The organism is Luteibacter sp. 1214, assembly GCF_031455395.1.
GTDB lineage: Bacteria > Pseudomonadota > Gammaproteobacteria > Xanthomonadales > Rhodanobacteraceae > Luteibacter > Luteibacter mycovicinus.
In genome coordinates this window covers 1-57671 of record NZ_JAVDSQ010000014.1, presented here as the reverse complement: position 1 = coordinate 57671, position 57671 = coordinate 1, and the positions used below count along the sequence as shown (strand labels likewise).

The following is a 57671-nucleotide window of genomic DNA, read 5'->3' as shown; positions in this document are numbered from 1 at the left end:
CCGGCGGTGTCGATGTAGATCGCCCCGGACTGCCCGGTGCCCACCCACAGCTGCCGCTTGCTGTCGGGCAGCAAGGCCCAGACCTGATCGTGCAGGATCTCGTCGATCGCCGGGTCCGACGAGACGACGCGCTCGAAATGACCGCCGCGACGACGCACGAACAGGCCGTTATCCGCCCCGGCCCACAGATTGCCGACTGCATCCTCCGCCACCACGAAGGTGCGCGGCAGCATCTCCTTCTCGTCGCCCGGCAGCCCCGAGACGCGCTCGATGTGGCCGCTGGTCACGTCGATGCGATCGATGCCGCCTTCCGTCGCGACCCAGTACACGTTGGGCTCGCGCGACGCGGCGATCGAAAAGATCTTCGCGTGCGATGTCCCGCCGGGACCCACCGGATAGACGTGGAAGCGCATCGTCTTCGGATCGAAGCGCACGAGGCCACCGGTGTTGGTGCCGATCAGCAGCCCGCCGTCGTCCAGCGGCATCAGGGCGCGCACGTAGGCGTCGGGCAGCACGGCGCCCGCGTAGGAATCGGGCTCCTGCCCGAATACCTGCGTGCGGTAGCCGTCGTAGCGGACCAGACCGCCGAACGTGCCGATCCATATCAGCCCGCGCTTGTCCTGCACGATGGCGGTGGTGGTCGAATGGGGCAAGCCATCCGCCACGCCCAGCGTGTCGAACCACGAGGTCTCGTAGACCGCCCACGGATCCACGCCCACCGTCGACGCGTTCCCCGTCGGAGTAACCTGCGCGGAGACCGCCGAAGCGACGACAAAGCACAGCAGGGCCGCGAAGGCGACCAGACGTGCTCGGAGGCGCGGTGAGCGAACGGGCCGCGGTGCGCGGTCAGCCAGCATAGGCCATCGTCGGGTCGAGGTAACGACTGAAGGCATCCGCGGTCATCGGCCGGGCGAAGAAATAGCCCTGACCGATGTCGCAGCCGAGATCGCGCAGCCAGTCGGCCTGCGCTTCGGTTTCGACGCCTTCGGCGATCGTCTGCATGTTGAGCTTCTTGGCGAGGCCGACGATCGCTTCGGTGATTTCGCGATCCGCCAGATTGAGCGAACTGCCACGCACGAACGACTGGTCGATCTTGATCGTGCCCACCGGGAGTTCCCGAAGGTGACCGAGGTTCCAGTAACCCGCGCCGAAATCGTCGATCAGCAGATCGAACCCGTGCGAACGCAGCTTGACCAGCTGGCGCATGGTCTCTTCCGGCTGGCGCATCGCCGTGGATTCGGTGAGCTCGAAACGGATACGCATCGGATCCACGCCATACGAGCGCACCACGCGATGCAGCGTCTCGACGAAGGCCGGGCGGGTCAGCTCGTGCATGGACAGGTTGATCGCCACGTAGTCGACCGCGATGCCGGCGGCATCCCAGGCCTTGACCTGCGTGAGCACCGCGCGCAGCACGTATTCGCCCAGCGCGTGGATGAGGCCGGAGCGCTCGGCCACCGCGACGAAGACGGCCGGAGGCACCTGGCCGCGCGTGGGATGGTTCCACCGGGCCAGCGCTTCGACGCCGGCCAGCGTGCCGTCGCGCAGGTGACGCTTAGGCTGGTATTCGACACCCAGGTTGCCCTGCTGCAGGGCTTCACGCAGTTCGACGGTGAGCGCGACGCGCTCGCGGGCCTGCTCGAGCATGCCCTCCTCGTAGAAGCGAAAGTCGGCCTTGCCGGTTTCCTTTACCGCGTACATCGCTGCGTCCGCGTTGCGGATCAGCATGTCGGCCACCGTACCGTCCTTGGGCGATACCGCGACGCCGATACTCGGGCTTACCGCAACGAACTGGCCGGCCACGCTGACCGGCTGCGATACGAGATCCAGCACCTTCCGGCAGACGCGAACAAGGTTTTCCATGCCGCCATAGGCCTGCACCACCACGACGAATTCGTCGCCACCGAAACGCGCGACCGTGTCGCGCTCACGCACACTGCTGCGCAGGCTGGTGGCGACCGCCTGAAGGAAAGCATCGCCCGCTTCATGGCCGAGCGTGTCGTTAATGGATTTGAAGCCGTCCAGGTCGATGAACATGACCGCGAGCGAGTCGTCGGAGGAGTCGGCCAGGGCCTGTTCCAGCGTCTGCAGCAGGAAGGCCCGGTTCGGCAGCCCGGTCAGCGTGTCGTGATACGCGTGAAAGGCCAGCACCCGGCGAGCCTGTTCGCGCGGATCGCGCAGGCGGCTGCGCAACTGGCGGCGCTGCCCCACCAGCCAGACGATGGCGGCAGTGGCCACCGCGACGACGACGATCAGACTGACCACCCAGCCCGGTCCAGCGCCAACGGTGCCGAAATTGGCACAGCGCGTACCGTCGCCCGACCCCGGAAGGGTCCAGCGGGCACACTTCGATGCGGCCAGGTGCAGGCCACTCTCGACGCTACGATGGTTCAACACACCACGCTCCGGCCCGGTATCCGGGGCACGTCTTGCTTTAAAAACGGAACGACCGCGCCCGGGAGCCTGGAAACACGCCAGGCGCGAAACGACGTCTCCCTAGGTCTAACGGCCACCACCGCCCCCGACTTTAGCCCTGCGTGAGAAAAAGAACGCCATCACTGATCGGATGATGATAGACCGGCAAAAAAACGCAATCCGCCTGATGACCTGCCTTTCCGAAAATGTGCACTACCTGCGTACTTGTCCGGAAGCCGGCTCAGTTCCCACTGGCCGGCAGATAGCGATCGAACCAGGCCAGAGCGCGGGCCAGCACGTCACGGCGGTTCTCATCGCGCGCAAAGCCGTGACCCTCGCCCGGGTAGACCACCAGCGAAGTCGGCACGTTCTGGGCGCGCAGCGCATGCCAGAACTCGAACGACTGCGGGGCGGGCGTCTCGGCGTCACGCTCGCCGACCACGATCAGCGTCGGCGTCTTCACCTGTTTGATGAAATTGATGGCCGAACTCTTCGCATAGACAGCCGGATCGTCATACACCGACGCACCGAAGTACGGCGTCATCCACTGGTCGATGAGGTTCTGGCCGTAATAGCTCTGCCAGTTGGAGATTCCCGCGCCCGCGACCGCCGCGCGGAAACGGTTGGTCTGGGTCACTCCGAACATCGTCATGAAGCCGCCGTAGCTCCAGCCCGTGAGGCCGAGGCGCTTGTCGTCGACCGGGTGATTCTTCTCGATCGTATCGACGCCCGCGAGAATGTCGCGCATGTCGCCGTAGCCGAAATCCTTGCGGTTGGCCTGGACGAACGCCGCGCCCTGCCCGTAGCTGCCACGTGGGTTGGGCATGAACACGAAATAGCCCAGCGCGGAAAGCGGCGCACCGCCGTAGCCGACACCGGGCCAGCGCGGCGTGACCGCCGCGGCAGGACCGCCGTGCACCGAGACGATCATCCCGTAGTGCTTTTTCGGGTTGTAGTGCGCCGGATACAGCAGCCAGCCCTGCACCTCGTGGCCTTCGAAGGTCCACGAGATCGATTCGGCCTTGCCCCACGACGGCTTGAGCGCGGCGTTGAATGAGGTCACCGCCACCGGCGCGTGCGCGGCGGCGAGCGTGGCGACCTGTACCTCATAGGCCTTGTCGAACGAACTGCCGACGAACGCGGCCTTGGTGGCCTTCGCATCCAGCGACAAGGACATCGAGAGGCGACCGTCACCGATCGTCATGGGCAGATCGAACAGGCGGGTCGCCGTGGCGACGCCTTCAGCCGGCAGCGCATAACGGGACACGCGGCTCGACCCGCCCGTGTGCTCACCCACCAGCAAGGCGTCGTTCGCCGTCCAGGTGAGCCAGGCCGGCGTGGTGTGGATATCCGGAGTGACGTCCACGGGCGCGGCACCGCCGGTGGCCGGGACCGTCCAGATGTCACCACCGGTCGAGCCCTGATCGCTCATGAGGCCGCCGATGAAGGCGATGCGTGAGCCGTCCGGCGAGAAGCGCGGCACCGCCACCTGCAGCCCCTTGAGGGGACCGCTGAGCGTTGCGGTGTCGACGACGACGTCACCCTTGCCACCTTCGGTCGACGGCTGGACGTAGAGTTTGGCAACCCACCAGTTGTTGTCTCCCGGCGGCTCGGCCGCGACGTACGCGATGCGCGCACCGTCGGCCGAGAAGCTGAACTCGTAGACGTGCAGGCCAGCGGGCGTGAGGACGTGGACGTCCCCGCCCGCCGCGTCGACGCTGGCCACCTGCTGCACTTCGATACCCTCGACGCCGACTTCGCCCAGCTGCGGCTTCGCCGCCGCGGTGGCGCTGGCGCGGCGGGTCGCGTTCGGCACGTAGAGGAAGCCAAGCTGCTTACCGTCAGCGCGCCATTCGAGGCCGCTGACGTAGCCGGTAAGGTGGGTCAGCCGCACGGGCGCGGCGCGGGTACCGGTGTCGACGGTGTAGATGTCGTTCTGCTTGCCCTCCTCCACGCCCGGGGCGCTGCCCGCGCAATCGGACAGGAAGGCGAGATGGCGGGAGTCGGCGGCCCAGGCGACCGAGGTCTCGCTGCACCCCTTGCTCGCGGTGATGCGGTGGGCATGCTGGCCCTGCGCGTCGGCGATCTCGATCACCGGCTTGCCATCGGTCTTCACCGCCCAGGCCAGCTGCCTGCCATCGGGCGAAAGCGCGACTGACTCGATCGTGCGGACCTTGGCCAGCGACGAGAGGATGGCCGCGATACGCGGGTCATCGGCGGATTTCGTCGGGGTGTCGGCGAGGCTGGCCTGGGTGAAGGCGAGCGCGACGGCCGCGGCGATCCACTTCGTACGCATGGGGTGACCTGGTGTGTGATTGAGGTGTGAAAACTATCACGACACTCATTACTCTCGCGAGCACCCCTTCCCTGGTGGCCGTCTGGGAGATGTGACCGAAGCCCGCCTCCGGCGGGAGACAGGCTCTGGTGGGAGCCCGGCTCCGGGAGACAGGCTTCGCCAGGGCCCAACCCTGTCGGCGAGCTGGACTCCGTCAGGCCAGCAAGTGGGAAAACTCCGGATTGCGCTTGAACCAGGTCGCCGCATAGGAACAAGCGGGCTGAACCTTCCAGCCCCTGGCCTCTGCGGCCTGCACGGCGGATTTCGTCAGGATGGAGGCAATGCCCCGCCCGCCCACGGGCGATGGCACACCGGTGTGCGTGATCGTCATCACGTTGCCGGCGAGGCGGTACTCCACCTCGCAGGTGTGACCGTCCACCACGGTCGTGAACACCTGGTTTTCGGTGTCATGCGTAATTTCCAGCGGTTTCGCGTTGTCGCTCATCGGTCATCTCCATCAGAAGGACAGCCGCACCTTCGCATTCTCTGGATGGGCGGGCCGTTAAGGTCAGGCGATCATCCCCCCACCGAAGGAGAATCTCCATGCAGAAGTCAGGCTCAGCGGTCTGGAAAGGCGGCATCAAGGATGGCCAGGGCACGATCTCCACCCAGACCGGCGTACTGAAGGAAGCCCCCTACGGCTTCAAGTCGCGCTTCGAAGACGGCCCGGGCACCAACCCCGAGGAACTGATCGGCGCCGCGCACGCTGGCTGCTTCTCGATGGCGCTGTCGCTCATGCTCGGCAACGCCGGCCTCACCCCCGACAAGATCGAGACGAAGGCCGACGTCACCCTCGACAAGGACGGCGAAGGTTTCTCCATCACCAAGGTGCATCTCACCGTGAAGGCGAAGATCCCCGGTACGGACCAGGCCGGCTTTGAAGCCATCGCCAGGCAGGCGAAGGAAGGCTGCCCGGTATCCAAGGTGCTGAATGCCGCGATCAGCATGGACGCCACCCTCGAAGCGTAAACTGCTCCGGCCGCCGGCCCCGGCCGGCGGCTTCCCTGGCCGACAGGATCGAACCCAGCGTGCTGATCATTCACGAACACGGCCAACGCCAGCCCATCCGCTGGACAGCGGACATGGGCAGGCCGAAAGCTCCCATCTGGGTCGACCTCTTCGATCCCAGCGAAGACGAGAAAAAATGTGCCGCCGAGATCTCCGGCCTGCGCATTCCGGAACGGGCGGACGTCGACAACCTCGCCCTGTCCAGCCGTATCCGCACGGACGACGACGCGATGTACCTGTCGATCCCGTATTTCGCGGATGTCGATCCCGACGCCCCCAACGGTACCGGCCATCGCCCTTCCCCCGTCGGCATCGTAGTCACCGGGCATGTCCTGATGACGCTTCGCTTCCAGACCTCGCCCGCCTTCGACCTGGCGGCGCGGAGCTGCGATGAGCAGCACTGGGATTCCAGCGCCGACGTGCTGGCGACGCTGATCGAGGCGATCGTCAATCTCGCGGCCAGGCGCATGGAGGACGTCTCCGCCGATCTGAAACAGCTGTCCGACCGCGTCTTCACCACCGAGCGCCTGGGCACGCCCGCCCTGCGCGACTGCATGCTCGAGGTCGGCCGGCTCGAGGGCGAGCAGGCACGCAACCGCTCTTCCATGCTGGGCGTGCAGCGTATCGTCTCGTTCGTCAGGGCCAAGCAGCCCGAGTGGATGTCCGATCAGGTCGAGGTCCGCCTGCGCGTGGTCGATCACGACCTTCGCACCCTGGACGAGTTCGACGATCAGCTGACGAACAAGCTGCAGTTCCTGCTGGATGCGAGCCTGGGCTTCATCAGCACGGACCAGAACCATGTGATGAAGGTGCTGACGGTGACCTCCGTGGCGACCATTCCTCCGGTGATCCTGGCCGGCGTCTGGGGCATGAACTTCAAGCACATGCCCGAGCTGGACTGGACCTTCGGCTACCCGATGGCGATCGGCGCCATCCTGCTGAGCATCCTGTTGCCCGTGCTGTTCTTTAAATGGCGGGGCTGGCTCGAAGGCGACTGAGCGGCGTCTCTAGCGCAGTCCTTCACCATCGTGAAGGCCTGTAAACCTGACGTACGTCGCATTTTTTTACATTGGGCCGTATTTTCCCTAAAGTTCGCGGCTGCACTGCCGTTAGCACCCTTGAGGGTCGCCCGGTGGAAGCCGGTCGAAACGACACGGGGCTGCCATCCGGCGCGCCCGACTCGGGGGAGGAAGTGTTCGGTGCCAGTCAGTAGTCACTATCGCGTTCGCCACGCCCCGTCGTGGGGTCGTCCATGAAGACGCCGTGGCATGCCATGACGGGCGGCCTTCCCGAGACGCGACTGCTGGCGTCGGTGGCCGAGTTCACCCACCACCGCGATATCGACGCCCTGGACCACAGCCTGGTCCTTTCGCTGGCCGAGCTTATGCCGGTCAACAGCGTCACCTTGTGCAAGCGTGGCGAGAGTCTGCAACAGCCCATCGAGTCGATGGTGGTCTGCGGCCGCAAGAGCGAGGGCGGATTCGTCGTCAACGCGCTGGAACCACCGCGCGAGGGCGACCCGGTCGACACCATCGTCTGCGCGATGGAAACCCTCGAAGCGATCAGCGACGTCACCGACAACGGTGACTGCCGCCTCGTCATTCCCATTCAACGCGACGGGTCCGCGATCGGCGCCCTGATGCTCGAGGCCGACGATTCGCTCGACGCCGTCCGTGTGATGGTCGAAGGCTTCGCGCGCATCTACGGCAACTACATCGCCCTGCTGAACGAGAGCGAGCGCGACAAGCTGACCGGCCTGTACAACCGCCGCAGCTTCGAACAGCGCCTGCGCCGCCTGCTCAAGCTCAGCCGCCAGCGTGCGCGTGCCGCCGTGGGCGGCGAGGACGAACGCCGTGGCGGCGTGCGCGACGACGACAGCAAGATCTACCTCGCCATCCTCGACATCGACCACTTCAAGCGGATCAACGACACCTACGGTCACGTCTACGGCGACGAAGTCATCCTGATGCTGGCCCAGCAGATGCGCGCCAGCTTCCGCCAGAGCGACGTGCTCTTCCGCTTCGGCGGCGAAGAGTTCGTCATGCTGATCGCCGCGGAAAACGAATACGTGGCGCAACACGCGCTGGACCGCTTCCGGCAGTTCATCGCCGATCACACGTTTCCGCAGGTCGGCCACGTCACTGTCAGCATCGGCTATGCGCGGATCACCGAGAACGACTATCCCGAAATCGTGCTCGATCGCGCGGACAAGGCGCTGTACTTCGCCAAGGAGAACGGTCGCAACAGCGTCTACGGCTACGAAAGCCTGACCCAGCGTGGCGAGCTCGCCGCGCCGGTCGCCCTCGGCAGTATCGACCTCTTCTGACCACGTGATGGCCCGCTAAGCGGGCTTCGTCGGATAATGCCGCCCCGCGGCCCTGCCGTGTGGTCGCACCCGGAATGCCAGACTGATCCTCGGCCCGACCTCGCCGCGCGACTTCGGGATGCCGTGGTCGTAATGGAACTGCGTGGCATGGCTCATTGTCAGCAGGCTGCCCGCCTCCAGATCCAGATCGAAGCTGCGCTTCGCCCCTTCGCGCTCACGCAACGTCATCCGCCGCGTCGCACCTAACGACAGCAGCGCGATCGGCTCGCCTTCCGCGATCTCGTCGATATGGTCGTTATGCGGCGCCACGCTGTCGCGACCGTCGCGATAAAGGTTGAGGCCCACGGAGGTGAACCGCACCCCGGTGGCGGCGACCGCTTCGCGAGCAGCCTCGGCCAGGGGCGACGGCAAGGACGGATCGTCCAGCACGTAATGCTGCACCAGCCGCGGTACGTCCACTTCGCGCCCGTACATCTCACGCCGCTGCGCCTGCCACGGGATCGTCGACATCAGCGTGTCGAACCATCGCGCCGCCATCGGGGACGCGATAAGGCCCGGCTCGTACGCGAACCGCCCGTGCTCATCGTCGACGATCACGAGCGGTCCGGCAGCGAACAGCGAGCCCTGGGTCACGTCGCCCTTACTTGATGACGCCGCACGCGATGCGCGCACCACCGCCGCCCAGCGGTTCCGGCTGGTCGGCGTAGTTGTCGCCACCGGCGTGGATCATCAGCGCATGGCCCTTCAGCGTCGCCAGCGTCTTGAGGTGCGGCGCGGTTACCGGCGTGGTGTCGGTACCATCGGCGGCAATCTCGATGCGCGGCAGGTCGCCCTCATGGCCCATGGCATCCGGACCTTCGTGCTTGCCGGTCTTCGCCGGGTCGAAGTGACCACCGGCAGCGAGCGCGGCGCCCTTCTTGCCGTCCTTCTCGCCCGGGTCGCAGCTGGCCTTCTCGTGCAGATGGAATCCATGCGTACCCGGCGGCAGGCCCTTGAGGTCCGGCGTGAACACGAGACCGCCGGCGCTTTCGGTCACGGTCACCTTGCCGACGGACGCGCCCGCGCCATCGGCGGTCACGGCGGTCAGCGGTACCACCACACTCTTCTCGGCAGCCTGAGCGGCGGCACAGACGAACAGGCCAGCGGCCACGATTGCGATCTTTCTCATCATGCACTCCTGTGGAATCGAGGTAACCCCGGGATACTGCACCCGGCGTAGACGGCACGTCCATAACCCACAGGCGACAGGCTTCCCGCTGCGGACGCCGCGAAGCAGCTGTCCCTATCTGCCAAACATCCGTGCCTTATCCGCCTCATCCAGCGCACGCCACTCACCGGAAGGCAGCCCGTCCAGCGACAGTCCACCCAGCGTCGTACGCTCGAGCGTCACCACGTGATTGCCCACCGCCGCGAACATCCGCCGCACCTGGTGATAACGGCCTTCCGTCAGCGTCAGACGCACATGACGCGGCCCCAGCACCTCCAGCGTCGCCGGAAGCAGCGGTTCGGTTTCCCCGTCCAGCATCAACGTGCCGGCGGCGAACGTATCGCCCTCGTCGCCACGCAGATCCTCGGCCAGCGTCGCTTCGTACACCTTGGCCAGCGAGGCCTTCGGCGAAATGATCCGGTGCAGCAGCGGACCGTCATCGGTGAACAGCAGCAGGCCCGACGTCTCCCGATCGAGGCGGCCGACCGTCGACAGTACCGGATTGCGCAACGCGAAGCGGGGTGGCAGCAGGTCGTAGACCAGGCGGCCGACGTCCTTGCGCGAGCAGGTATAGCCGCTGGGTTTGTTGAGCATCAACAGCAGGCCCTGCGGCGGGTCCAGCGGTTCGCCGTCGAAGCGCACGTCGGCGTGTTCGACCTTATCGTCGGCGTAGAGCACCTCACCCGCGGGATCGGTGACCAGACCTTCGCGGAACATGGATGCGACTTGCTTGCGGCTGCCATAGCCTAGATTCGCCAACAGGCGGACGAGCTTCATCGACGGGGCTCCTGTGCTTCGATGACCTTGAAGCCGTCGCGTTCGACGACCGTGCGGACGCGGGCGAATGCCGCGTCGAGTGCCGCCTCGTAAGCGAGGTGGCGATTGGCGACCATCCAGAACCGGCCGGTCGGCGCCAGCGCGCTGGCGGCGGTGGCGATGAAGGCGCGGCCGAGTTCCGGCTGGTCCGCGCGTCCCTGATGGAACGGCGGGTTGGAAAGAATGGTGTCGTACCCGGTATCGATGCCGTGGGTCACATCGGCCCACCGCACCGACGTGGCGATGCGGCGATTCGCGTGGGCGACCGCTTCGGCGAGGTTGGCCGTGGCGGGGGCGATGGCGCGACCTTCCGCTTCGTAGAGATCGGCGGCGACGATGCCCGGGCAACGCGCGATCGCCGCGCAGGCGAGATAGCCGAAGCCCGCACCAAGGTCGGCCAGGCGACCATGCAGGTCATCCGGCAGCACCTCGGCGAGCAGCGCGGACGCCGTGTCGATCCGATCCCAGGCGAACAGCCCGCGGCGGCTCATGAAGCGACCTTCTTCGATCGTTTGTGGCGCATCGAAGGCGAGCCATTGCTCCATCAACGCGATGTCGGGCTCGACGCCCGCGCGAGTCCAGAACACCCGGCATTTGTGCTTGGACAGCTGACGGACACCGCCGGCCAACGCGGCGAGATCGGCCTCGGCCGTTCTGGCGCCTTCGCTGTTAGGCACACTGGCCACGACGATGCCGTCGCGTCCCACGCGACACATGGCCTGTGCGAACAGGGCCCGGCTCTCTTCGCGCTGACGGGTCGGCAGGATCATCACGACACGGAACGCGCCCTCCGGCGGGTCGGAGACGACCTCGAAGCCGGAGCGCGCCAGCGCATCGGCCGCAGGCTTGAACGATTGCTGCATCACCCAGCCGGGACGGCGCCGCTCGCGGAGGACGAAGCCGTCGCGCGCACGCAGGAACAGGACGCGCCCATCGGCCGGCCACGCCAGTTCACCCGTGATGAACGGGACGAACAGGGCGTCGAGTGCGGCTTCGGATGCGGTTCCGGCGGACAACGCCACGGACCTCGGTGCGACGGGATGGCCGCCGATTCTAGCGCGAGCGAGCCCTGATCAGCTGCTGCACGAGAGCATCGAGCAGCCCACGCGGTCGCGCGCCCAGTCGGGACGGCGGCCGGCGAGGTGGTCGCGGCCGGGCTGTTCGTCGTACGGCCGACGCAGTGTGTCGAGCAATTCATGGACGCCGGCGTAGTCGCCCTGCTCCGCCCGGTCGATCGCCTGCTGGGCGAGATAGTTGCGCAGCACGTAGCGCGGGTTGCTGGCATGCATCAGCGCCAGGCGCTCGCCCGGTGTGGCTTCGTCGTCCTTTACGCGCGCCGCGTAACGGGTCAGCCAGGTCGCCAGGGCGTCGCTCACCGTCACGCGGGCCGCCTCGGTATAGAACGCGGCGCCTACCGTGCCGACGGCGGGTTCATCGAGATCGAGCGCCGCCAGGTCGCGGAAGAAGATCGTCATGTCCATCTCGCCCGCGGTCAGCAGGCCGCGCAGGTCGGCGACCAGCGTGTCGTCGCCCTCGCGCGTGCTGGCAAGGCCGAGCTTGCCGACCGAGAACGCGGCGTCGGTGGCCTCGAAGACCTCCACGTAGCGGTCCAGCCCGGCCTGAAGGGCCTCGGTCCCATCGAACAGGGGCGCCAGGGCCTGGGCCAGACGCTGCAGGTTCCAGTACGCGACCCGCGGCTGGTGGCCGAAGCGGTAGCGGCGGTTGGCACGGTCGGTGGTGTTGGGTGTCCAGTCGGGGTCGAAGTTGTCCACCCAGCCGTAAGGACCGTAGTCGATCGTCAGGCCCAGAATCGACAGGTTGTCGGTGTTCATCACGCCATGGACGAAGCCCACGCGCATCCAGTGAGCCATGAGCTTCGCCGTGCGCTCGCAGACCTCGCCGAAGAAGGCGCCGTAGCGCCCGGCGTCGGGCAGCCCGGCGAACGCGGGGAAATGCGTGCGGATGGTGAAGTCGACCAGCTGGCGCAGGAGTGCCACGTCGTTCCGCGAGGTCGGCAGCTCGTACGAGCCAAAACGCAGGAAGGACGGAGCCACCCGGCAGACGATGGCGCCCGGCTCGAGCGCGGGATGGCCGTCGTACATGACGTCGCGGAGCACCTCGTCACCGGTCACCACCAGCGACAGTGCCCGGGTGGTCGGCACGCCCAGGTGGTACATGGCTTCGCTGCAGAGGAACTCGCGGATGGACGAGCGAAGCACGGCACGACCATCCGCGCCACGCGAATACGGCGTACGACCCGCGCCCTTCAGCTGGAGCTCCTGGCGGCCGTCGTGGGCCGTCACGACCTCGCCCAGTCCGATCGCGCGTCCGTCGCCCAGCTGGCCGGCCCAGTGACCGAACTGATGGCCGCCATAGGCCATGGCATAGCCCTGCATGCCCGGGAGTAGTGCGTTGCCGCTGAACACCCCGGCGAAGTCCGCGGCGTCCGGATCGATACCCAGCATCGCGGCCACTTCGTCCGACACGGCGACCACGCGCGGGGCCGCCACCGGTGTGGGCGCCACCCATGAATAGGCGGCGCCCTCCACCTGCCGCGGAGCGTTCAGCGACGAGGGGTCGGCCGGCAACTCACGGACGAAGGCGTTGTCGAAGCGGAGGTCTGTCATCGGCGGTGAGGGGTCATGCGTTTGGGGATCTCTGAAATATCCGGCCGGACCGGCGCGAAACAAGGCACCCGTCAGTGTTCCGCCATCGGTCGCCACAATAACTTGCCGACTCGTGCAAACTAGCGCCCCCGACCACCCCGCCCTGGATGTCATGCGTCCGATCCGCACCCTGGCCAGCCTGCTCAGCGTCACCCTGGCCACCGCCGCGGGTGCCGAGCCCGTGGCCGTGCCGCGAAGTGACAAGACACTCGTCGAGATCGTCAACGCGACCATGGGCACCCTGCCGAACGCCGTCGACGCCCTGTCGCGCAAATTGCCCGGCGGCCTGCACGCCACCGCCGACGCGCCGCCGCAGATCGTCCGCAGCCAGCCCTTCGTGACCCGCGACGGTTACCGCGTCAGCGCCTTCGAGGCGCGTGGCTTCAACGAAGGCGGCGACGTGCCGATGGTCCGCTTCACGTCGATCCAGCTCGAGCAGCGTCCCTGCTTCGCCCACGCCGAGGTGGCCGGGAGTTTCCATGCCACGGCATCGGAAACGAACCTGCCGACGGCGCCATCCATGCTTCCCAACCGGTACACCGTGCTGCAGATGCCCTGGGGCCGGCTGTCCTTCGGGACATCGCAGGAAAGCGGCGGCTGCGTCATCGCCATCGTCGGCGACGCGACGGGCGGCGCCATGGGTGCGCGCATGCCGCTGCCGCTGCCCCAGCCGACGAGCATGCCCGGCATGCCCGACCTGCGGCGCACGTGGCCGATGCCGGCCGACGCCTATCCCGCCGATACGGCGCTGCCGGTCGAAGGCAGCAACTGAGCCACGCGTTCGATACGATCCTCGGGCACGCCCGGGGAAAACAGATAACCCTGCAGCTCGTCGCACCCCGCCTCGCACAGGAAGGCCCGCTGCTGCTCGGTCTCCACGCCCTCGGCGACCACGCGTAAACCGAGCGCCGCGCCGAGGTTGGACACCGCACGCACGATGGCGGCCGAGTCTTCCGCCGTCGGCGCCATCTGCACGAACGAGCGGTCGATCTTGACCTTGTCGACGTCGAGGTCCTTCAGCAGCGTCAGGCTGGAGTAGCCGGTGCCGAAGTCGTCCAGCGAGACACGCACGCCGACACGGCGCAATTGCTTGAGAAGGCGCACCGCCATGCCGTCCGCGTTGACGATGGCCGTCTCGGTGATCTCCAGTTCGAGACGGCTCGGCGGCAAGCCGGTCCTCTTCAGCACACCCAGCACCATGTCGGCAAAGCCATCGTCGCGCAACTGCACGGCGCTGACGTTTACCGCGACGAAGAGATCGTCCACCCCTACCACGCGCGCGCACGCCGTGCGCAGCACCCATTCGCCCAACCGGTCGATCAACCCGGTTTCCTCGGCTACGGGAATGAACTGCACCGGCGGGATCACACCGAGACGCGGATGCCGCCAGCGCGCCAGCGCTTCCAGACCGATGATCTTGCCGTCGCTCGCACGCACGATCGGCTGGTAGTGGCAGCTGAGGCCTTCGCCCGTGACCAGCGCGTCGTCGAGCAACCGCTCTACGTCGCGGCGATGGGCCAGTGCCGCATCGAGCTCGTCGTTGTAGAGCACGTAGCGGTTGCGCCGCTTCTTCGCTTCATACAGCGCACTGTCCGCCTTGCGCGCCAGTTCGCCGCCGGCGACGGCGCTCGCGTCGACGGTGATGACACCGACGGAGGTACCGACGAACGCCGTGGTCGACAGCACGCCAAAGGGCCTGCCCGCCAGTTTGACGAAGCTTGCCGCCATCGTCTCCGCATCGAAATCGTCCCGCTCCTCCACGAGCACGGCAAACTCATCGCCGCCGATGCGTGCGACCGTATCCGCCGCATCGACCACCTCACGCAGACGCTTGCCGAACTGGATCAGCAGCTCGTCGCCGGCGAGGTGGCCCCAGGTGTCGTTGACCTTCTTGAACCCGTCGAGGTCGAGGTAGAACAACACCGAACGCGCGCCACCCGAAGCCGCCATCGCGATGGCGGCTTCGATGCGGCTGAACAGCGCCGTGCGATTGGACAAACCGGTCAGCGCGTCGTGGCAGGCCAGCCAGCGCACATAGGCTTCGGATTCACGCAGATCGCTGATGTCGGTCACCGAGGCGAGGATATGCGGCTCACCGTCCAGATCGATGCAGGTCTTGCGGGTGATCAGCGTTCGCACTCTCCCGTGCGGATCGGTCACCGATTCTTCCGACTCGACCACCTCGTGGCTGCGCAATACCGACTCGTCCCCCGCGGCCATGCGCGCCGCCTGCTCCGGAGGAAACAGTTCATCGTCGGTCCGGCCGATGACATCATCGATAGTCAGACCGAAATAGGTGCAACCCATGCGGTTGACCAGTACCCAGCGATGTTCGGCATCGCGCACGAACATCGCCGTGGGCATCAATTCAAGCACGGTCGACCAGCCCGCCAGATCGTATTGCACCGATTCCCCTCCCGATGAGCACGTGGACGAAAAATGAGACGCCGTCCGTGATGCCCGTGTGTCGGGAACCTCAGGACGCCTTCAGGGGCGCTTCGTCAGCGGCCGCAGCGATTCGAACTTGCGCTGGTACTCGTCCGTGACCTGTTTCGCCTCGTCGCCGTTGGTGATGACGCGCGGCGTGATCAGCACGATCAGCTCGGTACGATCGCGGCTGCGGGTCGTTGAGCCGAACAATCGGCCGAAAACGGGTATTCGGTTGAGTCCGGGGATGCCGGTATCGGTGGTCGCATCGTTCTGCTTGATGAGGCCACCGAGCAAGACCGTCTGGCCGCTCTGCACGGCGACCTGGGTGGCGACCTCGCGCTGCTGGATGGGGAAGTTGCCCGTCGTGGTGTCGACCACGCCTGGCGAACTCACGACCTGGTTCACGTTGAGGTAGACCAGGCCACCGGGATTGACGCGCGGTCGCACATTGAGGATCACGCCGGTGTCCTTGTACTCGACCTGGCCGATCGTGTTATCCGTATTGGCCGTGGTGTTGACGTAGGTCTGCGTGATCGGAATCTGGTCGCCGACCTCGATGTGCGCCTTCTGGTTGTTCAGCACCACCAGCGACGGCGCGGACAGAACCTTGGTATTGCCGTTCTGCTCCATCGCATGCAGCGCGACGGAAACGTTGTTGTTGACGAATGAGTAGAAGAAGCTGTCGTTGGTCGAGTTGTACGACGCTCCGCCGTTGCCCAGTGCCCACTGCTGCTTGTTGCCCGGCTGCGTGGGCGACCCGTTGGTGGTACCGACCAGACCCTCCAGATACCACTGCACGCCGAACTGGAACTCGCCCTTGAGTTCGACCTCGAGAATGCGCGTTTCGATCTGCACCTGCAGCGGCACGGCGTCGAGACGCTTGATCGCCTGCTCGATCTCGGCCCATTGCGCGGGACGGCAGCGCACCATGATCTGGTTGTTGGCGTCGACGGAGGTGATGCGCACGCCGTCGTCGGTGGTGATGGTGGAATGGCTCTTCCCCGCCCCGCCGTCCGACGGTGACGAGCCGGAGTCGCCGAGGCCGCTCACGGACATCCCGCTGCCAACGCTACCGCCAGGGCCGTTCGTCGCCGATGTGCCCGAACCGAGAGCGCTCGTGCCCGTCGATGAAGAGCCGCCGTTACCGAACGAACCCGTCGTGCTGCCGAGAGCCGAGCCACCGCGATTGCCCAGATCGCTGTCGCCGCCGCCGAGCGTGCCCGGGGAAAGGCCCGGCCCGACCCTGCCACCGCGGTCGCCGGAGCCGCCGCCCTTCGAGCCGCCGCCGTAGATGTCCGAAAGATAGTCCGCCATGTCGGCGGCCTGCACGTTGCGCACGTCGTACACGTAGAGCTGCGGCTCGTTGCCGCCGCCGTGATCGATGCGATCGATCCAGCTGCGCACTTCGTCGAGGTAAGCGGGCTGCGGACTGATCACCACCAGCGAGTTGGTGCGCTCGATAGGGATGAAGCGAAGCAGGCCCGCCATGGGCGTGTTGCCTTTCTCGCCGAAGATCGCATCGAGCTGCGGCTGCAGCTCCTTCACCTGCGCACGCTGCAGACTGAACACGCCCACCGACATGCCACGCAACCAGTCGACGTCGAACGTCGCCACGGTGCGCTGATAGTTGTCGAGCTCGGTGGGCGTGCCCGCCATCACGATGACGTTGCGGGTGGGATCGGCCAGCAGCGTGGCATCGGGCCGTGCAAACGGTTTGATCAGCTTCTGCATCTCCGTCGCGGAGATGAAGTGCAGCGGGAACAGACGCGCCTGCAATCCACCGGGCGGTGCGTTGGCGCCGATACTCGGCACGAGATTCCCGGCGACGGCATCCTTCGCCGGCATCACGACGTAACGGCCGTTACTGTGCACCAGCGCGTTACCGGTCCACGACAGCAGCGTCTCGAGGATCGGCAGCGCCTGTTCGGCGGTAACCGGCTGGGAGGTCGAGAAGGACACGTTGCCCTGCACGCCGGGGGTGATCGAATAGTTCTCGTGCAGCAGGTCCCCGAGGATGGCTTTCACCACGGACTCGACCGGCTGGTTCTCGAAATTGAACGTGACCGTGCCGGTGCCCTGGTCGACCGGCTTCGGTGTCGCAAGTCCTGACGATTTGACGAATTCGCCGGTGCCGGTGGTGATCTGGGGCTGCGAGATCGCCGGTCTCGTCGGGTTGGTCGAGGCAAGGATGCGTGGACCCGGTACCGGGAGCTCGGTGCCTGCCAGAGCTTCGCGTTGCAGCGCGCCGTCGTCCCTGGGTTGCGGCAGCGTCGAACAGCCCGCCAGCGCGACCGCCAGCGCCGTCGCGCCGATCGTAAGAAAACGTGTCATGCGAAAACCATCGTGGGCATCGAGTTCTGCGAGAGTGGCGGGTGCGTGTTGCCGCGTAGTGACGTGGGCGCTCCGGGCACACTAGTGCAAGCCGGCGATTCAGGGAAGCGACGGACCGCGAATCGAAAGACGCCGCGCTGAACACGAAATGATGGTCGACCTTTCTTATCGATGAACACGGAATGGAGTGCAACGCCTTCGTCGGCCATTCAGTCAGGAGCCCCCGTCATAGTCTGCGCTCAGCTCATGCCAGCGCACGACGCGGTAAGCCTGCGGGTCTCCGGGGTCGCTTTTCTGGAGCAACGTGACTTCCAGCGTCACCTTGACGCCGCCTTCCACCTGCGCGCTGGCGACGATCGTCACCGCCGGACCGTTCTGGAAGGCAACCCGGCCCAGGACGCGATTCGGGATGGCCGGCAGCACTGCCTCATCGTCCGTGGTCCGCGCCTTCAGCGCATCGGCGTAGGCTTCGCAAGTCACCCGATCCGCCCCGGTCAGAGCCATCAGCACCGGCACCGGCGCATGCGCCAGATTGGTTTCATCGAGAGACCATAGCGTGAACAGCGGGAGCAGCTTCTTCACCAGGCCCGGATCCAGGCCAGGCACCCGCCAAAGCTCCTCGAGGCTGGAGAAGCCGCCGCGCTCCAGCAACGAGTCCGTGACCTGACCGCCCGTGCCCCACGCGACGATGGCCAGCTTCGCCTTGCGTGCCTGCTCAGGGGCCAGCCCGACGGCCCGCAACACGTTTTCGATCACTTCAGGCGTAGCACGGTTGAGGTTGATCTTCCCTGCTTCATCCTGGATCGTCACCGTCACGCGCGTACGTCCCTCCCGAAGGCTGTAGAGCGTACCGTCCGCCTTCCAGCGCAGCGCGTCATCCGTGGCACGGAGCCGGTACGCCGCCTGCGCGATCGCGCCTTCGGCCGCATAACGCGCCACGACGCTCTGCGACTGCCCCCTGGCCTGAATACCCTCCACGCGAGCGCTGGTCGCAAGCGCGCCAAGCGTGATCGCCGCCAGGGTGCAACCCCAGAGCACGATCAATAACGCGATGCCCGCCTGACGTCTTGTCGCCTTCAGCGCAGCGGCGGTCATGGCGGAGACACGCTGCCGAACTGCCCCGCGCGGTCGAGCGCGTCGAGCCGGGACAGACCCTCGCGGACGTTGGTCGCTGCCGGGTCCATCCGCAGCGGCACGACCAGCACGGGCCAGCTGATGCCACCGCGCAAGGTCAGTTCGACGCCGACCATCGTCGGCAACCTGTCGGTGTACGGCCAGGACGAGGCCCAGGCCACCGCGTGACGGTCGTCGTCCACGCCGCTGTACACGAACCGCCCCGACACGACGTGATCCATCAGCACCTCCGGCGCGTCCGGTACCATCCGCGCTCCTCCACGGGTCGGCAGGCCCGCAAACGCCACCTCGAGCCGCCACTCACCCTCCTTCTCGATCAGCGACAGCGCCTGAACCTGCAATCCGCTTCGGGCGAGGTAGCCCGGGCCGGGGGCAACGAACGTCAGCGCGTGCTCCTCGCCCTTGAACGCTACAGGGCGCCGTGCTTTGCCGCGTTCGAAGGGGTATGCCAGCGCACCCGACAGCGAAGCCCTCACGTAACCCTGAGCCGCACGTACTTCGTTCACCCGTTGCGTTTTCGTCATGCTCGCCTGCGTCGATTTCGTAATGACCTGAAGCGCGGCCATGACGCCGAGCAGGAGCAACGCCAGCAAGGCCAGCGCACCCAGCGTCTCCATCAGACTGAACCCGCGGGAGATGCGCCCCTTAACCACTCGCCGCGGCCTCCTTCGCTGGCGGCGTCGCCATACGCATCGACACCAGCCGCGAGGTCGCGAACGTGGCCTTTGCCGGCTTGCCGTCTTCACTCCATTCCACGGTCAACTCCACGTGGTAGAGATGGAGGGGGTCGCTCGTCGGCAGCGTCGTCGAGTCGGCCAGCGTTTCCACTTTCATCGACCATCGGTATGTCGCGTCGAACTTTCCCGTATGCAGGCCTTCGGCGGGAAACTCGGTGACGAATATCCGATCGAGCAGCCCGCTCGCCCACATGGACGCCTGGGTGTAATCGTTGGCGCGCGTGCTGAGCGCCATCGACGCGCTCGTGGCGTGCATCAACGCACCGAAGCAGATCGCCAACAACAGCATCGCCGCCAGCGTTTCGAGCAGACTGAAACCACGATTGCGTCGACCTCGCATGCGAGCTCCTCCGTCGTTAGCTTAGGGCGTGACCGATGTCGCTTCGATGACCGTCCGCACCAAGAAAGAAGGGCTCCGAAGAGCCCCTCCCGTTCATCCCTGAATCGTTTTTATAGCTGAGCGATCAGTTGATGCAGCTGTTGACGCGGTCGGCGAGCGACGGCGCACCCGACGTGACGGTCGGATTGATGTAGGCATAACCGGTGCCATCGGCCGTGCCCGCACCGTTGCCGATGGTGGTCACGGACGAACGGAGCGCGGTGTTGTACGGCGAACCGATCAGGGAGCGCACGGCGGCGACGTCGGCGCCGTTACCCGCGTTGTTGGCGATCAGGTACGACACCGCGAGGAGCGAGTAACGCGTGGTGTTGGTCGCGTACAGCGCCGGCTCGACGATGTTCAGGCACTGCGTCACCGGGGTGTAGCCCGACGCGGTCACCGGCGCCGTGACCGGGCGACCGGTCGTGGCGTTGGCTCCGGTGATCACGCGCTCGCTCGACACGGCGAGCGAGAGGTCGTTCGGGAGGTCTTCGTACGGGTCGAAATGATTGACCTTGGCGACTTTGACGTTGGCCGAGGGAGCGGCCTTGAGGTTGGCGGCTTCGGCGTACGTGATCGTACCCGCGGTGGTGTTGACCGCGTTCACCACGCCCGGGTTACCCGACGCGCCCACCCAGCCGAAGCTTGCCGGCGTGCCAAACTGGCTGACCACCGTCGCGAACGACTGGTCGGCGATGAAGTGAGCGGTGGCCGAACCACCGCACACGGCGGCAAGATGGTTGGCGAGCGAGAAGCTCGTACCGCTGCCGTCGCTGCGATACACGACGTTGATCGCGCCGGTCGCGGTCGGATCGAGCTGCGACCACTGGGTGATGGTGTGGTTGAAGATGCCGCATACCTGCGCTTCGGTCAGGTCGAGCGTGACACCCGGCTTGTTGTAAGCGATGGCGATCGAACCGATCACCGCGGGGAACTGCACCGGCTGATGACCGGCGGCACTCTTGTTGCCAGCCCGGTACCAGTCGAACTCCGACTGGGAGAACGGAGCATCGCTACCGACGAAATGCGGGTCGATAGCGGCGGACGACGACGCACCGAAGCCTTCGGTAGCCGAAGCCGCGCCCGTGCAGGGATTCGTGCCGCTGTAGACGGTGGTCACCGGGTTGCTGTCGGCGTGATCGAAGATCTTCTTGCCGCCGCCGCTGCCGGTCTGGCAATACGAAGTCGCGTTGCCCGTGCCCTTGCCCGCGCCGAACAGCGAGGTCGAGAGGATGTTGTTCTGGCCGCCCGTCGTGTTGTTGGACAGCTTGGTGTTGGTGGAGGTCAGGAAGCCGAAGCCGACATAAGCGCCGGCCGGCAGCGTGGCGCCACCGCCATAGACATTCGTGGCCATCGCCGAACCGGAAGCCAGGCCCAGGGCCAGCAGCACGGCGCCCGCGATGAACTTCGTGCGGGTGTTCCCCATAGCATTACGCTTGAACATGGTGTTACCCCTAGTCGATAGACCTCCTTGTGGAGGCCTGATCAGCATCCGCCGATAACTTGGCGCGGCAGTGACGCTATGGTGTCGTCTTACATGCCAGAACGATGACCGCGTTGACGTCGAAGGCTGTTCACACGATGGATGACAACCGGAATGACAGAACGCGCATTTCCATGCCGATAACGCGCCATTTGGGATAGCCATCCAGAACGACCGGCCGCCATCACGGCGGCCGGTCGCATACAACCGTTACTGTCGTGAAACGCGCGCGCGTTCCGCCTGCGTCAGGCCGTCGCCGGCATGGCCGACGCTGCGCACCACCTGCACGGGACTGCCCGTGTCGTAACCGCCGCGCGGCGCACCGTCGATGCTCGCGCTCGGGTCGTTGCCCAGCACCTGTACGGAGATGGTGGAAGGCATCCGGTCACGCGCATCGGACTGTTGCTGGCGTGCCACATCTTCCGCCGCCTTCGTCGCCGCGCTGGCCGCCGAGCTCGCGGCATTGAGTGCGCTCACATTGACGGCCTGCACGACGGGCAGGCCGACCGCGTCGCCCTTCACCTGAACGTTATCGGCGTTCGCGACGTGCGCGGCGGCGATGACCAGATTGCCCGCGACACGGATACCCGCGTCACCGGCGTCGACGGTGCCGCGCGGGGCCATCAGGTAGGCATTGCCCGCAGGTGCGCCGGGCGTGGTCTGCAGCGTGGCGATACCCGCGCCGCTGACCTGACCGGATGGATCCTGCGCGCACCAGCCATCCAGCGTGCACAGGTAATTCGCTGGCGGGATTTCACTGCTGGTCTTGGCACCCTTGCCGGCGTTGATGTCGCCGTTCGAGCTCCAGATCGTCACATCACCTCCTTGCTCAGTGAAGATACGGCTCTGCGCCAGCAACGTACTGCCGTCGGCGAACATCGATATCGAACCGTCACGCAGCGTCAGGATGCCGAGCGTATTGGGACCGGCCAGCACCTTGCCGAGGTTGTCGACGATCGTCGGCGGCGCGGACACGCTGCCCAACAGTGCCTGGCCACCCGGTGCAAGGACCGAGACGTCGCCGCCGCGCTGCGTCTGAATCGTGCTGCCACGGATATCGAGGTCGCCGGTATGCACGAGTTGCTGCGCACCGTTGTCGCCGCCCCCGAGTCCGTTCGCGGTATATCCCAGCGATGCGGGGAACAACGTGTTCACCGCATCGTAGCCGCGCGCGTACTGTCCCGCGTACGGACTGTTCGCGTCGCCGTAGTCCCTGCCGACCTGGGCGAGTATCCGGGTGAAGGTCTTCCCGACGAATATGGACTGTGCTTCGACCGGAAGCTGCTGGAAGCGTGCCCATGCCTCGTCCACGGAATACACCGGTTGCGCGCCATCCTCCCGTCGCAGGCCGGCGTCGTAAGCTTCGACAAACGCCACGAGCGTCGCTGAGCCGTCGTCGAGTCCACCAGGCTTCACCGCGGAAGGATCGACGTAGCGCGCGATGAACGCAGCCCGGTCCAGTCCGGGGCCGACACCGTACATCGCATAGATCGATGCGCCTTCCGGCGGAAGATTCGGGTTGAAGACATTACCCACGGTGTCGATGCCGCTGATGACGCCTGTGTTGCCCGGAAGCGAAACCTTCAGGTACTTCGTGCGGACGAAGGGATCCAGTCCATAAAGCTCCGTCTGCGACGCGAGCCGGCCGAGATCGCGCCCGGCTTCGACCGTCAGGTACCCCGGACCGCCCTGGACGATGAGCGGAAAGAGCGCCGGCGCCACGTCCAGTGAGGGGGCCTGTGCGTCCAGCGGCGTATCGACGATATCGCGACCGGCCCGAACGACCGAAATATCCGAATCGCGGAGTTGCTGACCGACATAGGCAAGGTCGACGATGTCCCTGCCCGCCTGGATGCGGGCACTCTTGTTGGCCACGACGTACGCGCCACCGACACCGCCGCCGCTCCCGTTGACGATGTCACCGTCGAGGGCATAGACGCGGATCGGCTGATCGTCATTCGCGTGCCACGGCGATGCCGCATGCACGAACGACTGGAGTGCCTGGTCCGGCACGAAGCCGGTCACCAGATAGCCGCCCGTACGCACGTTGTTGGCGGGCGTCTGATCGGACGCGATCAGTGGCTCCAGATTGAGCGGCGACGCCATGGACGAAAGCGGCGCATCGATCAGGCCCCAGGCATATCGACTTGCGGCACCGAGCGCGGGCATGTCGAAGTGAACGCTGCCTTGCGCAAGCAAAGCCAGATTGCCATCGCTCGATGGGAACAGCTCACCGCTGGCGCGGAGGTTCAGATCGCCTTGCGCTGCGGTGAGGCTTACTGACGCGGGAAGGATGTCACCGGCGGTCTCCGTACCGAGGGACGAACCCGACACCAGGCCCGGCGTGAACAGACCCAACGGCGACGTCAGATCGCCGTAGCTGAGATCTCCGCTGCCGGCCATCACGTCCACACGCGAGGTGACCGAGTACGACTGTCCATCGGCGTGACCGACCGGCAACAGGTCGTCGATGGCGGCCGAATCCATCCAGGACGGATTGAAGATGCCGCCCAGGGCGACCGAGCCACCCGCTTGCACGGACAGCTGAGCGTCCTGCATGCCGAAGAGAGTCGATACGGGCATGCTGCCCGACGCGCCACCCGCGGTAAGGTACGGGAGCGAGAAATCGCTGCCGATGCGCCCGCCGGCACGGATGTCCCCCTCGCCCCGGGCGACGAAGTAGTTTCCGCTGAGGATGTCTCCGCCAGCTCGCACCGTCAGATCACCGCCACCGTAGGTATGCAGCGTCCGGGTGCCCGTCGCGTCAGTGTCGATGGCCCAGGTGGTAGGCAGAGACACCGATAACTGGCGGATGTCGCCACCGGCGGCGACGTCCACGTCGCCACCGACGCTCATCACGCCCTGACCGAAGCCGCCGAAGTTGATCGACGACTGCGTGGCGGTGTTGCCCGTTTGCATCCACTGCCACCAGTACTGCGCCGTGGGCGTTCCGACGGTGCCGGTCAGGTCGCCCGTCGTGTCCGTCGAGTCCTGTACACCGACGATGTCCCCGCCCGCGTGCAAAGACACGTGACCGCCGTTGTCGGAGTTGACCGGCCCGGTCACGACCAGTTCGGGCGTGGCCGACTCGATCAGTCCCGCCTGCGATGGCCTCAGGATGGACACGCCCGCGTTGGCCGTGGTGCCGGCGACCGGGGCCCCGGCCGTGTAGACCACGGCGGGCGCCCGCTCGTCGGTCCACCGGACATCGCCCGAGGCGACGATGTCGATATCGCCCGTGCCTGTGCGGATGGCGGTCGGTGCGGCCAGCACGCGCCCGGTGGTGGTGTCGGCGAAATCGGTGTGACCACCCAGCAAGACGTCGGCACTGCGACCGCCGGCAAGGCCGAGCGGGTTCGCGGAGGTGAGGTCCGCGCCAGCGACAAGGCGATAGGAACTGCTGGTACCGCCTGCCAGCGTCGCGCTGAGAATCGGCAGCGGATTGGTAGCCGAGGCGACCGGCGACGGCGAATTGTCGACCGGGGCACTGCGGTCGATCGGCTCGCCCGTGACCGGTGGCGGCGCCATCGGCACGAACGTATCCGGAACCTGGAAGGTGTTTGCGAAATCGCTTACCTCCGGCGAGGTCGCGGCAAGCAGATAGGTCCCGTAGGCTGGCACGTAGCTGACATACCGCGTGAGATTCGTCGGCACGGCGAGAGGTGTCGGCGCATTGTCGTAATGGGTTGTGTTGCCGCCGAATGCGATGCCGAAATTGATGACATCGACCGGCGTGAAGCCCGCGAGCTGATCGATGGGTTGCACCAGGTAATTGGCATAGGCGAAATATTCCATGTAGTAATCGGACTTCGCCTGCGCGTTGTCCGACACCAGATCGGCGGGCGCGCCGAAGAGGTCGCCCTCGAAACCGCCCAGGTTGACGACCTGCTGCCACGCCTGCTCAGCCTCGTCGTGAGTCCATTCGTGGTCGGGCGGCGCGGCACCGGACCCTCCGCCCGCGTTGCCTTGCTGGTAAAAGCCGTCGGTGATGCTGGCCCGTACGTCGAGGTTGTTCTCCGCTCTCAGGCTGAGCACCGGCGCCTGGCCGTCGTATCGGTAGGCGAGCTGCAACGTCCCGTCAGCGTCCTTCGTTCCGGCACCCAGGTTCCAGTTCGTGAGCACGCTGATGTCGCCGCCGTTCTTCGAGACGTCACCGTTGCGCAGCTCGATCCCCGGGCGAACCTTCAGTCCGGCAACGCTCGCGAGACGCGACCCGAACGTAAAGCCCGGCTGCTCGACGAAGCGCATGAGCGTCCCTGCCCCCTGCGCGGGGTCGCCGCCGATGTAACCGTAAAACCCGGTGTGACCGGTATCGGTGGCCGTCGGTGTGAAGCGGTATCGCGCCAGGTAATCTTCGACCTGCGCGTCGTTCGTGCGATCCGGGTCCGCCACGGCGGCTCCGCTGTCGTCGGTGAAGCTGCCGGCCACGAGGACGGGGCGTCCCGTGGCTGGATCGGACTCGAACCAACCGCCCGCGTCCACCAGACCGTCGAAGTGACGCGTCGGGTCCGTGGAGGCATCGCGGGTGTCCCAGACCGCGTAAGCCTCGAGTGTGGTGCCCGCCGTACGCGACGGATCGATGCCACCGGCGATGGTTACCGGCGTGTCGCCGCCTTCCAGCAGCGGTGCGCGCAGGTACAGGTGTCCGTTAGCCACGTCGCCGCGCTGATCGACCGTCGCGCCCGCGCCGATCCGGATGTGCCCTGCCGTCCCTGCTTGCACGACTTCATAACCATAGGTTGGGTCGAGATCGCCCGTACCGGTGCCCGAGGTGCCGAGGGTGATGTCCCCGCCGGTCCGGCCGGCAAGGGTGGCGTGCGTATCGAGCGTGCCGTCGATGTCGACCCCCTGTGCGCCGAACAGGTCGATAGCACCGCCGGCCTTGGCGGATGCGTCGACCGTGCCCGCGATGGAGACGTCACCGCCGTCGGCGGTGATCCCCACGAGGTGGGCACGCAGCAGGTGACCTGCGCTCAGCACGAGGTCGCCATTGCGCGTATGCACCGACACGGATCCGTCCAGCCCACCCGCGTCGGCGACCGACGCCAGGCCATCCAGATCGACCGGACCGAACGTGTCGACCGAGAGCACGCCTCCGAAGTAATTCGTGGCGGCGGTACCCAGCAGTTGTCCGGCGAACGATGCGGATCCGGCCGCAGCCGAAACGTTCAGCGTACCCGCATCTCCGCCGGCCACGTCACCGCTGACATCGATCCGCGACCCGGTGCGAGCGTCGACATTGCCGCGATCGGCCTCCAGGATGGCGGCACCGCCCGGCACATGCACGGAGACGTCGTTGAATGGCAGCGTCATACCGCCGACGTCGATCGTCGCGCCGTCCTCGAGCACGACGTCGCCCTGCGTCGCATGCAAGGTGACACGTCCGCCCGGGGCCAGAATGTCCGTGGCCAGATCCAGCGAGGCGGCCTGGAGCCCAAGCTTGCCGCCGGGCTGCCGGGTCGCCGCCGACGATCCGCCATCGCCCCGCAAGAGCATGGCACCGCGGGTGGTGACCCGATTGTCGGCACCGCTGTCCACGACGACACGCGGCGCGACCACGGTCGCCGCTGAACCGGCGAGGTCCAGCGTGCCCGTACCCGAGGCGAAAAAGCCGCCGGAAGCGTGGATATTCCACTGGCTGAAGCCCGCCGCGCGGATGATGCCGTCACCCAGGTGGAACTCGCGCGCGTTGACCTCGAGGCTTCCCGTTGCCGCACCTGTCGCAGGTGGCGCCGGCGCCGCACCGGTATCGTTGACGAGCGTGAAGCGATCCGCGTCGATCACCGCATGACCGCCGTCGCTTTCGATGGTCGGTGCGCTGAGCGTCAGTGCGTTCGCGCCCGCGTTCAATGCGATGTCGCCGTCGAGATCGAGGCCGCCGCGTCCACGCAGGGTCGTCTCGGCGCTGCTGGCGAGCTGGGCAAGGATACGCGGCCCGATCAGAAGGTGGCCCGCCTGGTCCTGAAGGGAAGGATCGGCGGCCACCAGACCGATGCGGCCTGCGGTGACATCGATCGCATGCGCGCTCAGGCCGGCATCCGTCGCCAGCTGCGTCAGGCCGGTCGCATCCATGCTCAGCGAGTTCGCCGAAACGATACTGGCGCCGCTGCCTATGACCAGGTCACCACCCGGCGTGCCGGCGGGACCGTCCAGGCCGGTGATGTTGGCGCGCGAGATGGGGGCCGCATCGAGACCCGAGACGCGTAGCAAGGCACCGTCCCCGCTGACACCGATCGCACCGTCCGCGGCCTGCTGTCCGATGAGCAGTGGCGCCGACGATGCGTCGGCGGTCGCCGTCGCGCGCAACAGGCTGCCATCGCCGAGGGTGACGGCGCCATTGCCCCGGGCCACCAGGATGATTTCACTGCCGGTCAGCGGATGGGCCGCATCGTTGGACAGCACCACATGGTCCGCAAGCACGCTGACGCGGTCGCCGTCGGCCGTACTCTCGCGCTTGCCGCCAATCAGGAGACTGCCGGCGCCCAGCGTCGACAGTTCGTCCGCCGAGATGTGCAGGTAACCGTCCAGTGCGGCCTGACCCTGGCCCAGGACCTGAATCGCCTCACCGGCGATATCCACCTGTGAGCCGCGTCCACCCATGGCAGGCGCGGCATCCAGCGTCGCTCCCAGCGAGAGTTCGCTGGACGCGGCGAGCGTCAGCCGCCCGGCGTCCGCGCCGAGGCGCGGCGCGACGTCACCGGCGCGCGCCGCCTTGTCGGCGAAGAACGTGTCCGCCGAGGTGACCGTGTATTCCGAGTACTGCCCCCATGTGGCGGCGGACTGGACGAGGAAGGAGCTTGCCCGGGCGTCGCGCGCACCGGTCAGCGTGTCGGTGAAATAACCGGAGACGACGTCGGTGCCGTCCGGCATGGTGACACTGCGTCCCGGAACCGCATCGCGCATGCCGGTGTCCTGTACGACGCGGTACGCGCCCGGCAGCGTCGCATAACGTGCGGGAAGCAAGGTGTATACGCCGTCCGCGAGACCCGGCACGCCCGAAAGATAGACGCCCTGGCCTACCGCGGGGCCCGCGTCGCCGCTCGCCTCAAATGCGGCGTCGTGTGCCGACAGCGGTGCGTCATAGCCCGGCACGACCGCATAGATCGCCCGGCCATCCGCGTACAGCGGCACCCGTGTCCCCTGCTGCGAGGTGGCGTAGCTGGTGTTGTACTGGGCAAGCACGTCACGCGATCCGCCCGTTCCTGGTACCCATTCGGTGGCCTGGACATATCCGCCGCCGGACAGGTCCACGTGGGCCCCGGCATCCAGCGAGACCGCGTTGCCCGCGATCGACAGGGACTTCTCGGGCGGACGCGCGACGACGGGTTCCGTCGCACTCGGGTTGCCGTCGTAGTGCCAGTCCTTCCCATCGACCGTTGTGCCGTACGGCACGACGGCGCCGCCCAGGGACACCGAGGTCACGCTACCGGCTGCCAGGCGGACGTCGCGCGTTACCGCCATCGGCATCGCCACCGTCACGCCCAGTGCCGCGAGCGTCGCCTGCGGATCGTCGGTACCCAGGGCCAGGGCGCCGGAAGGCGCCCAGATGGTGCCCTCCTGTCGAATGTGGTCCGCGTCCACGACCAGTGTTCCGCCCGCGGACAGCGGTGTCGTGTCGTCGGTCCTCGCAGCCTGATGGAAGGCCACGGTGGTGTCGGCGCTCGGGTTGCTCGCATCGACGAGGAATCGATAGTCCGTGGCGGGATAGACGCGCGTTCCGGTGAAGTCGAGGTCGCCGGTCGAGTAGAGCCAGCCCGCGACCGGCGCCGCCTGCGCATAAGCGTCCCTGGCCGGTGCCCAGAAACGGATATCGCCCGACGAGTTGAACGAGGCATGGTCGACACCCAGCAGGCTGATCCGTCCGCCGATGTCGATAAAGCCGGCGTCGACATCGAGCGTACCGCTGCCCGATGCCACCTGCGGCGCACCGCGCTGAGTGTGGCCCAGCAACGATACGTAAGGCGCGGCGAGCGTGACATGGCCACCTTCGGCCACGCCGTTGGACGCCGTGGGCAGCCGCGATCCGGCATCGATCGTGGTGATCGTGTTGGACACGACCTGCACGCTGTGTCCCGCGCGAAGGTTCACGTCGCCGGCGAAGACCAGCGCAAGCGGCGCGAGGCCCGTCTCATCGTCGCTCAGTCGGCGGCCGATGACGATGTCGTCGATACCGGAACCGCCGAGCCGGTCGGCCGCGAAACGCAGGTCGCCCCCGTCGCCCTGCCCCGGATCGGTCGGCGCGTACGGATCGCTTCCAGTGGGAACCCGCCAGCCGCTCTGTTCGATGATCAGTTCCGGCGGCGGCACGATCTGCCCGGTGAAGGGGAAGGTCGTGGAAAGGTTCAACTGCCCGCCGCGCGCTTCCGCGGCCCCGCCGTGCGCGTCGATACTCGCGTCGAAGTACAGCCCGACGCGGGACTCGATGCCGAGCGATCCGGCGTCACTCCAGACGGACGTGGCGATGTAGTCCGTCGAGGCGATGCCAGCCCGACGCCCGTCGACCGGCAGATCATAAGTATCGTGCGCACCCGACAGCAGCAGGCGTGCACCCTGCTCGGCCACGACGTTGCGGTCGGAAACCAGGCTGATGGCGCCGCCGTTCAGGACGACGCCATCCCGGCGCACGGATGGCAGGGCGACGAACGCGGGCAGCGGGCCGGCCGCCGGGTCCCGCAGCGATACGCCACTGACATCGACGATGCTGCGTGCGCCCAGCCAGAGCGAACGACCGGGCTCGTCGAGGTTGAACGAACCGCCGCCAATGTTGCGCAGCGAAATATCGCCACCGTGGGCGACAAGCGAACCGTCCACGACGACATGGTCGGTGCTGGAAAGCGCGATATTTCCTCCCGCGCCGACGGCGATGCTCGCACCATCGCCGACACTCACGGTTCCGGTGACCCCGCGCAGCGTCGCGCCGGCTCCCCAGGTCAGGAAGAAGCCCGCCTGGATCGCGATGCCGTCGTCGCTGTCCCGATGCGTGTAGCGCTGGTAGTCGTCGATATCGGCCACCGAGGCGACCGCGGCCTGACCGTCGCCGCCAAGCAAGGCCGTGTCGCCAGGCAGGAGCGTGAGAGCTCGTTCGTCCGCCACCATGTATTTCGGACGCACGTCGATATGCGCTTCTGGCGCAATGGTCGCATCGGTTTCCGCAAGCAGGCTGTATCGCGAGAAACCCATCGTGGAAAACATCGACGGGTCGAGATAAAGAAGCGACGCGTCCGGGCTGGGCGTGGCGTCCCCGCCGATCTGAATCTGCGGCGCACGTAGCGTGAGCGTGCCGCCGCCGGAAAACCCGTTGGCCACCAGCGTCCCGTCCATCGTGACCGCGCCGCCCATCAGGTCGTCGGGATGGCGCACGGAGTACACCGTGGCATTGCCGTCGGCATGCGTCTGGATGCTGACATCGCCACCTCGTCCGGCGGGCAAGCCGCCATCCATGGCAAGGAGCCCATCGGAGCCTACGTAGCCGCCGCCTGAGACGTCGACGACGCTCCCGCGCGCAAGCGTAATGTCAGCGGTAAGGTCCCTGCCGCCGTCCGCACCGCGCCACGTGGTCAGCGAAACGGAACCGCCATTGATCCAGGCATCGCCCTGCGCTTCGTCCGCACTCCTCGCAGCGTCATTGACGAACCGGCCGCTGGCATTCAGCCGGGCGCCGGCACCGAGACGGATGAACGTATCGGCGTTATCCGGGTTGTCGAAGCCCTGGCTGCGCGAAGTGAGATCGATGGTGCCGGCGCGCGCCGTGATCGTGCCCTTCAGGTCCAGTCCGAGAGCGGTGATATCGACCTCGCCGCCATCGGCGACCCCGAGGTTGGCGTCGTCCCTGAGCAATACGGTGCCCGGGGTGGAAAGACGCACCCGGCGGAAACCCGCGTTGTCGATCATGGCGGTGGAAAGTACGCGCCAGCGGAACGGGTTGGACGGATCGTCGGGATCGCCACCGAGCGGAGGGATGATGCTGTCGTCGTCGAATCCCGGAACGTAGCTCTGCAGAGGGACCCGGTCGCGTTGCACGACGTAATTCACGGTCTGGTTTACCGAGTACGATGACTGCGAGCCCAGGACGGCCAGGTCGACGGGGACGATGTCCAGGGTTCCTGCCAGTGGCTGCTTGCCAGCGCGGACCTGCTCGCGCCCCGCGTACGCGTGCGCGCTGATGTCGCCGTCGAGAATGAACGTGAGTGACTGGGAAGGAAGATCGCCCGTCAGACCGAACGACAATTCGCCCGCGTCGCCACCGCGGATGAATCCAGGATCCCAACGTCCCGCGTTGGCCAGCAACGGACTGGTAGTGAAGGTCTCGGCGACACCCCAGCGCGCATGTTCGCTCGTGTACACGCCCGCGAAGCCGGTGTACGCGACATCCGGGTCCGCGGAGGCCACGTCATACAGCAGGCCGTTGGCTCCTTGCAGGCGCGACGTGGAGACACAGCCAGGCAGGTAGTTGAGGAAACCGCCTTCCAGGCGCAGTTGCGCACCGGTGCGAATCACCGCATTCCGGTTGAACGCGATGTCACCGGACCGGATCATCAGCTCATCGACCGTGCGCGGCACGTTGTTGACATAGCCGGCCACGTTGAGAACCGGGCTACCCACCCAGTCCAGACCATCGGCACGAACGCCCGAAAGACCGCTGTCCACGGCGACGTTCTTCGCGGCGAAAAGGAAACTGCTTCGAAGCAGCGGGGAATCGGCCAGTTCGTTGAGCCCGATACGCGGAATGATGACCATCAATGCCGACATCGGCAGGGTCACGTTGGCCAGCCCCGAGACGTCGATCGTCGCACCGGAGTCCACATACGCGTCCTGGGTGAACGTCACCTTCCCGGAGGGCACTTCCATCAGGGCTCCCGGCTCCAACACCGCCGGCGTATTGATATTCACGCTTCCGGGGACGAATGCCTTATCCGCATCCGCGGATGACGAGGTGGTCTCTCCGTCTTTCTCAGGCAGGATCGTGGTGGTCGATCCGGCGCCAAAGGTTACCCGCGCCTTCGCCGGACCGCCGATGTTGTCGAAACTGAGACGGCCCGGGTGGCTCAGGCTGGTCGACGTCACCACCACGCCATCCTGTCGCATGTCGTTGCCGAACCACGAGACCGATCCGCGTCGAGCCTGGATGAGACCGGTATTCACGATCGTGGTGGGAGTGGTCGAGCCGACCACGTCCACGCCCGTCACAGGAAGCCTTCCGTTCGTCGCCGTCGAGGCCATCCGCAGCGACGAACTCGCTGCCAGGATCACCTGCCCGTCATCGGCGACGATCTGGCCGGCCTGGCCGACGTCATCGCTCGCGAGCATGACGTAGCCGTCCTTGCCGGAGGCGATCGTCGCGCCCTTCTGCACGGTGACCGACGAGCGGTTCGCCCGGGTTTCATCAGCGACGAGAAAGGCATTCACCGTACCCCCGGGACCAAGGATCAGCTCCGGGTCCTGCGTCGCGGCAATTCCGTACTTCATGAAGAACGCATTGCTCTTCGTCACGTCGTGGCTGAAGAGATCCATCGAACTCGCGATCAGCGAGTGCGTATTCACCTGCGAACCGCCGCCGAAAATGACCCCGTTTCGGTTGAGCAGATACACCGTCCCCTCTGCCTTGACCTGCCCGAGAATCTGACTCGGGTTACCTGTCGGATCGCTGATCCGGTTCAGCGCGATCCACTGGTTCGTCCCGTCGGTCCGGGTACCCCCGGTCTGGTCGAAATGCACCGTGGTGTTACGACCGACGTTGAACGTCTCCCAGGTCATGATCGCCTTGGGTGCGTTCTGCCTGATCTCGACGTCGGTCTGCCCTTGGGTTACCGACTGCGTCGGAGCATCGGCGTTCTGCCACAACGTCGGGTCGCTGAGCACATGGCGATCGACTTTAAGCCCGCCCGCGGCGATACCGTCAGGCACGTTCGACGCAACCTGTTGCGCCGCCTGCTGCGCACTCTTCTGCGCGGCCATCTGCGCCGCGACCGCCTGGGCCGCCGCGTCGAGGTTGGCGATGGATTGCTGCACACGCTGCTGCAGCATCACATTGCCGGGCGTGAAGACATTTCCGCCGTTGTTGCCCGCGCCGTTAGCCTGCGTGGGCGCGGGCGCCTGTGTCGAACCCGTCTGCTTCGCGGCCAGCCACGCCTGACTGAAAGGTGGCGGTGTCGCGGCGTGGGCCGCGCCACCGAACAGCGCCATGGCGATGAACCGGCACATGGCGTTGCGGCGGAAAAGCGGCCGCGCCCCGGTCGGCGCCGGGCGGCGGGAGTGGGAGGCATCGCGGGTACGTACGATCATGACAGACCTCGGAGAACGTCGTTATGGGCAGCGATCACGGTGCGTTCCCGCCCACGAAATCACCGGTCATCGTTGCCACTTCATCGTTGAGTTCAGGCAGCGCCGCGAGCTCCCTGAGCTCGATGTCGCTGAGTTCGCGCAGGACCGCCCGGATCGCGAGACGGCGTCCGTCGTGCAGCCATGCATTGAGCACACTGGCGATCGCGCGGATCGTCGGCAGCGCGCTTTCGTCCAACTGGGGCTTACGGTGACGCAGGCGGTCCACCACGGCGTAACGCACGCGAGAACCGAGGAACGCCGACGACTCGCTGAGCAGCGCCTCCAGCGCGGCGCGCGAGCAACGGTCCATGAGGACATCGGCCGCTTTCGCCTGACGCGCCACGTAGAGCTGTCGAAGCATCTCCGCCAGCCCATGCAGGCAACTCATACCGAGAATCCTCGCATCCGCTTCGGCACGCGCCCGCGACGCGCGCGGGCGCCGTGTCCTGAACTCGGGGGGCGACGAAATATCATGATCCGGATACATGGACAGCCTCGGTAACGGCCTGGGATGAAAAGGAACGCCCCTGTCCCGTGTCGCTTCCATAGCGGGCCGGCATCATGGCGAGGTGGACGCCTGGCCGGCCCGGGGGTCGAAACGCTGCTCGTAAAGCTTGTCGCCGAAGGACTGCGCCGCGGTCTCGAGCTTCACCCGCGACTTCGCCGCGAACGGCTGCCGTGAAGAGACCACGTCGCCCATGTCGATGTTTTCGTAGGCCGCGATCACTTCCTGCCCTACCCGGTACATCCGCACGTTGCGCGCGGTGCAGGCGTCGACCTGGCCGTGGGCGAGCTCCAGTTCCCTGGCCAGGCGCGCGCGCTCGGTTTCCGCCGTGCGCAGCGCCACCCCCGACGCGTCCATATCGGCCTTGCCACGTTGCAGGCTGGCTTCCGCGGCTTCACGGCGCTGCCGCTCTTCAGCGATCGCGCGCGTGGCTTCCTGGGAAATGCCCGCCGGCTTGCGCGCCGCGGTACGCGCGGATTCCGCTTCCTGCTTCGCTTCGTCGCGCTCTTTTTCCAGCGCGGCCTTTTCCGCCGCCCATCGCGACTGTTGTGCCTGCAGGTCCTGCAGTTGCGAGCGCGCCTCGCGCAGCTGATCGCGCATGCGACTTTCGAGGCTGGCGGTCTGTGCGAACGCCGGAGGAAGCACGGCGAGCAGCGCGATGGCGATGAGGGTGCGTTTCATGTCGCCTCCTTAGAACCGGGCATTCATTTCAAGCTGGAAAACGTCGATCGAGAGCGGCGGTCCGAACACTTCCCTGGCGTTGAAGTAACGCAGGCTCAGCCAGGAATACTTCGAGACGCCGTAGCTGCCGCCGAGAATGAAACCCTTGGCGTTGGTGCCGCCCAGGTGGAAGTCCGTGTCAGTGAGGCCATCGAGCGTGGCGTCCGGCTGCAGGTACTTGTAAGCCAGGCTCACGTTCCACTCACCGGCCGCGTGGGGATTCACGTCGCCGAGGGTGGCGCGCAGCATCCAGCCCACTGGGCCGCTCTTGTACGTGTTCGCGCTGAAATCGCCCGCGCCGAAGTTGTTGACCAGGCGATTCAGGCCGACGTCGGGACGGAACGCGTCCGAACGGTGATAAGCCATGTTGCGGATGTAGTCGGCTTCCACGCGCAGCGGCGTTTCCACGACCTTCGTATCGAACTGCACGTTGGCATCGGCCACGTGATAGTCGTAGACCAGGCCGACGTACTGCGGCTGCGCATAGCTGGATGGCGAATTCGGATCCGGCACGATGTCGCGGATCAGGAACAGCGAGTTACCCTTCTGCATGAACGCCGAGCGGCTGGCATCGGTGTCACAGGCGGTCACACCCAGGTAGATCGAGCACGGCGAGGACAATTGCCCCTGCATGTGGTCGAAGCGGTAGTACGCCAGCGCGGCCTTCAGCTGGCTGTCCTCGTCGAACTTCCACGTGGCGCCCAGCTGTGCGCCGGTCATCCACTTGTCACGACTGGCGTTCTTGACGCCCTGCTGCGACGGGAAGTCGTCGGCCTGGTACTCGATCGGAAACATGCCGACATTCGCGAACGCGCCAAGGTCGTCGGTCATGGGCACGTTGAACCTGCCGACGATGCCGTCGAAGTTCAGGTCGTTGGAGTAGACCAGGTCCGTGCTCATGAACGGGTTCGGCATACGGCCACCGATGATCTGCGCCCAGTCCGCGGGCTTCCACGCCAGCCAGGCCTGGTCGAGCCAGAGGTCCTTCTTGGCCAGGCCGCCGCCGAGGGTCTGCGTGGTCGACACCGGGTTGTTGTCGTTGCCCGTGCCGACGCGAATGCCGGCCGTCACGCCCTCGCCCAGGTCCACGTTCACGCCCAGCCGCGCACGGATACGCAGTGAGTTGGTGCGGTTTTCGAGTGTATTGAGCAGTGGCGGCGGGTTGGCGCCGTTGAGGTCGTAAGGACCGGTGCGGTTGAGCTGAGCGAAATCGACGATCGGGTAAGCGTTGCCCTTGTCGTAGTAATGGAACTCGTCACGCACGCGCATGTCGCCTGTCCACTGGATGCGATCCAGCCACTCGGGCAACTTGCCCGGCTCGGCCCAATGCTCTTCCTTCGCCTGCGCGACCACTTCCTGGCGCAGCTCGTCCTTGATCTGGTTGCGCACCACTTCAGGGACATAGGTGACCCGCACCTGGCCCGGCGTGGCCGGTGCCGCGTTGGCGGTGCCGGCCAGCTTCTGAGCCTGCGACGCTTCGGCGTTGGCCTGGGCGATCAGACCGTCCGCGTCGGACTGCGTGAGCACGCCGCGCTTCACCAGCAGACGGACGAGGTTGATCGTCGCGTTGTCCGAGGGGGTGCTCTGGGCGTGCACCGAGCCTGCGAAGATCGCCAGCCCGATAGCGGCGGCCAGCATGGCGCGCGCGGGGCGGTGGCGGGCCTTTCCGATGGTCATGCGAAATCTCCGGGTATCCACTGTCATGTCGTTCGAAGGGGGTGTGGTCTGTCGGCTCATACGGGGCGCTTCCCGCGGATGGCCACACGCAAGGGAAAGTGCAGGGACGAAGGTGGCGCGACGTCGATGCGGGGCATCGCGCGCAGCGCATCCATCAGCGCGTCGTCGGTTTTCCGGTTGCCGCTGGAGCCGACCAGCTCGGCCCGCGTGAGGCGGCCGTCCGGGTCGACCCAGACATCGGCGCGAACCTCGAAGGAGAGACGGTTGACGCGGTCGTCGCCCTGCACGGCCTGCTGGATGGCGTAGCCGAGGTACTGGTCATAGCTGCCCGTACCGGTGCCGTTACCGCCACCCGAGCCCACCATGCCGCCGCCGTCGCCCGCGCCGATGTTGAAAGCGTCCGAGCCCGCCTGCGCGTCGGCATTCATCGTGACGTTCTTCGCCACGTCGTTGCTCGGCCTGGGTGCATCGAGTGGTTTTTGCGGAATGTCCTGTGGCTTGTCGACCGGTTTGATGTCTTCCTCGACCTTCTTCGGCTCCGGCGGTTTTTCTTTCGGCGGTGGAGGCGGAGGTGGCAACGGCGTGATGGTCGCGATTCGCGGCGCCTCGCGACGCACGCCCACCGTGCTGCCCGCGAAGTGCCAGATCAGCGCGCCGAGCAGCAACACGGCGACCACGCCGACCGTGGGTCCGACCCAGCGACGAGGCTTGCGACGGGGAATGTCGTGAGAGCTCACGCGATCAGCCCTTCGGCGCCTTGCCGGTGACCAGGCCGACCTGCGGCAGGTCCACCCGGCGCAGCAGGTCGAGGATGTCCATCACCTTCTGGTACTGGACGGTCGAGTCGCCCTTCACCACTACTGGAAAATCGGGATTCAGCGCCTTCAGTGAACGCAGGCGCTGCTCCAGTTCGGCCAGCGTCACCGGATACGCGTCGAGGAAGATCTGTCCCGTCTCCGAAACCGTGATCGCCTTGGTCTGTGGCTTGGCCATGCTGGCCGCCGCGCTGGCCTTGGGCAGGTTGACCTTGATCCCCTGGACCGACGCGGTGGTCATGATGATGAAGATCACCAGCAACACGTACGCCAGATCGAGCATCGGCGTGATGTTGATGTCGTCGTACGGCTTGTCGTCGTCCTGAGCGCGCATGATCCGTTCCTCAGGCCGCGACCGCGGATGGGTGGACGGTGCGCTGCTGCTCCGCCAGGCGCGTCACGAACTCGTCGACGAACACCTGCATGTTCGCGGTGACGTTCTTGTTGCGGATCAGCAGGTAGTTGTAGCCGAACAGCGCGGGGATCGCGACGAACAGTCCGGCCACGGTCGCCAGCAGCGCGGCGGCGATTCCCGGCGCGATGGCGTTGACGTTGACGTCGCCCGCGGCGGCGATCGCCGCGAAGGTGATCATCACGCCGACCACCGTACCGAGCAGGCCAAGGAACGGGCCGCCCGAGATCGCGATGGTCAGCATCACCATCGACTGCGACAGGCGCTGGTTTTCGCGCACCAGCACCGAGTCCATCGTGGCGCGGATGGCTTCGATCGATTCGGGTGCGACATGATCCTGACCGTCCGCATCGCGGCGGCTCCATACTTCCCCGGCGCCGACCTTGTACAGGCGGTAGATCGACGAGCTTTCGAGGCGCGCGGCAGCGGGATCGCGGGACAGCGCAAGGATGTTGCGGCCCTGCTTGCGGAAGGCGTCGAGGAAGTCCTCGTTGGCCCGGGTCACGGTGTTGACGTAGCTGGCACGCTGCCACATCACGACCCACGACAACGCGGCCATCGCGAGCAGGATGCCGATCACCACCCAGGCGTCCATCGTCACCGACTTGACGATGATGCCGAAGTAGCCGAAGCCGACGCCGGCCTGCTTCTCGTCGGTGCCATAGTTGAGCAGCTTCGACTCGGCGCCCTGGGTCTGTGCGTCCACCGCGATCAGCGAGGCCGGACGAGCGATGCGCGACAGCCGCACTTCATCCATCAGGCCGTTGAATGGCACGAAGGTATCGGTCTGGCCGGCGATATCGCCACCGAGGGTGGCCTGGCTGGTCATCGCCGGCAGCCTGGCGTCGAGCTTCGCGTACGGCTTGCCGTCGACATAGAGCTCGACATCGTTACCCGTCGTGGTCACGGCGAGGTGCGTCCACGCACCGCCCTTGATCGCCTCACCCGGCGTACTGACCGCATCGTCCACCTGGACGAAAGGCACGCCGTTGTCGAGACCGACGAAGAATTTCTGCGTGCCCTGGCGACGTGCATAGACCAGCGTGCGACCCGCGGCCAGCGTGTCGACCTTGATCCACGCGCTCACCGTGAAGGTGCCACCGTCGGCGACATTCATCGACACGCTGCCCGGCAGCGTCACGACCTTGCTGCCGTCGAAGCGCGCGGCCTTGCCGATCACCCCGTCGACCGTCGCGATGTCGCTACCCACGGCGTTGTTGGCGTAGGCCGTCGCATCGTGCGGCGGCGTGCCCGCCGGTTCTTCGAAGTGATAGACGGCCGCGTAATCGGCATCGAACACCGCACCGGCCTTCTCGCCCCCCTGCGCCTTCGGATTGCCGTAGTACATCCAGATCCGCTGCTGCGCGTCGGCGGCCAGCTGCGGCACGTCGATCCACACCAGTGCGACACCGAGCACCGGGTCGAAGCTTTCGATCTGGTAGTTGAGCGGCGTCTTGTCGTCGGCGGCGACGAAGCGCACGTCGGCGCCCGACTCGGACACGCCGTCGAAGGTGAAATTGCCCGAGTGCAATCGCACGAGCAGCGGAACGCGACCCGGCGAGGCGGTGACATGGCCACCGTTCGCGGTGCTGTCGACGGTGATCGCCTTGCGGAAGGCGAAGTCCTGGTTCCACCAGGAGGATTCGGCGTGCGCCGCCGGCACGGCGGCCAGGAACAGCAGGCAGGTCAGGATGAGAAGTCTGTTCACGGTCAGAGGTCCGCCTTGAGCGAAAAGTGGATACGGGTGTCGTGCGCGCGGGTGGCCTGGCCGTTGTTGAACGGATAGGCCACTTCGAAGGCACCGGTAGCGATGTTGAAAATCTGGAAGCGCGTGCCGAGGCCCACGCTGGAGAGGTCGTAGCTCCTGATCCGCTTGCTGCCGGCGCCCGGACTGGCCGGATCGATCAGCGTGGGCAGCGCGTTCATCAGCGCGAGATGCGCGGCATCGGCGAAGGCATGGAAGCGCCAGTCGTTGACCCAGTCACCCAGGTGGCTCGCCACGGAGGGCGACCGGAATTCGATCGAGCCGATGGCACCGTGATCGGCGGTCTGCTCCGCTTCGAGGTAACCGCGCACCGTGCTTTCGCCGCCGGCCGCGTACTGCTCGCTGGAGATCAGTGACGAGGTGGACAGCTGCACACCGAGGCGGCCGGCCAGACTGAAGCCATCGTCGAAGGTGTGGGTATGGCCGCCATCGGCCTTGACGTAGAAGAAGTTCTGCTTCGCCTTGTAACGCTGGTTATCGAAACCGGCCGCGCTGCTGCCACCGGCACGGAAGCCCGCCGTCGCGCTGAGCGAGATCGTTTCGACGGTCTTCTCGCCGATCGACTGACCCTGATAGCTCGCCGTGACCGGGATATAGGTGATCGGCGCCTTCGACGTGGCGCCAGCCAGACTGATGTTCTGGTCGAAATGCTTGCGAGTGATCCCGAGCGACAACGACTGCGAGTACTCGCCATGCGCCCGCAGGTTACGGACGAAAGTGAAGCCGAACGCATTGCCCTTGCCCAGCACCGTGGTACCGCCCACCGCGTTGGCATTGCTGTTGGACTTGTAGCCGGAGCTCAGTACGCTCCAGTCATTGCTCAACGGGATCAGGTACGAGCCTGCCCAGACTTCAGCGGCGTTACGGTCCTGAGGCGCGACGATATAGGTCAGCGACGCCGCCTGCCCCTTCTGGAACAGGTTGTCGTCGCGCACGCTGGCCACGGTGCGCAGTTCGGGCGTATTGACGCTGTGGTCGTTGTTGACCTCGAGGCTGGCGTGCAGCGGCGAGCTGTCGGCGACCTTGAGCGTGACATCCATGGTCTGCGGCAGCTTGCCCGGCGTGAGCACCGGCACGACCTGCGCCCCACCCCGCTTGTTGACGTCGGTCAGCTGCTGCTGCGCCGCGGTGAAGTCGGGCACCTCGCCCTCGCGTAACGCGGGTACCGCATCGCGGATGTCCCTCGGCGACCGATACGTCGCCCCTTCGACACGCACACGACCGATCGCATTCTCCGTGACCTGAAAACGCACTACGCCGCCCTTGACCTGCTGCGGCGGCAGATCCACGACCACCGACTGGTAGCCATGGGCCTGATAAGCCTTCTGCAGTGCGTCGCGTGCGGCCGAGACATCGTTCATCGATTTGCCGGGACCCAGAAACGGATAGACCGCCGTCTCGATGTCCAGGGCCTGCAGCGTCGTGTTGCCGTCGACGACGTATTCGTTCACGTCGAAGGCCGTCGGCGCATCTTGCGCCGTGGCGCCGCTGGACAGCCCCATCGAAATGGCCAGTGCGAGCGCACCTGCGCTCATCCGTACTGCTCGTGTAGCCACGCGGACTTTCCCCTGTCGTTCCGTCTGCCCCCAAGACGGGACAACACGGGTGGCACTGAACCGCTGTCACGAAAAATTCATGGGCCGGCGGTGCCGAGCCGACTCCGCACTCAGCTGAGCAGCACCCAACCACCCGGAAGATGCGTCGCGTGGGCGCCGTAGGCGTCCTGGATCAGCGTGGGAACGTCCGCCATCTGGTCGAGCGTGAAACGTGCATGGACACGACGCGCACCCAGTGCGGCGTCGGTGATGACGATGCGACCGGGGCGATAGCGATTGATATCGGCGACGACGTCGGACAGGGGCAGGTTGTCGTAGATCAGCACACGGCGACGCCAGGCCAGCGCATGGTCGGGGTTGACGGCGACCGCCGGCGAGACGCCTTCTTCGCTGAAATCCACCTGCTGGGACGGCTTCACCAGCGTGTTCGCCGAACCGCGGGACAGCACCGTTCTGCCATCCAGGCAGGTCACGCTGCCTGCGTCGTCGTCGCAGCGGACGGCGAAGGCCGTGCCCGGCGACGACGACAGGCGCGCATCCGCAAGTTCGACGACAAAGGGTTGTCCGACTAAGGGATCGATATGCACCACGGCCTCGCCGCGGCGAAGGCGCATACCGGTCACGGCATCGCCGCTACGGCGCAAGGCGATGTCGGTCGACGTATTCATTTCGACGACGACGCCCCGCGTCACTTCCACGCGGCGCTGTTCGCCCACCGCGGTGCGCAAGGTCGACGCATCGGCCACCGGCACCAGGAGGTCACCGCCGAAGCGTGCGACCACGACGGCGGCCACCGATGCGCTGATGGCGGTGAGTACGAACCGGCGACGGGTCATGCGCACCGCATGCCGCGATGTCGGACGATCGCTGCGGCCGAGGTTCTTTCGATGCGACGTGACGGCGGGACCGAGCTCTTCCCACATCCTTCGCGTACGCGCGAAAGCCGCGGCGTGCTGCTCGTTTTCCAGGCACCAGCGACGGAAGGCCTCACCGTCCTCGCGCGTGGCGCGACCGGAGGTCAGGTGGAGCAGCCATTCCCGGGCCTGGCGCTCGCTCTCGTGCATGCGGTTGGTATCCATAACGGTCAAGACGCGTCTCCCGCGCCGGGACCGAACCGCTGGATGGATTTTCGTCCCACTTTTGCGGCACAGGTCTCGAGTGCCTTCTTCAGTTCCTTGCCGACCATGCGGATCGAGATGCCGTAACGCGCCGCGATATCGGCCTGCGACTGGCCGTCGACACGCGCGGCGATAAGGATCTCCCGCTGCCGGCGCGTCAGGGCGTCCAGCGCCTCGGACAACGCATCGATCTCCTGTCGCGACGACAACACCATGTACGGGTCGATACCGTCGTCGACGCTGTTGATGAGTTCGTCGATGTCGTCGCCGGAAAGCAGCCGCCCCGAACCGCGGTGATGATCCGTGGTCATGTTCAGCGCCATGCGGAACAGGTATCCGGTCGGGTGATGCGTGCGCCCCGCATCGGGTTCCAGCCGGCGCACGCGCAGGTAGGTCTCCTGCAGTACGTCGTCGACGAGATCGTCGGAGCGCAGCCGACGCCGCAGGCGGCGGCGGAAGTCCTCGTAGTTGGCGAGGAAAATGCCGAGCATCGACGTTTCCACGATCAGCCTTCCACGGCGCGAGCGCCACGGCAGACGTTCGCGGGCGATCGCGACGTCGTAAGAAGAATGGTCACCGGACTGAAACGTGACAGGCGCGGCGGCAAGGTCACCGATCGCACGGTGGCGAGGACCCGGGCGTCACGTGACGGATCGGCCGACGGCGCGAGCGCGGCCGCCCCGGCGATCGTGCCCGAGGCATCGATCCACAACTGCATCGCCAGCCGGAACTCGCCGGGGCGCGTCGCCGCATGCGCGCACAGCGCGCGTTCGACCGCCGCCTGAATGAGCGAGGCATCGACGTCGTTCAGTACGAGCCGATCCGCCGCCACAGGCGGCGACGCGAGCGGCTCCGCGCCCGACGGCGGCGCCTCGTCCGCCGTGACCGTAAAGGCGTTCACCGAGGAAAAGCGGGCATGGAGGCCCGTTCCGACCAGGAGGACACGTAGCGCGTCGCGCGGGCTGACCGTACCGTGCACGCCGGAGCTTCGGCGCTCCGCCACCAGCGCGTCATCGAACAGGACGGCGACGCCGCCCTGCTCGCCGAGGGCACGCAGCGCCGTGGCAAGAGGCTGCTCGTCGATATCGAAGCGCGCGGGCGCATGCGTGTCTTCCGATCCCTGTGGTGGTTCTGGAGGCGACAGTGTCTGGGCTTCCGGACACGGCGGCACGAGCATGAACAGGCACGCGACGAGCGCGAGGACGCTGCGTGCCACGATCATTCCTCGCGCAGGCGAACGGGATGGTTGCTGTCTTCAGGGCGAAAGGTAGGCGTGCTAAATGACAGCCCCACGCTGTTTCAATGACAGGATTAACGACGGAACGATGACAGAGCGGTAATCGCTTTCATCCGTCATGACTTGCATGCTATCCATCATGTGAATTCGGCGGAGGGGGGTATATGCGTATCCGGCAAACGGCGCTTGGCGTAATGGTCGCGGCCCTGGTCGGGCCGCTGAATGCACAGTCGGCGGGAGCCGCTGCCTCGCCCTCCGTGATCACCCTGCCCGGCGTGCATGCGTCGGCGAACGCCGCCGGGTGCGCGGAAGCCGACGGCATCCAGCCGGCGGCGCTCTCGTACGAGTGTCTCAATCGAGCGGTGGCGCCCGCCGCGAACGCGGCGATGCCGATAAGCCTGGACGCGGGCGTCCGCGATCGCCCGACCAATCGACTGGGTCTGTACAACGCGGCCGCGCTCGGCCATCGCATGGGGCCGAACCTGGGTAGTTCAGTCCAGCCCTATCGACCGAGGCTCAGCTATCCGACGCCGCTCGTGCCCGCGCATTGATCGTTTCAGGGATGCAACGGCACCGTCACCGTCGGCTCCCCGTTCCCCGTCCGTGTCACGCCCGCCGGCTCCGTCGTCGTAGCCGCCTTCCCGCGATAGGGCTGCAGTGACTCGAACTTCCGCTGGTACTCGTCCGTGACCTGCTTGGCCTCGTCGCCGTTGGTGATCACGCGTGGCGTAATCAGGACGATCAGCTCCGTGCGGTTACGGCTGCGCGTGGTCGAACCAAACAGCCGGCCAAACACCGGGATGCGGTTCAGCCCCGGAATACCGGTGTCGGTCAGGCCTTCGTCCTGCTTGATCAGACCGCCCAGCAACACGGTCTGCCCGCTCTGCACCGCCACCTGCGTGGCCACTTCACGCTGCTGAATCGGGAAATTGCCGGTCGCGGCGTCCTTCTGACCCGGCGAGCTCACGACCTGATTGATGTTGAGATAGACGAGGCCACCGGGGTTCACACGCGGCCGCACGTTCAGGATCACGCCGGTGTCCTTGTACTCCACCTGGCCGATCGTGTTATCGGTGTTCGCCGTGGTGTTGACGTAGGTCTGCGTGATGGGGATCTGGTCGCCGACCTGGATGTGCGCCTTCTGATTGTTCAGCACCACCAGCGACGGCGCCGACAAGGTCTTCGTGTTTCCGCTCGTTTCCATAGCTTTCAAAGCCACGGAAAGATTGTTGTTGACGAAGGAGTAGAAGAAGCTCTCGCCGCCATACGTGTTGCCGCCGTTACCGAGCGCCCACTGCTGCTTGTTGCCAGGCTGGCCGACGGATCCGTTGGTGCCTCCGACAAGACCCTCGAGATACCACTGCACACCGAACTGATAGTTGCCGGTCAGCGCCACTTCGAGAATGCGGGTTTCGATCTGCACCTGCAGCGGCACGGCGTCGAGGCGCTTGATCGCCTGCTCGATCTCGGTCCACTGCGACGGACGCGCGCGCACCATCAGCTGGTTGTTCGAATCCACCGAGGTGATCCGCACGCCGTCGTCCGTGGTGATCGGTCCGTTGCGCTGGCGGCGCGACGACTCGTCATCGCCAAGGCCGTTGCCACTGGATCCCATCGAACCGCCGCCACCAAAGCTGGAACCGCTGCCCGAGCCGTACGAGTTGCCACCCAGCCCGCTCGAGCCATTGTTGAGACTCGAACCGGACGACGAGGTGTTGCCGAAGGTACCCGTGGTACTGCCGAGACCGGAGCCATTACGGTTACCGGAATCGCTGTCGCCCCCCAGCGTGCCCGACGAAAGTCCCGGGCCCACCTTGCCGCCGCGGTCGCTGGACCCGCCGCCGCCGGAGCCACCGCCGTAGATGTCGGAAAGGTAATCGGCCAGATCGGAGGCCTGCACGTTGCGCACGTCATAGACGTAGAGCTGCGGCTCGTTGCCACCGCCGCGATCGATGCGATCGATCCAGCTGCGCACTTCGTCGAGATACGCCGGCTGCGGGCTGATCACCACCAGCGAATTGGTCCGCTCGATGGGGATGAAACGCAGCAGACCGGCCATGGGCGTATTGCCCTTGTCGCCGAACAGCTTGTCCAGCATGGGCGTGAGGTCCTTGACCTCCGCGCGCTGGAGACTGAAGACGCCCACCGACATGCCGCGCAGCCAGTCGACATCGAAGGTCGACACGGTGCGCTGGTAGTTATCCAGTTCCGTCGGCGTACCGGCCATGACGATGACGTTGCGTGTCGGATCGGCGAGCAAGGTGGCATCGGCTCGCGCGAACGGCTTGATGAGCTTCTGCATCTCGGTCGCCGAGATGAAGTGCAGCGGAAACAGGCGCGCCTGCAGACCGCCGGCCGGCGCACTCGCGCCAAGGCTGGGAACGAGGTTGCCGGCGACGGCATCCTTGGCTGGCATGACCACATAGCGTCCGTTGCTGTGGACCAGCGCGTTACTGGTCCATGACAGCAGCGTTTCGAGGATCGGCAGGGCCTGCTCGGCCGTCACCGGCTGCGAGGTCGAGAAGGACACATTGCCCTGCACGCCCGGCGTAATCGAGTAGTTCTCGTGCAGCAGATCGCCCAGGATGGCTTTCACCACGGACTCGACCGGCTGGTTCTCGAAATTGAAGGTCACCGTACCCGCACCTTCGGCGACCGGCTTCGGCCTGGCCAGACCCACCGGCTTGACGAATTCGCCCGTGCCCGTGCTTATCTGCGGCTGGGCGACCGCTGGCGTGGCCGGATTGGTCGACGGAGCGATGCGGGGCCGCGGCGCGGGCAGTTCGGTGCCGGCCAGCGCCTCGCGCTGCAACGATCCATCGTCACGCGGCTGCGGCAGCGACTGGCATCCGGCAAGTGCGACCGCCAGCGCCGTGGCGCCGATCAGGGGCTTTCTCAGCATGGAACAACGTACTCCCTCGTTGGACGCGGCGCGCAGCACCGACCCCTGGTGCTGCACTTATTCCGCCAACTCTAAAGGGAGCATCCTACAAAGCGCCAGCGTTCCCCTACAGACCCGTGACGCCGGTCCGCTCAAAAGCCTCGCTCAGGGCGCGGAAACCCCCATGGCGCGGGGTTTCCGCCTTGAACGCGTCGTTCAGCCTTCGGCCCACTCCGCGTGAAAACTCCCTTTCTCGTCCACGCGCTCGAAGGTGTGAGCACCGAAGAAGTCACGCTGAGCCTGAATGAGGTTCGCCGGAAGCGTTTCGGCCCTGTAACTGTCGTAGTAGGCCACCGCCGCCGAGAAGCCCGGCACCGGCACGCCGACACGCACCGCTTCGCCGACGACCTCGCGCAGTGCCACCTGATACTGCTGCGCGATGTCCTTGAAGTACGGATCGAGCAGGAGGTTCTTCAGTGCCTTGTCGGTCTTGTACGCGTCGGTGATCTTCTGCAGGAAGCGAGCACGGATGATGCAACCGGCGCGGAAAATCTTCGCGATGGCGCCGTAGTCGAGGTTCCATTCGTTCTCGTCCGACGCGGCGCGCAGCTGGGCGAAGCCCTGCGCATACGAAATAATCTTGCTCAGGTACAGTGCACGGCGCACGGATTCGATAAACGCCTTGCGATCCCCCCTGAATTTTTCCGCCTTCGGGCCCGCCAGCTGCTTGCTCGCCGCGACACGCTCCTCCTTCATCGAGGAGAGCACGCGTGCGAATACCGACTCGGTGATCAGCGTCAGCGGCACGCCGAGATCCAGCGCGCTCTGACTGGTCCACTTGCCGGTGCCCTTCTGCGCGGCGCGGTCCAGAATCACGTCGACCAGCCGCTTGTCGGTCTTGTCGTCTTTCCGGGTGAAGATTTTCGAGGTGATCTCGATCAGGAAGCTGTCGAGCTCGCCCTCGTTCCATTCCCGGTAGACATTGGCCAGTTCGTCGTTGGACAAGCCGAGCACATGCTTGAGTACCGCGTAGCTCTCGGCGATCAGCTGCATGTCGCCGTATTCAATGCCGTTGTGCACCATCTTGACGTAGTGCCCGGCACCGCCCGGGCCGATGTAGATCACGCAGGGTTCGCCGTCCGGCGCCTTGGCGGCGATCTCGGTGAGAATCGGGGACACCAGGTCATAGGCCTCACGCGGGCCGCCCGGCATGATCGACGGGCCTTTCAGCGCGCCCTCCTCGCCGCCGGAGACGCCGGTGCCGATGAAGTGCAGACCGTCCTTCGCCAGCTCTTCGCCGCGGCGCACCGTGTCCTTGTAGAAGGTGTTGCCGCCGTCGATGAGAATGTCGCCCTTGTCCAGCAAGGGGCGCAGCTGCTCGATCACCGCATCGGTACCCTTGCCAGCCTGCACCATCAGCAGGATGCGTCGAGGCTTCTCCAGCGAATCGACGAATTCTTCGAGACTGTACGTCGGCACGAGCTGCTTACCCTCGCTCTCGGCCATGACGTCGTCCGTCTTTTCTTTGGATCGATTGAAGATGGACACCGCGTGGCCGCGGCTCTCAATGTTCCAGGCGAGGTTGCGGCCCATGACGGCCATACCGATCACGCCGATCTTCTGTTTGCTCACGTCGGAATACTCCAGGCTCGGGTTCACAGGAAAACTGGGGGCGCACCGTAAGCCATCAAAGCGCCCGATCCTCGCGGGTTCTTGCACGATCCGATGGTGGCGTCCGCCCCGGCACCCTTGGGAGATTGACCCCCTCGCGTACCACGGAACGTGACGACCCTCGGCTATGATGGGCGGCGAACCGGCGGCGGGCCCGACCGGATGGACTCGACACGCATGAACCAGGTGAAGTCGCCTTCCCGCGACAAACGCGTCGCCACCGCCGCCGAGGCGCTGGCCGGCCTCGTGGCCGATGGACAGATCATCGCCGTAGGTGGCTTCGGCCTCTGCGGTATTCCCGAACTGCTGATCGAGGCGCTGCGCGATTCCGGCGTCAAAGGCCTGACCGCCGTTTCCAACAACGCCGGCATCGACGGCGTGGGTCTGGGCTTGCTGCTGGAGACCCGGCAGATCCGCAAGATGGTTTCGTCCTACGTGGGCGAGAACAAGGAATTCGAGCGTCAGTATCTGGCCGGCGAGCTGGAAGTCGACTTCACCCCGCAGGGTACGCTGGCCGAGAAGCTTCGCGCCGGCGGCGCCGGCATCCCCGCGTTCTTCACCCGCACCGGCTACGGCACCCAGGTGGCCGAGGGCAAGGAGACGCGCGAGTTCGACGGCAACATGTACGTGATGGAGCGCTCGATCGTCGCCGACGTCGCCCTGGTCAAGGCGTGGAAAGCGGACCCGTCGGGCAACCTCGTCTATCGCAAGACCGCGCGCAACTTCAATCCGATGGCCGCCACGGCCGGCAAGGTCTGCATCGCCGAGGTCGAGATCATGGTCGAGGTCGGCGAACTCGACCCGGACCAGATCCACACGCCGGGCATCTACGTCGATCGCATCGTGCACAACCCCGCGCCGTCCAAGCGCATCGAACAGCGCACCGTGCGCGCCTGAGGAGAACACCATGGCCTGGACCCGTGAACAGATGGCGCAGCGCGCCGCCCTGGAACTCTCTGACGGCGACTACGTCAACCTCGGTATCGGCTTGCCGACCCTGGTCGCCAACCACCTGCCCGATGGCGTGGACGTCTGGCTGCAATCGGAAAACGGCCTGCTCGGCATCGGTCCTTTCCCCACTGAAGACGAAGTCGATGCCGACCTGATCAACGCCGGCAAGCAGACCGTCACCGCCCGGCCGGGAGCGTCGTACTTCTCCAGCGCCGACTCCTTCGCGATGATTCGCGGCGGCCACGTCGACATCTCCATCCTCGGCGCGATGCAGGTCACTGCCGAGGGCGATATCGCCAACTGGATGGTGCCCGGCAAGATGGTCAAGGGCATGGGCGGCGCGATGGACCTGGTCGCCGGCGTCAAGCGCGTCGTCGTCGTGATGGAGCACACCGCGAAGGACGGCACCCCGAAGATCCTCACCGAGTGCTCGCTGCCGCTGACCGGCAAGGGCGTGGTCGACCGGATCATCACCGACCTGGCCGTGTTCGACGTCACCCCGGACGGGCTCGCGTTGATCGAGCTGGCTCCGGGTGTGGACGAGGCGAAGATCCGGGCGACGACGGAGTGCGATTTCGTGTCGCGGGTGGGATAAAAAGAGCTTCGCGCGCAGGGCGCGCTCCTACAGGTAGGAGCGCGCCCTGCGCGCGATTCAGCCCCATGTAGGAGCGCGCCTGCGCGCGATTCTGCCCCATGTAGGAGCGCGCCCTGCGCGCGATTGCCACGTTCCGGCCGCACAAAGAAAGTCGCCCCGGAGCAAACGCCTCGATATGGGCCTCGGGGGGGGAGGTAGGCCAGATATCGGTGATTAGCGTCGCTACGGGGCGAGGGACCTACCGACCCAGGGGGAGGGGTTGGTGGTAGGCCGAGACGAAGCATAGATTTCCTAGGAAATTCTCGCCAATATATCTTTCAGCGATCACTTATATGAAATTCGACTATGTTCGATCTGCGGCAACTGCGCTACTTCGTTGAAGTGGCGGAAACCCTGAGCTTCACCCAGGCGGCGCAGCGACTGCATATCTCGCAGCCCCCGCTGTCCCAGCAGATCCAGGCCCTCGAGGCGGATCTGGGCGTGCGCCTGCTCGATCGCAACCGTCGCCGCGTGGCGCTGACCGAACCGGGTCGTCTCTTTCTCGTCGAGGCCAAGGCCATCCTCGCTCGCGCCGAGAGCGCGCGCACCGTGGTCAGCGAGGCGGCGGCGGGGTTCACCGGTCAGCTCCGGCTGGCCTACGCGGTCTCCGTATCGTTTCATCCCGCGCTTCCGGAAACCTTGCTGCGGTTCTCACATGAAGCGCCCGGCGTCAGCCTGCACCTCGGCGAGATGCTCACCGGTGCCCAGTACGACGCGATCCTCAGCGGCCAGATCGACGTAGGCCTGCTGCGCGCCCACCCCGAAGGCGTGGCGAACGCGCGCCAGCTGAATGTGGAAGTGATCGACCACGAGCCGTTGGTCATCGCCCTGCCCCTCGACCATCGTTTCGCCCGACGGAAGTCGGTGCGCATGGATGAACTGGCGTCCGAGCGCTGGGTCGCGCCGCCACGTGCGCACGCGGCCACCCTCATCGATCGCCTGAACCTGTTGGCCAACAAGGCGCGCTTCCGACCGAACGTTCGCCAGGAAGCGCAGCAGATCCCTTCCCTGCTGCCTCTGGTCGCTGCCGGTCTGGGTCTTGCACTGGTCCCGGCATCGCTGCGCGCGGTCCACCTGGATGGTATCGCCTTCGTTCCCGTCGACGACCCGGAGGCCCACCTCTTGCTGGCGGTGGCCTCACGCGTGGACAATACGTCCCCGGTGCTCGACAGTTTCCTGCGCACCGTCCGCCAGGCTCGCAGTAAGCTCGGCCTCGGCTGAAACCCGAATCTTTCCGAGCGCTTGCGTTAAGCAGGCCGGATGGCTACAATTCCGTTTTTCCTTGTCCTTAAAGTTTCAGGAGCTGGCCGTGAAGGTGCTTTCCTCTTTGAAGTCCGCGAAGTCGCGTCACCGTGACTGCAAAGTCGTACGCCGTCGCGGCAAAGTGTTCGTGATCTGCAAGAGCAACCCGCGTTTCAAGGCTCGTCAGCGCTGATCAGCTGCAGACGGGTTGTAAAAAAGGCCGCGAAAGCGGCCTTTTTTTATGGACGTTTGCCCGGTTTGAAGCGGCATCGCCGCACGCCTCCTACCCCCGCGCCTCCGTCAGATACGGCGAATCCGGAATATCCCCGGTATCTCCCATGAACACGCAATTGCGCCCCGCCCGTTTGCCCCGGTAAAGCGCCGCGTCCGCCACAACCAGCAACCGGTGCAACTCGTACCCGCATTGCAGCGTCGACCCCACACCGAAACTGGCGGTCACCAACAGTTCCGGCCGTGAAGGCGTAGCGGCGGTAGCCGCGATCGACAGCCGCAGTTGTTCCGCACGCGCACGCGCCTGTGCCGGACTGCAGTCGGGCAACAACACGGCGAACTCCTCGCCACCCAGACGCCCGAACACGTCGCAGGCATGCAGCGAGCGGCGGCATACGTCCACCGCTCGTTTGAGCACTTCGTCGCCCACCGCGTGGCCGTAAGTGTCATTGACGTTCTTGAAGTGATCCAGGTCGAAGAGGATCAGGCACAGTCCGCGATCGGATCGCGCACCGTACGCGAGCACCCGCTCCGCCTGTTCGACGAAGTGCTCACGATTGCAGATCCCCGTAAGGCCGTCGCGGCGCGCGAGCTTCATGAAGCGCAGCTGCGAGCGCCGCAGCCAGAGCACCAGCCAGACGATCGCCAAGAGGGCGAGGCCGAGGATGAAGATGTACAAGCGTCCGGTCTCGACTTCCTTGCGGTCGAGCACGCCACTGAGGCGGAGGATTTCGTTCTGCTTGTTGAGCGCGTCGACTTCCGTCTTGCGCGCCAGCAACTGCTGATCGACGATCTGGAACGCGAGGCTGCGCGCACTGATGTCATCCAGGTACGCCTTGTCCGCCGCCATGTACTGCTCATGAAACGTCAACGCCTGCTGCGCGTGTCCCAGGCGCTGCTCGACCTGATAAAGCACCAGGTATCCGGTTCGACGAGGATCGGTGAACTCGTCACGGATCGCCCCGGCCACGGCTGAAAGCCCGAAGCGCCGTGCGTTCGACAAATCACCCAGCGCGAGGTACGCCTGCGCAAGATGCGAGTCGAACTCGCCGAGCAGCTGCGAATAATTGAGGGTGCGCAGATTGTCCCGGTGCTCGGTGAGAAGCTTCACCGCTTCTTCGGGCTGACCATGGGAAAGATAAAACGCCGCGATGTCCGCGCGCATGCTGTCGGCAAAGACATCGTCGCCCCTGGCCTCGCACTGCTCGATCGCATCGAGGAACATCGGGTCGATAGTGTCGAGCCGGTTGGCTTCACGCCGCGCGCGCAGCAGGTGCTGCGCACCTTTGCATACCGTTTCGCCGGGCGGCGGCTCGGCCATCATGTCCTTGGCGTACGCTTCGGCCTGCTCGAACTGCCCTGCCGAGCTAAGCAACTGCGAAGCCTCACCCATCGCCTGGAAGCGCGCCTTCCGGTCACGGACCGACGGCATCAGTTCCTGGAGTTCGTTGAGCCGTTTGAAGGCGTCCTCATAACGGTGACCGACACCCAGCAGATTGACGAGGGTCGACAACGCGCGAAGGCGGAGCACGGAATTCACCGACTGATCGGCCACCTTCTCCAGTTCCACCTTGGCGTTTTCGTAGTCACCCACCCACGTGGCGCGCCATCCGCGCAGGAAGTGAAACATGGCGCGCTGCTCGTCATCGAGCTTCGACTCGAAGGGCTCGACCTCGTCGAGCAACCGGGAATACCGACCGAAATCCCGGATCTTGACCGCATCGGCCTCGTTGAGCTTGTCGGTGATCCCGGAAAGTTGGGCCGTGGTCGCGTCCTGCGCATCGTCGGCGGCACGCAACGTGCCACTGGCCATAAAAACGGCCAGCAGCACGGCGACCCAGCGACGGGTGTTCCATCTCATTGAATCAGGCCCCGGGTCCGCCCAGCGGGATCTTCGAAGGACGCGGCTTACCGTCACCCTCGTCTTCATCGCCGTCTTCGTCTTCGCCTTCTTCTTCCTCGTGATCCGGCTGGATGGGCATCAGGCTCGAAAAGTAGATCCCTTGCCCCATCACCGCGCGCAGCGCGTCGGCGTCACGCGCACCCAGGGGTTCGCGAACGTCGTCACCGAGATCTTCTTCATTCATGGCGAGCGCCAGCGTTTCCGCCGTCGCGTGCCTCAACGACGCGTCTCCCCCGACGCGCGCCAACCAGCCGACAACACTGCCCATGTGCGATTCCCTTGGGCGCAGAGGCCTTACCCCTGGCCGATGTCCGGCGATCCTCCCCTCGAGGCGCCTGGACCGGATGATATCCCTATGACAGCACGGGTTGTAGTAGGCCGCGTGGCCGGGTCACGCGGGGTGTGACGCAGGCGGCGCCGGGAGGGGAACGGCAGCCTCGTCCGCATCGAGCGCCTGCAGACGCGCCCGCATCCCGGGCGCGGGATCGAGCGCGCGTCCCGGGGGAATCGCCAGGGTCTCCGAGGTGCTGATAGCACTTTCGGCCAGGCGCGAAAGCGGCAGGCGCCGGATCGAGGGAGATTCGATCGGCAGCGTCGGCGCCTTGTACAAAATCACCTCATGGTCCACGGAAAAGTGCTCCGACAGCACGTCGACCAGCACCCGGCGATAGCCGGGCCCGGTGCCGCGCCGGGCAAGCGACAGGTCGCCGACATGTCCCACCTGCCAAAGGAACAACCAGGCCGATGGATCGATCATCCGCCGGTACAACAGGAACTGCGTCGCTTCGAAGTGCTGGCAGCCGTACGTACCGGGATCGATACCCAGATCGGCATACAGACAGTCCTCCGCGGAAATCCCTGGCTCCATGCGTGCGTCGAAGCCCTCGCTACGTGCGCGCTCGATCGACCGGTGCGGGGCCAGGGCGAAGACGCCCGGATGACCGTAGAACACCCCGCAGACACGCCTGCCTTGTCGCACCTCGGCGAGGATGACCTCGACCATGTCGGCATACGTGTCGCTACGGGATCGACCCTCCGCGTAATACGGCTGCAGGCTGCGCACGTCCGCATGCATCTCGCGCAGCCACATCTCCACGAGAGGATCGGACACGCCCGCGAAGACGACATCGGCGCGATCGATCTCACTGCGTGCCAGCGGCGTGAGGTGCGAGCCAAGCGTCATGCCCACACCGACGCAGACAAGACTGCCGCGCGGCTCTTCCGTTCCTGTCATGGCGCGCTCCCCCCGGTATGCGTCCAGACGGCCGTTATAGCAGGGCCGCCGCCTTCTGCAGCGCGATCCACACGCCGATCAGGAACGGGATCCCGACCGCCAGCCACGCGAGCACACCCAGTATGCCGAACGAACCGCGCGCCGCGGACGCGACGCTGGCGTCGGTGATCTGCGCTTCGTGCTGCAACGCCCGCTCGTGCCGCAGTTCGTCCTCGGTCATGTGCAGCTTCGGATCCACCGGGCGAACGAGAAGATTGCAGATGAGGCCGATCAGCAGCAGCCCGGCCAGGATGTAGAGCGTGCGGTCATAGACCAGGTTCTTCGCCACCCCCGCGCTCAGCTGCGCCTCACGGACCCCGGCGATCAGCACGGGACCGATGACCCCGGCGACCGACCAGGCGGTGAGCAGACGTCCGTGGATGGCGCCGACCATCTGCGTACCGAAGATATCCGCCAGGTAGGCGGGCACGGTGGCGAAGCCGCCGCCGTACATCGAGAGGATCAGACAGACGGTAATGACGAACAGCGCGGCCAGCCCCATGTGCCCCAGCGTCGGCAGCGTGCAGTAAAGGATGATGCCGAGAATGAAAAACACGCAGTAGGTGTTCTTGCGGCCGAGAAAATCCGACGCCGAGGCCCAGGCCAGGCGGCCGACGGAGTTGAAAAGGCTGATCAGACCGACGAGACCGGCGGCTGCGGCGGCGATCGCCGCCTTCTGCGCCGTACTCAGTTCGGTGCCGGGGTCGACCCCGAGCAGCCGACCGCCGAACACGTCCTGCAGCATGGGGCTGGCCATGGAGAGCACGCCGATACCCGCCGTCACGTTCATGCACAGCACGCCCCAGATCAGCCAGAACTGCGGCGTCTTCCACGCGCGGCTGAGGTGGACGTGGCCATGCGAGATCAGGGTGGCCTTCGAGGCGACGGACTGATAGCCCTCAGGCTTCCAGCCACTCGGTGTGACGCGGAATCCGAACGCACCCAGGGTCATGGCCACGAAATAGATGACACCCATGCAGATCAGCGTCTTCGAGACGCCGGCAATGTCGCCATCCTTGAACACGCTCATCAGCTTGACGGCGATCGGCGCACCGATCATCGCGCCGCCGCCGTAGCCCATGATGGCGAAACCGGTGGCCAGACCACGACGATCCGGAAACCATTTGATCAAGGTGGAGACCGGCGTGATGTAACCCAGACCCTGCCCTACGCCGCCCAGGAACCCACAACCGAGATAGACCAGCCACAGCTGGTGCATCGACACGCCGATGCCGCCGATGACCAGACCGCCACCCCAGCAGCACGCGGCGATGAAACCCGCCTTACGTGGCCCGGCGTGCTCCAGCCAGCCGCCCCAGATCGCGGCGGCGAGGCCCAGCATGGCGATGAACGTTTCGAAGATGTGGTTGACCGAGGGCACCGTCCAGTTACAGGTCGTGGTGGTCAGCTGGTCGAGGAAGCCCTGAGTCGCGCACGCGCCCGCGTCGGCCCCAGGCACCAGCGTGGTCATCGGCAGCCAGAACACGGAGAACCCGTACGCCATACCGATGCACAGGTGGATGGCGAGCGCCGCGGGCGGAACCAGCCAGCGATTGAACGTCGGTCCCGCGATCGTGCGCTCACGCGCAAGCAAGCCACCGGTTGCCATATGTGTGTCCCCTGCCGTTGAAGTGGTACTGCCCCGGATCGCATCTTAAGCGGGTTTCGGGTGCCCGCCACCCTACGTTGGTCTTAGGGCCCGTCACAAAACGCATGGCGATCTCGTCTGACATGTGAAGCCGATCCGTTCGGCCTCCATCACTCACTTCAAGGATTTCGCCATGACCCAGCGTCTCGATTACCAGCAGCAGTCCCCGGAACTGACCAGAAAGCTGACCGAACTCAGCATGGCCGAGGGCAAGGGCTCGATCGAAGAATCCCTCCGCCTCCTCGTCCATATCCGCGCGTCGCAGATCAACGGCTGCGCCTTCTGCGTGGACATGCACGTGAAGCAGGCCGTCATTCACGGCGAGCACGACCTGCGCCTGCACCACGTCGCCATCTGGCGCGAGTCCAACCTCTTCACGCCTCGCGAACGGGCCAGCCTGGCCTGGACCGAAGCGCTGACCCGGATCCCCGCGCAGGGCGTGCCGGACGACCTCTACGAGCGTGTGCGCGGCCAGCTTTCCGAGAAGGAAGTTTCCGACCTGACCTTCGTGATCGCGGCGATCAACGCGTGGAACCGCCTCAACGTGGCCTTCCGCACCGTGCCGGGCACGATGGACAAGGCCTGGGGACTCGACAAGGCCGGCCTTTCCGACGCGCCGGCCGTGGCCGCCTGACGCATCCGGCGCGACTCGGCGTGCGACACTCCGGGCGATGTCACAAACGCCCGGGGTGCGCCGTCTTATGGGTATGAACCAGGCCACGACTACGTTCTCGACACTGCGCCCTCGCCTCCACGGCATCGCCTATCGCATGCTGGGCTCCGTGGCCGAGGCCGAAGACCTCGTGCAGGATATCTGGCTGAGCTGGAATGCCGCCGACCAGGCCGCGATCGGTAACAGCGAAGCGTGGCTGGTGGCGGCAACGACCCGCCGCGCCATCGACCGCCTGCGCGCCGCACGGGTGCGCCGCGAGGAATACGTCGGCATATGGCTTCCCGAGCCGATTCTTACGGACGAGGGCACCTCGCCGGAAGATCTCCACGAACTGGATGGCGACGTCTCAGTCGCCTTTCTGCTGGTGCTCGAACGTTTGTCTCCCGACGCGCGCGCCGCGTTCCTGCTGCGCGAGGTCTTCGACGAGGACTACCCGGAGATCGCGCGCGCCATCGGAAAGAGCGAGGCCAGCTGTCGACAGCTCGTGCACCGGGCGAAGGATCAGTTGCGTGACGCACGCCCGCGCGCCGGGTTGCCCCGCGACGAGCACCTCGACCTGATGCGCCGCTTCGCCGGTGCGCTCACGGCGGGCGACTTTCCCGCCATTCGTTCGATGCTCGCGCCGGATGCGGATCTCACCGGCGATGGCGGCGGCAAGGTCAACAGTTTCCCGAAGCCCATGCTGGGTGCGCAGCGGATCGCGCAGGTGTTTTACGCCGCCCACCTTCGTTATGGCGATCGGGTGACGGTGAAGCTTACGCGCATTAACGGCGAGTGGGCGTTGCTGCGTTACATCGAAGGGAAGCTCGAATCGGCGCAGACGTACGTCACCGACGGACGGACGATCCAGAGCATTCATGTCCAGAGGAACCCGGACAAGCTGCAGCGGATTGTGAGAGGTCAGCAGGGGTTTTGCTGAGGTGAGATGGGGCTTTGTTTGGCGGGTTCGGCTCGGGCTCGGCTTCGCCATCGCGTTTGGCTTGCCGCGCTCGCGAGGCATCGGTAAGAGCCGGCGGGTGCCACCCTCCGGCTCTTTCGGGGACTGAGGTTGCGGGTGGGACGAGCGGCGGTGCGCTTCGTTGGCTGGGACCGCTCGCTTGCCTGGGGGGTATGGCCTCGTTCGCCTTAGTGAGGCTGAGGGTTCGCGAACAGGGTTCGCTCCTACCGCACG

General features: G+C 66.0%; 43 protein-coding genes (1 of these 43 running past the window's edge). 11 read left to right on the top strand and 32 right to left on the bottom strand.

Annotated features, from left to right (window positions below; all coding sequences use genetic code 11):
- The 4 genes from J2X57_RS19705 to J2X57_RS19690 all read right to left on the bottom strand — a co-directional run.
- A protein-coding gene (locus tag J2X57_RS19705) for a ligand-binding sensor domain-containing diguanylate cyclase (RefSeq protein WP_081907437.1) crosses the window boundary here: on the bottom strand, nucleotides 1–857 show its 5' end (the start). It extends 2254 nt beyond the left edge of the window; 857 of the gene's 3111 nt are visible here — the first part of the coding sequence; it begins with the start codon at nucleotides 855–857; its stop codon lies beyond the left edge, outside the window.
- Nucleotides 847–2394: an EAL domain-containing protein gene (locus tag J2X57_RS19700; RefSeq protein WP_143025821.1), complete on the bottom strand. Its 1548-nt coding sequence runs from the start codon at nucleotides 2392–2394 to the stop codon at nucleotides 847–849. The genes J2X57_RS19705 and J2X57_RS19700 overlap by 11 nt, the downstream gene beginning before the upstream one ends.
- A gap of 262 nt (nucleotides 2395–2656) precedes the next feature.
- Entirely contained in the window at nucleotides 2657–4711 is a 2055-nt protein-coding gene (locus tag J2X57_RS19695; RefSeq protein ID WP_309869675.1) for a S9 family peptidase, read from the bottom strand.
- 193 nt (nucleotides 4712–4904) lie between these two features.
- Nucleotides 4905–5195 (bottom strand): GNAT family N-acetyltransferase, encoded by a 291-nt coding sequence (locus J2X57_RS19690; protein ID WP_036112569.1) that lies wholly within the window; start codon nucleotides 5193–5195, stop codon nucleotides 4905–4907.
- Between the two features lie 98 nt (nucleotides 5196–5293).
- On the opposite strand from J2X57_RS19690, the gene J2X57_RS19685 reads away from it, so the two are divergent.
- The 3 genes from J2X57_RS19685 (at nucleotide 5294) to J2X57_RS19675 (ending at nucleotide 8084) form a co-directional block, all read left to right on the top strand.
- Complete coding sequence (locus J2X57_RS19685; RefSeq protein ID WP_036112565.1) at nucleotides 5294–5719, top strand: OsmC family protein; 426 nt, start codon at nucleotides 5294–5296, stop codon at nucleotides 5717–5719.
- Between the two features lie 59 nt (nucleotides 5720–5778).
- Nucleotides 5779–6756: a CorA family divalent cation transporter gene (locus J2X57_RS19680; protein ID WP_051943525.1), complete on the top strand. Its 978-nt coding sequence runs from the start codon at nucleotides 5779–5781 to the stop codon at nucleotides 6754–6756.
- A 254-nt stretch (nucleotides 6757–7010) separates the two neighbouring features.
- On the top strand, nucleotides 7011–8084 hold the full coding sequence (locus J2X57_RS19675; RefSeq protein ID WP_051943524.1) for a GGDEF domain-containing protein: 1074 nt from the start codon (nucleotides 7011–7013) through the stop codon (nucleotides 8082–8084).
- 15 nt (nucleotides 8085–8099) lie between these two features.
- Here J2X57_RS19675 and J2X57_RS19670 read toward each other — a convergent pair whose 3' ends face one another.
- The 5 genes from J2X57_RS19670 to J2X57_RS19650 all read right to left on the bottom strand — a co-directional run bounded on the left by J2X57_RS19670 (nucleotide 8100) and on the right by J2X57_RS19650 (nucleotide 12734).
- A complete protein-coding gene (locus J2X57_RS19670) occupies nucleotides 8100–8717 on the bottom strand; it encodes an alpha-ketoglutarate-dependent dioxygenase AlkB (RefSeq protein WP_309869665.1) in 618 nt (205 codons plus the stop codon).
- Between the two features lie 7 nt (nucleotides 8718–8724).
- The gene (gene sodC / locus J2X57_RS19665) at nucleotides 8725–9252 is read right to left on the bottom strand and encodes a superoxide dismutase family protein (protein ID WP_036112562.1); all 528 of its coding nucleotides are present in this window, start codon (nucleotides 9250–9252) and stop codon (nucleotides 8725–8727) included.
- Between the two features lie 114 nt (nucleotides 9253–9366).
- Nucleotides 9367–10068 carry a 16S rRNA pseudouridine(516) synthase gene (locus J2X57_RS19660; RefSeq protein ID WP_036112560.1) on the bottom strand — a complete coding sequence of 234 codons (702 nt, stop codon included), beginning with the start codon at nucleotides 10066–10068 and terminating at the stop codon, nucleotides 9367–9369.
- Nucleotides 10065–11123 carry a methyltransferase gene (locus J2X57_RS19655; protein ID WP_309869661.1) on the bottom strand — a complete coding sequence of 353 codons (1059 nt, stop codon included), beginning with the start codon at nucleotides 11121–11123 and terminating at the stop codon, nucleotides 10065–10067. The genes J2X57_RS19660 and J2X57_RS19655 overlap by 4 nt, the downstream gene beginning before the upstream one ends.
- Before the next feature lie 57 nt (nucleotides 11124–11180).
- Complete coding sequence (locus J2X57_RS19650; RefSeq protein ID WP_309869658.1) at nucleotides 11181–12734, bottom strand: YdiU family protein; 1554 nt, start codon at nucleotides 12732–12734, stop codon at nucleotides 11181–11183.
- Between the two features lie 151 nt (nucleotides 12735–12885).
- Between J2X57_RS19650 and J2X57_RS19645 the strand changes: the two genes are divergently transcribed.
- A complete protein-coding gene (locus J2X57_RS19645) occupies nucleotides 12886–13545 on the top strand; it encodes a hypothetical protein (protein WP_309869655.1) in 660 nt (219 codons plus the stop codon).
- Here the strand turns inward: J2X57_RS19645 and J2X57_RS19640 are convergent.
- From J2X57_RS19640 to J2X57_RS19560, 17 genes are all read right to left on the bottom strand, one after another.
- Nucleotides 13503–15179: an EAL domain-containing protein gene (locus J2X57_RS19640; RefSeq protein ID WP_309869652.1), complete on the bottom strand. Its 1677-nt coding sequence runs from the start codon at nucleotides 15177–15179 to the stop codon at nucleotides 13503–13505. The two genes, J2X57_RS19645 and J2X57_RS19640, sit on opposite strands and share 43 nt — an antisense overlap.
- Before the next feature lie 81 nt (nucleotides 15180–15260).
- Nucleotides 15261–17534 (bottom strand): type II secretion system secretin GspD, encoded by a 2274-nt coding sequence (gene gspD / locus J2X57_RS19635; RefSeq protein WP_309869649.1) that lies wholly within the window; start codon nucleotides 17532–17534, stop codon nucleotides 15261–15263.
- 213 nt (nucleotides 17535–17747) lie between these two features.
- Nucleotides 17748–18629, bottom strand: a complete 882-nt coding sequence (locus tag J2X57_RS19630) for a type II secretion system protein GspK (protein ID WP_309869646.1) — start codon at nucleotides 18627–18629, stop codon at nucleotides 17748–17750.
- Nucleotides 18626–19321 carry a hypothetical protein gene (locus J2X57_RS19625; protein ID WP_309869644.1) on the bottom strand — a complete coding sequence of 232 codons (696 nt, stop codon included), beginning with the start codon at nucleotides 19319–19321 and terminating at the stop codon, nucleotides 18626–18628. The genes J2X57_RS19630 and J2X57_RS19625 overlap by 4 nt, the downstream gene beginning before the upstream one ends.
- Nucleotides 19314–19745 (bottom strand): type II secretion system protein, encoded by a 432-nt coding sequence (locus J2X57_RS19620; RefSeq protein WP_309869641.1) that lies wholly within the window; start codon nucleotides 19743–19745, stop codon nucleotides 19314–19316. Before J2X57_RS19620 ends, J2X57_RS19625 begins: the two co-directional genes overlap by 8 nt.
- A gap of 124 nt (nucleotides 19746–19869) precedes the next feature.
- Nucleotides 19870–21228 (bottom strand): substrate-binding domain-containing protein, encoded by a 1359-nt coding sequence (locus tag J2X57_RS19615; RefSeq protein WP_309869638.1) that lies wholly within the window; start codon nucleotides 21226–21228, stop codon nucleotides 19870–19872.
- Nucleotides 21229–21477: 249 nt separating this feature from the next.
- A complete protein-coding gene (locus J2X57_RS19610; protein ID WP_309869635.1) occupies nucleotides 21478–33549 on the bottom strand; it encodes a filamentous haemagglutinin family protein in 12072 nt (4023 codons plus the stop codon).
- A 34-nt stretch (nucleotides 33550–33583) separates the two neighbouring features.
- Entirely contained in the window at nucleotides 33584–33976 is a 393-nt protein-coding gene (locus J2X57_RS19605; RefSeq protein ID WP_309869632.1) for a hypothetical protein, read from the bottom strand.
- A 171-nt stretch (nucleotides 33977–34147) separates the two neighbouring features.
- Complete coding sequence (locus J2X57_RS19600) at nucleotides 34148–34774, bottom strand: hypothetical protein (protein WP_309869629.1); 627 nt, start codon at nucleotides 34772–34774, stop codon at nucleotides 34148–34150.
- Nucleotides 34775–34783: 9 nt separating this feature from the next.
- A complete protein-coding gene (locus tag J2X57_RS19595; protein ID WP_309869626.1) occupies nucleotides 34784–36490 on the bottom strand; it encodes a putative porin in 1707 nt (568 codons plus the stop codon).
- A 56-nt stretch (nucleotides 36491–36546) separates the two neighbouring features.
- Nucleotides 36547–37227 (bottom strand): energy transducer TonB, encoded by a 681-nt coding sequence (locus J2X57_RS19590; RefSeq protein WP_309869623.1) that lies wholly within the window; start codon nucleotides 37225–37227, stop codon nucleotides 36547–36549.
- A gap of 4 nt (nucleotides 37228–37231) precedes the next feature.
- Nucleotides 37232–37639, bottom strand: coding sequence for a biopolymer transporter ExbD (locus tag J2X57_RS19585; RefSeq protein WP_309869619.1), 408 nt, complete (start codon nucleotides 37637–37639; stop codon nucleotides 37232–37234).
- Nucleotides 37640–37649: 10 nt separating this feature from the next.
- The gene (locus J2X57_RS19580; RefSeq protein ID WP_309869616.1) at nucleotides 37650–39425 is read right to left on the bottom strand and encodes a DUF2341 domain-containing protein; all 1776 of its coding nucleotides are present in this window, start codon (nucleotides 39423–39425) and stop codon (nucleotides 37650–37652) included.
- A 2-nt stretch (nucleotides 39426–39427) separates the two neighbouring features.
- Complete coding sequence (locus J2X57_RS19575) at nucleotides 39428–41017, bottom strand: POTRA domain-containing protein (protein ID WP_309869614.1); 1590 nt, start codon at nucleotides 41015–41017, stop codon at nucleotides 39428–39430.
- A 131-nt stretch (nucleotides 41018–41148) separates the two neighbouring features.
- Nucleotides 41149–42117, bottom strand: a complete 969-nt coding sequence (locus J2X57_RS19570; protein WP_309869694.1) for a DUF4880 domain-containing protein — start codon at nucleotides 42115–42117, stop codon at nucleotides 41149–41151.
- Between the two features lie 5 nt (nucleotides 42118–42122).
- The gene (locus tag J2X57_RS19565; protein WP_309869611.1) at nucleotides 42123–42647 is read right to left on the bottom strand and encodes an RNA polymerase sigma factor; all 525 of its coding nucleotides are present in this window, start codon (nucleotides 42645–42647) and stop codon (nucleotides 42123–42125) included.
- A gap of 14 nt (nucleotides 42648–42661) precedes the next feature.
- Nucleotides 42662–43372: an STN domain-containing protein gene (locus tag J2X57_RS19560; protein WP_309869607.1), complete on the bottom strand. Its 711-nt coding sequence runs from the start codon at nucleotides 43370–43372 to the stop codon at nucleotides 42662–42664.
- Nucleotides 43373–43557: 185 nt separating this feature from the next.
- Between J2X57_RS19560 and J2X57_RS19555 the strand changes: the two genes are divergently transcribed.
- On the top strand, nucleotides 43558–43944 hold the full coding sequence (locus J2X57_RS19555; protein ID WP_309869605.1) for a hypothetical protein: 387 nt from the start codon (nucleotides 43558–43560) through the stop codon (nucleotides 43942–43944).
- Nucleotides 43945–43949: 5 nt separating this feature from the next.
- Here J2X57_RS19555 and gspD (J2X57_RS19550) read toward each other — a convergent pair whose 3' ends face one another.
- Nucleotides 43950–46295, bottom strand: coding sequence for a type II secretion system secretin GspD (gspD, locus tag J2X57_RS19550; protein ID WP_052191303.1), 2346 nt, complete (start codon nucleotides 46293–46295; stop codon nucleotides 43950–43952).
- Nucleotides 46296–46490: 195 nt separating this feature from the next.
- Entirely contained in the window at nucleotides 46491–47906 is a 1416-nt protein-coding gene (gene gndA / locus J2X57_RS19545; RefSeq protein WP_309869600.1) for an NADP-dependent phosphogluconate dehydrogenase, read from the bottom strand.
- A gap of 216 nt (nucleotides 47907–48122) precedes the next feature.
- Here gndA and J2X57_RS19540 point away from each other — a divergent pair, with 216 nt between their 5' ends.
- The 4 genes from J2X57_RS19540 (at nucleotide 48123) to ykgO (ending at nucleotide 50965) form a co-directional block, all read left to right on the top strand.
- Nucleotides 48123–48842, top strand: a complete 720-nt coding sequence (locus J2X57_RS19540; RefSeq protein WP_036112547.1) for a CoA transferase subunit A — start codon at nucleotides 48123–48125, stop codon at nucleotides 48840–48842.
- A gap of 10 nt (nucleotides 48843–48852) precedes the next feature.
- Nucleotides 48853–49491, top strand: coding sequence for a CoA transferase subunit B (locus J2X57_RS19535; RefSeq protein ID WP_036112544.1), 639 nt, complete (start codon nucleotides 48853–48855; stop codon nucleotides 49489–49491).
- Nucleotides 49492–49836: 345 nt separating this feature from the next.
- Nucleotides 49837–50751, top strand: a complete 915-nt coding sequence (locus J2X57_RS19530; protein WP_309869597.1) for a LysR substrate-binding domain-containing protein — start codon at nucleotides 49837–49839, stop codon at nucleotides 50749–50751.
- 88 nt (nucleotides 50752–50839) lie between these two features.
- Complete coding sequence (gene ykgO / locus J2X57_RS19525; RefSeq protein ID WP_029213509.1) at nucleotides 50840–50965, top strand: type B 50S ribosomal protein L36; 126 nt, start codon at nucleotides 50840–50842, stop codon at nucleotides 50963–50965.
- A 90-nt stretch (nucleotides 50966–51055) separates the two neighbouring features.
- Here ykgO and J2X57_RS19520 read toward each other — a convergent pair whose 3' ends face one another.
- The 4 genes from J2X57_RS19520 to J2X57_RS19505 all read right to left on the bottom strand — a co-directional run bounded on the left by J2X57_RS19520 (nucleotide 51056) and on the right by J2X57_RS19505 (nucleotide 55788).
- Complete coding sequence (locus J2X57_RS19520; RefSeq protein ID WP_052191304.1) at nucleotides 51056–52864, bottom strand: GGDEF domain-containing protein; 1809 nt, start codon at nucleotides 52862–52864, stop codon at nucleotides 51056–51058.
- Nucleotides 52865–52868: 4 nt separating this feature from the next.
- On the bottom strand, nucleotides 52869–53174 hold the full coding sequence (locus J2X57_RS19515; RefSeq protein WP_036112537.1) for a hypothetical protein: 306 nt from the start codon (nucleotides 53172–53174) through the stop codon (nucleotides 52869–52871).
- 123 nt (nucleotides 53175–53297) lie between these two features.
- Entirely contained in the window at nucleotides 53298–54140 is an 843-nt protein-coding gene (locus J2X57_RS19510; RefSeq protein WP_309869577.1) for an SAM-dependent methyltransferase, read from the bottom strand.
- A gap of 34 nt (nucleotides 54141–54174) precedes the next feature.
- Complete coding sequence (locus tag J2X57_RS19505) at nucleotides 54175–55788, bottom strand: OFA family MFS transporter (protein WP_309869573.1); 1614 nt, start codon at nucleotides 55786–55788, stop codon at nucleotides 54175–54177.
- Nucleotides 55789–55960: 172 nt separating this feature from the next.
- On the opposite strand from J2X57_RS19505, the gene J2X57_RS19500 reads away from it, so the two are divergent.
- A complete protein-coding gene (locus J2X57_RS19500; protein ID WP_079523077.1) occupies nucleotides 55961–56461 on the top strand; it encodes a carboxymuconolactone decarboxylase family protein in 501 nt (166 codons plus the stop codon).
- 67 nt (nucleotides 56462–56528) lie between these two features.
- A complete protein-coding gene (locus J2X57_RS19495) occupies nucleotides 56529–57419 on the top strand; it encodes an RNA polymerase sigma-70 factor (RefSeq protein WP_309869566.1) in 891 nt (296 codons plus the stop codon).
- The last annotated feature ends 252 nt before the right edge of the window (nucleotides 57420–57671 follow it).

What these genes read in the sequence shown, in the direction of transcription:
- J2X57_RS19695 (WP_309869675.1), bottom strand. Translation starts at nt 4,711, where the DNA reads ATGCGTACGAAGTGGATCGCCGCGGCCGTCGCGCTCGCCTTCACCCAG.
- J2X57_RS19690 (WP_036112569.1), bottom strand. Translation starts at nt 5,195, where the DNA reads ATGAGCGACAACGCGAAACCGCTGGAAATTACGCATGACACCGAAAAC.
- J2X57_RS19685 (WP_036112565.1), top strand. Translation starts at nt 5,294, where the DNA reads ATGCAGAAGTCAGGCTCAGCGGTCTGGAAAGGCGGCATCAAGGATGGC.
- J2X57_RS19675 (WP_051943524.1), top strand. Translation starts at nt 7,011, where the DNA reads ATGAAGACGCCGTGGCATGCCATGACGGGCGGCCTTCCCGAGACGCGA.
- sodC (WP_036112562.1), bottom strand. Translation starts at nt 9,252, where the DNA reads ATGAGAAAGATCGCAATCGTGGCCGCTGGCCTGTTCGTCTGTGCCGCC.
- J2X57_RS19660 (WP_036112560.1), bottom strand. Translation starts at nt 10,068, where the DNA reads ATGAAGCTCGTCCGCCTGTTGGCGAATCTAGGCTATGGCAGCCGCAAG.
- J2X57_RS19650 (WP_309869658.1), bottom strand. Translation starts at nt 12,734, where the DNA reads ATGACAGACCTCCGCTTCGACAACGCCTTCGTCCGTGAGTTGCCGGCC.
- J2X57_RS19645 (WP_309869655.1), top strand. Translation starts at nt 12,886, where the DNA reads ATGCGTCCGATCCGCACCCTGGCCAGCCTGCTCAGCGTCACCCTGGCC.
- gspD (WP_309869649.1), bottom strand. Translation starts at nt 17,534, where the DNA reads ATGACACGTTTTCTTACGATCGGCGCGACGGCGCTGGCGGTCGCGCTG.
- J2X57_RS19630 (WP_309869646.1), bottom strand. Translation starts at nt 18,629, where the DNA reads ATGACCGCCGCTGCGCTGAAGGCGACAAGACGTCAGGCGGGCATCGCG.
- J2X57_RS19620 (WP_309869641.1), bottom strand. Translation starts at nt 19,745, where the DNA reads ATGCGAGGTCGACGCAATCGTGGTTTCAGTCTGCTCGAAACGCTGGCG.
- J2X57_RS19615 (WP_309869638.1), bottom strand. Translation starts at nt 21,228, where the DNA reads ATGTTCAAGCGTAATGCTATGGGGAACACCCGCACGAAGTTCATCGCG.
- J2X57_RS19610 (WP_309869635.1), bottom strand. Translation starts at nt 33,549, where the DNA reads ATGATCGTACGTACCCGCGATGCCTCCCACTCCCGCCGCCCGGCGCCG.
- J2X57_RS19605 (WP_309869632.1), bottom strand. Translation starts at nt 33,976, where the DNA reads ATGAGTTGCCTGCATGGGCTGGCGGAGATGCTTCGACAGCTCTACGTG.
- J2X57_RS19600 (WP_309869629.1), bottom strand. Translation starts at nt 34,774, where the DNA reads ATGAAACGCACCCTCATCGCCATCGCGCTGCTCGCCGTGCTTCCTCCG.
- J2X57_RS19595 (WP_309869626.1), bottom strand. Translation starts at nt 36,490, where the DNA reads ATGACCATCGGAAAGGCCCGCCACCGCCCCGCGCGCGCCATGCTGGCC.
- J2X57_RS19585 (WP_309869619.1), bottom strand. Translation starts at nt 37,639, where the DNA reads ATGCGCGCTCAGGACGACGACAAGCCGTACGACGACATCAACATCACG.
- J2X57_RS19575 (WP_309869614.1), bottom strand. Translation starts at nt 41,017, where the DNA reads ATGAGCGCAGGTGCGCTCGCACTGGCCATTTCGATGGGGCTGTCCAGC.
- J2X57_RS19570 (WP_309869694.1), bottom strand. Translation starts at nt 42,117, where the DNA reads ATGGATACCAACCGCATGCACGAGAGCGAGCGCCAGGCCCGGGAATGG.
- J2X57_RS19565 (WP_309869611.1), bottom strand. Translation starts at nt 42,647, where the DNA reads ATGCTCGGCATTTTCCTCGCCAACTACGAGGACTTCCGCCGCCGCCTG.
- J2X57_RS19555 (WP_309869605.1), top strand. Translation starts at nt 43,558, where the DNA reads ATGCGTATCCGGCAAACGGCGCTTGGCGTAATGGTCGCGGCCCTGGTC.
- gspD (WP_052191303.1), bottom strand. Translation starts at nt 46,295, where the DNA reads ATGCTGAGAAAGCCCCTGATCGGCGCCACGGCGCTGGCGGTCGCACTT.
- J2X57_RS19540 (WP_036112547.1), top strand. Translation starts at nt 48,123, where the DNA reads ATGAACCAGGTGAAGTCGCCTTCCCGCGACAAACGCGTCGCCACCGCC.
- J2X57_RS19535 (WP_036112544.1), top strand. Translation starts at nt 48,853, where the DNA reads ATGGCCTGGACCCGTGAACAGATGGCGCAGCGCGCCGCCCTGGAACTC.
- J2X57_RS19530 (WP_309869597.1), top strand. Translation starts at nt 49,837, where the DNA reads ATGTTCGATCTGCGGCAACTGCGCTACTTCGTTGAAGTGGCGGAAACC.
- J2X57_RS19520 (WP_052191304.1), bottom strand. Translation starts at nt 52,864, where the DNA reads ATGAGATGGAACACCCGTCGCTGGGTCGCCGTGCTGCTGGCCGTTTTT.
- J2X57_RS19515 (WP_036112537.1), bottom strand. Translation starts at nt 53,174, where the DNA reads ATGGGCAGTGTTGTCGGCTGGTTGGCGCGCGTCGGGGGAGACGCGTCG.
- J2X57_RS19510 (WP_309869577.1), bottom strand. Translation starts at nt 54,140, where the DNA reads ATGACAGGAACGGAAGAGCCGCGCGGCAGTCTTGTCTGCGTCGGTGTG.
- J2X57_RS19505 (WP_309869573.1), bottom strand. Translation starts at nt 55,788, where the DNA reads ATGGCAACCGGTGGCTTGCTTGCGCGTGAGCGCACGATCGCGGGACCG.
- J2X57_RS19500 (WP_079523077.1), top strand. Translation starts at nt 55,961, where the DNA reads ATGACCCAGCGTCTCGATTACCAGCAGCAGTCCCCGGAACTGACCAGA.
- J2X57_RS19495 (WP_309869566.1), top strand. Translation starts at nt 56,529, where the DNA reads ATGGGTATGAACCAGGCCACGACTACGTTCTCGACACTGCGCCCTCGC.